At 70.5% G+C, this 56606-nt stretch carries 53 protein-coding genes and 1 tRNA gene (2 of these 54 cut by a window edge); 32 read left to right on the top strand and 22 right to left on the bottom strand.

Annotated elements, in window-relative coordinates; translation table 11 throughout:
- On the top strand, positions 1-339 hold the 3' end of the coding sequence (locus AB0J90_RS14765) for an MFS transporter (protein ID WP_363595950.1). 1032 nt of this gene lie to the left of the window's left edge; only the last 339 of its 1371 coding nucleotides appear in the window; the start codon falls outside the window, past its left edge; its stop codon occupies positions 337-339.
- Between the two features lie 7 nt (positions 340-346).
- Here the strand turns inward: AB0J90_RS14765 and AB0J90_RS14760 are convergent, their stop codons facing one another.
- The gene (locus AB0J90_RS14760; RefSeq protein WP_363595949.1) at positions 347-931 is read right to left on the bottom strand and encodes a WHG domain-containing protein; all 585 of its coding nucleotides are present in this window, start codon (positions 929-931) and stop codon (positions 347-349) included.
- Positions 924-1730 carry an alpha/beta hydrolase gene (locus AB0J90_RS14755; RefSeq protein WP_363595947.1) on the bottom strand — a complete coding sequence of 269 codons (807 nt, stop codon included), beginning with the start codon at positions 1728-1730 and terminating at the stop codon, positions 924-926. Before AB0J90_RS14755 ends, AB0J90_RS14760 begins: the two co-directional genes overlap by 8 nt.
- Positions 1731-1832: 102 nt before the next feature.
- Here AB0J90_RS14755 and AB0J90_RS14750 point away from each other — a divergent pair, with 102 nt between their 5' ends.
- The 3 genes from AB0J90_RS14750 to AB0J90_RS14740 all read left to right on the top strand — a co-directional run bounded on the left by AB0J90_RS14750 (position 1833) and on the right by AB0J90_RS14740 (position 3523).
- Positions 1833-2615 (top strand): NAD(P)H-binding protein, encoded by a 783-nt coding sequence (locus AB0J90_RS14750; protein WP_363595945.1) that lies wholly within the window; start codon positions 1833-1835, stop codon positions 2613-2615.
- Positions 2616-2652: 37 nt separating this feature from the next.
- The gene (locus AB0J90_RS14745; protein WP_363595943.1) at positions 2653-2853 is read left to right on the top strand and encodes a hypothetical protein; all 201 of its coding nucleotides are present in this window, start codon (positions 2653-2655) and stop codon (positions 2851-2853) included.
- 118 nt (positions 2854-2971) lie between these two features.
- Positions 2972-3523 (top strand): YbaK/EbsC family protein, encoded by a 552-nt coding sequence (locus tag AB0J90_RS14740; protein ID WP_363595941.1) that lies wholly within the window; start codon positions 2972-2974, stop codon positions 3521-3523.
- An 87-nt stretch (positions 3524-3610) separates the two neighbouring features.
- On the opposite strand, the gene AB0J90_RS14735 is transcribed toward AB0J90_RS14740, so the two are convergent.
- The 3 genes from AB0J90_RS14735 to AB0J90_RS14725 all read right to left on the bottom strand — a co-directional run bounded on the left by AB0J90_RS14735 (position 3611) and on the right by AB0J90_RS14725 (position 5184).
- Positions 3611-4243 (bottom strand): DsbA family oxidoreductase, encoded by a 633-nt coding sequence (locus AB0J90_RS14735; protein WP_363595939.1) that lies wholly within the window; start codon positions 4241-4243, stop codon positions 3611-3613.
- Positions 4244-4263: 20 nt separating this feature from the next.
- Positions 4264-4692: a SufE family protein gene (locus AB0J90_RS14730; protein WP_363596261.1), complete on the bottom strand. Its 429-nt coding sequence runs from the start codon at positions 4690-4692 to the stop codon at positions 4264-4266.
- Between the two features lie 66 nt (positions 4693-4758).
- Positions 4759-5184, bottom strand: coding sequence for a CBS domain-containing protein (locus AB0J90_RS14725; protein WP_363595937.1), 426 nt, complete (start codon positions 5182-5184; stop codon positions 4759-4761).
- A gap of 145 nt (positions 5185-5329) precedes the next feature.
- Here AB0J90_RS14725 and rfbC point away from each other — a divergent pair, with 145 nt between their 5' ends.
- Positions 5330-5941 (top strand): dTDP-4-dehydrorhamnose 3,5-epimerase, encoded by a 612-nt coding sequence (rfbC, locus tag AB0J90_RS14720; RefSeq protein WP_363595935.1) that lies wholly within the window; start codon positions 5330-5332, stop codon positions 5939-5941.
- A gap of 67 nt (positions 5942-6008) precedes the next feature.
- Here the strand turns inward: rfbC and AB0J90_RS14715 are convergent, their stop codons facing one another.
- Complete coding sequence (locus AB0J90_RS14715) at positions 6009-6440, bottom strand: hypothetical protein (RefSeq protein ID WP_363595933.1); 432 nt, start codon at positions 6438-6440, stop codon at positions 6009-6011.
- A gap of 171 nt (positions 6441-6611) precedes the next feature.
- Complete coding sequence (locus AB0J90_RS14710; RefSeq protein ID WP_363595931.1) at positions 6612-8360, bottom strand: proline--tRNA ligase; 1749 nt, start codon at positions 8358-8360, stop codon at positions 6612-6614.
- 128 nt (positions 8361-8488) lie between these two features.
- Here AB0J90_RS14710 and AB0J90_RS14705 point away from each other — a divergent pair, with 128 nt between their 5' ends.
- The 3 genes from AB0J90_RS14705 to AB0J90_RS14695 all read left to right on the top strand — a co-directional run bounded on the left by AB0J90_RS14705 (position 8489) and on the right by AB0J90_RS14695 (position 11149).
- Positions 8489-9016, top strand: coding sequence for a SigE family RNA polymerase sigma factor (locus AB0J90_RS14705; protein ID WP_363595929.1), 528 nt, complete (start codon positions 8489-8491; stop codon positions 9014-9016).
- Complete coding sequence (locus AB0J90_RS14700) at positions 9013-10233, top strand: hypothetical protein (protein WP_363595927.1); 1221 nt, start codon at positions 9013-9015, stop codon at positions 10231-10233. Before AB0J90_RS14705 ends, AB0J90_RS14700 begins: the two co-directional genes overlap by 4 nt.
- Before the next feature lie 148 nt (positions 10234-10381).
- Positions 10382-11149 (top strand): SGNH/GDSL hydrolase family protein, encoded by a 768-nt coding sequence (locus AB0J90_RS14695; protein ID WP_363595925.1) that lies wholly within the window; start codon positions 10382-10384, stop codon positions 11147-11149.
- A 70-nt stretch (positions 11150-11219) separates the two neighbouring features.
- On the opposite strand, the gene AB0J90_RS14690 is transcribed toward AB0J90_RS14695, so the two are convergent.
- Positions 11220-12209, bottom strand: a complete 990-nt coding sequence (locus AB0J90_RS14690) for a LacI family DNA-binding transcriptional regulator (protein WP_363595923.1) — start codon at positions 12207-12209, stop codon at positions 11220-11222.
- A 159-nt stretch (positions 12210-12368) separates the two neighbouring features.
- Positions 12369-13595, bottom strand: coding sequence for an SAM-dependent methyltransferase (locus tag AB0J90_RS14685; protein WP_363595921.1), 1227 nt, complete (start codon positions 13593-13595; stop codon positions 12369-12371).
- A 226-nt stretch (positions 13596-13821) separates the two neighbouring features.
- Between AB0J90_RS14685 and AB0J90_RS14680 the strand changes: the two genes are divergently transcribed.
- Positions 13822-14727: a sulfurtransferase gene (locus AB0J90_RS14680; RefSeq protein ID WP_363595919.1), complete on the top strand. Its 906-nt coding sequence runs from the start codon at positions 13822-13824 to the stop codon at positions 14725-14727.
- A gap of 87 nt (positions 14728-14814) precedes the next feature.
- Here AB0J90_RS14680 and AB0J90_RS14675 read toward each other — a convergent pair whose 3' ends face one another.
- Both AB0J90_RS14675 and AB0J90_RS14670 read right to left on the bottom strand, forming a co-directional pair.
- On the bottom strand, positions 14815-16116 hold the full coding sequence (locus tag AB0J90_RS14675) for a hypothetical protein (RefSeq protein WP_363595917.1): 1302 nt from the start codon (positions 16114-16116) through the stop codon (positions 14815-14817).
- Positions 16117-16193: 77 nt separating this feature from the next.
- A complete protein-coding gene (locus AB0J90_RS14670) occupies positions 16194-16706 on the bottom strand; it encodes a hypothetical protein (protein WP_363595915.1) in 513 nt (170 codons plus the stop codon).
- 321 nt (positions 16707-17027) lie between these two features.
- Between AB0J90_RS14670 and AB0J90_RS14665 the strand changes: the two genes are divergently transcribed.
- From AB0J90_RS14665 to AB0J90_RS14655, 3 genes are all read left to right on the top strand, one after another.
- Positions 17028-18218, top strand: coding sequence for a helix-turn-helix transcriptional regulator (locus AB0J90_RS14665; RefSeq protein ID WP_363595913.1), 1191 nt, complete (start codon positions 17028-17030; stop codon positions 18216-18218).
- Positions 18219-18601: 383 nt separating this feature from the next.
- Positions 18602-18850: a flavin reductase gene (locus AB0J90_RS14660; protein ID WP_363595911.1), complete on the top strand. Its 249-nt coding sequence runs from the start codon at positions 18602-18604 to the stop codon at positions 18848-18850.
- Positions 18838-19056 carry a hypothetical protein gene (locus AB0J90_RS14655; RefSeq protein WP_363595909.1) on the top strand — a complete coding sequence of 73 codons (219 nt, stop codon included), beginning with the start codon at positions 18838-18840 and terminating at the stop codon, positions 19054-19056. The genes AB0J90_RS14660 and AB0J90_RS14655 overlap by 13 nt, the downstream gene beginning before the upstream one ends.
- A gap of 118 nt (positions 19057-19174) precedes the next feature.
- Here AB0J90_RS14655 and AB0J90_RS14650 read toward each other — a convergent pair whose 3' ends face one another.
- Positions 19175-20419 (bottom strand): MFS transporter, encoded by a 1245-nt coding sequence (locus AB0J90_RS14650; RefSeq protein WP_363595907.1) that lies wholly within the window; start codon positions 20417-20419, stop codon positions 19175-19177.
- A gap of 119 nt (positions 20420-20538) precedes the next feature.
- On the opposite strand from AB0J90_RS14650, the gene AB0J90_RS14645 reads away from it, so the two are divergent.
- The 9 genes from AB0J90_RS14645 (at position 20539) to AB0J90_RS14605 (ending at position 37173) form a co-directional block, all read left to right on the top strand.
- On the top strand, positions 20539-22332 hold the full coding sequence (locus AB0J90_RS14645) for an HSP90 family protein (protein WP_363595905.1): 1794 nt from the start codon (positions 20539-20541) through the stop codon (positions 22330-22332).
- A 6-nt stretch (positions 22333-22338) separates the two neighbouring features.
- Positions 22339-25317, top strand: coding sequence for a hypothetical protein (locus tag AB0J90_RS14640; protein WP_363595903.1), 2979 nt, complete (start codon positions 22339-22341; stop codon positions 25315-25317).
- Positions 25318-25359: 42 nt separating this feature from the next.
- On the top strand, positions 25360-25965 hold the full coding sequence (locus AB0J90_RS14635) for a TetR/AcrR family transcriptional regulator (RefSeq protein WP_363596259.1): 606 nt from the start codon (positions 25360-25362) through the stop codon (positions 25963-25965).
- Between the two features lie 99 nt (positions 25966-26064).
- A complete protein-coding gene (locus tag AB0J90_RS14630) occupies positions 26065-27402 on the top strand; it encodes a biotin carboxylase N-terminal domain-containing protein (RefSeq protein ID WP_363595901.1) in 1338 nt (445 codons plus the stop codon).
- A 485-nt stretch (positions 27403-27887) separates the two neighbouring features.
- Positions 27888-28796 carry a hydroxymethylglutaryl-CoA lyase gene (locus tag AB0J90_RS14625; RefSeq protein ID WP_363595899.1) on the top strand — a complete coding sequence of 303 codons (909 nt, stop codon included), beginning with the start codon at positions 27888-27890 and terminating at the stop codon, positions 28794-28796.
- Positions 28797-28923: 127 nt separating this feature from the next.
- Positions 28924-30456: an acyl-CoA carboxylase subunit beta gene (locus tag AB0J90_RS14620; protein WP_363595897.1), complete on the top strand. Its 1533-nt coding sequence runs from the start codon at positions 28924-28926 to the stop codon at positions 30454-30456.
- Positions 30457-30541: 85 nt separating this feature from the next.
- Positions 30542-31690 (top strand): acyl-CoA dehydrogenase family protein, encoded by a 1149-nt coding sequence (locus AB0J90_RS14615; protein ID WP_363595895.1) that lies wholly within the window; start codon positions 30542-30544, stop codon positions 31688-31690.
- Positions 31691-32072: 382 nt separating this feature from the next.
- The gene (locus AB0J90_RS14610) at positions 32073-34352 is read left to right on the top strand and encodes an MMPL family transporter (protein WP_363595893.1); all 2280 of its coding nucleotides are present in this window, start codon (positions 32073-32075) and stop codon (positions 34350-34352) included.
- 166 nt (positions 34353-34518) lie between these two features.
- Positions 34519-37173, top strand: coding sequence for a helix-turn-helix domain-containing protein (locus tag AB0J90_RS14605; RefSeq protein WP_363595891.1), 2655 nt, complete (start codon positions 34519-34521; stop codon positions 37171-37173).
- A 258-nt stretch (positions 37174-37431) separates the two neighbouring features.
- Here the strand turns inward: AB0J90_RS14605 and AB0J90_RS14600 are convergent, their stop codons facing one another.
- Positions 37432-37878 carry a MarR family transcriptional regulator gene (locus AB0J90_RS14600; RefSeq protein ID WP_363596257.1) on the bottom strand — a complete coding sequence of 149 codons (447 nt, stop codon included), beginning with the start codon at positions 37876-37878 and terminating at the stop codon, positions 37432-37434.
- A 159-nt stretch (positions 37879-38037) separates the two neighbouring features.
- Between AB0J90_RS14600 and AB0J90_RS14595 the strand changes: the two genes are divergently transcribed.
- A complete protein-coding gene (locus AB0J90_RS14595) occupies positions 38038-38619 on the top strand; it encodes a YceI family protein (protein WP_363595889.1) in 582 nt (193 codons plus the stop codon).
- Positions 38620-38903: 284 nt separating this feature from the next.
- Entirely contained in the window at positions 38904-40382 is a 1479-nt protein-coding gene (locus AB0J90_RS14590) for a glutamate--cysteine ligase (protein ID WP_363595887.1), read from the top strand.
- 38 nt (positions 40383-40420) lie between these two features.
- Here the strand turns inward: AB0J90_RS14590 and AB0J90_RS14585 are convergent, their stop codons facing one another.
- The gene (locus AB0J90_RS14585; RefSeq protein ID WP_363595885.1) at positions 40421-41815 is read right to left on the bottom strand and encodes a hypothetical protein; all 1395 of its coding nucleotides are present in this window, start codon (positions 41813-41815) and stop codon (positions 40421-40423) included.
- A gap of 186 nt (positions 41816-42001) precedes the next feature.
- Between AB0J90_RS14585 and AB0J90_RS14580 the strand changes: the two genes are divergently transcribed.
- Together AB0J90_RS14580 and AB0J90_RS14575 are read left to right on the top strand one after the other, a co-directional pair.
- Positions 42002-42697 (top strand): PASTA domain-containing protein, encoded by a 696-nt coding sequence (locus AB0J90_RS14580; protein WP_363595883.1) that lies wholly within the window; start codon positions 42002-42004, stop codon positions 42695-42697.
- Between the two features lie 136 nt (positions 42698-42833).
- On the top strand, positions 42834-44507 hold the full coding sequence (locus AB0J90_RS14575) for a PASTA domain-containing protein (RefSeq protein WP_363595881.1): 1674 nt from the start codon (positions 42834-42836) through the stop codon (positions 44505-44507).
- 45 nt (positions 44508-44552) lie between these two features.
- On the opposite strand, the gene AB0J90_RS14570 is transcribed toward AB0J90_RS14575, so the two are convergent.
- Both AB0J90_RS14570 and AB0J90_RS14565 read right to left on the bottom strand, forming a co-directional pair.
- Complete coding sequence (locus AB0J90_RS14570; protein ID WP_363595879.1) at positions 44553-45023, bottom strand: hypothetical protein; 471 nt, start codon at positions 45021-45023, stop codon at positions 44553-44555.
- Positions 45024-45288: 265 nt separating this feature from the next.
- Positions 45289-45591: a hypothetical protein gene (locus AB0J90_RS14565; protein WP_326561938.1), complete on the bottom strand. Its 303-nt coding sequence runs from the start codon at positions 45589-45591 to the stop codon at positions 45289-45291.
- A gap of 577 nt (positions 45592-46168) precedes the next feature.
- Here AB0J90_RS14565 and AB0J90_RS14560 point away from each other — a divergent pair.
- The 3 genes from AB0J90_RS14560 to AB0J90_RS14550 all read left to right on the top strand — a co-directional run bounded on the left by AB0J90_RS14560 (position 46169) and on the right by AB0J90_RS14550 (position 47960).
- The gene (locus AB0J90_RS14560) at positions 46169-47047 is read left to right on the top strand and encodes a helix-turn-helix transcriptional regulator (RefSeq protein WP_326561939.1); all 879 of its coding nucleotides are present in this window, start codon (positions 46169-46171) and stop codon (positions 47045-47047) included.
- Positions 47023-47244, top strand: coding sequence for a DUF397 domain-containing protein (locus AB0J90_RS14555; RefSeq protein WP_363596255.1), 222 nt, complete (start codon positions 47023-47025; stop codon positions 47242-47244). The genes AB0J90_RS14560 and AB0J90_RS14555 overlap by 25 nt, the downstream gene beginning before the upstream one ends.
- Positions 47245-47549: 305 nt before the next feature.
- Entirely contained in the window at positions 47550-47960 is a 411-nt protein-coding gene (locus AB0J90_RS14550; protein ID WP_363595877.1) for a hypothetical protein, read from the top strand.
- Here the strand turns inward: AB0J90_RS14550 and AB0J90_RS14545 are convergent.
- The 6 genes from AB0J90_RS14545 to AB0J90_RS14520 form a co-directional block, all read right to left on the bottom strand.
- Positions 47928-48542 carry a hypothetical protein gene (locus tag AB0J90_RS14545; protein WP_363595875.1) on the bottom strand — a complete coding sequence of 205 codons (615 nt, stop codon included), beginning with the start codon at positions 48540-48542 and terminating at the stop codon, positions 47928-47930. The two genes, AB0J90_RS14550 and AB0J90_RS14545, sit on opposite strands and share 33 nt — an antisense overlap.
- Positions 48543-48684: 142 nt before the next feature.
- On the bottom strand, positions 48685-49464 hold the full coding sequence (locus tag AB0J90_RS14540) for a 3-ketoacyl-ACP reductase (RefSeq protein WP_363595873.1): 780 nt from the start codon (positions 49462-49464) through the stop codon (positions 48685-48687).
- The gene (locus AB0J90_RS14535) at positions 49461-50888 is read right to left on the bottom strand and encodes a hypothetical protein (RefSeq protein ID WP_363595871.1); all 1428 of its coding nucleotides are present in this window, start codon (positions 50886-50888) and stop codon (positions 49461-49463) included. Before AB0J90_RS14535 ends, AB0J90_RS14540 begins: the two co-directional genes overlap by 4 nt.
- A 164-nt stretch (positions 50889-51052) precedes the next feature.
- Entirely contained in the window at positions 51053-51859 is an 807-nt protein-coding gene (locus tag AB0J90_RS14530) for a WecB/TagA/CpsF family glycosyltransferase (protein WP_363595870.1), read from the bottom strand.
- A 106-nt stretch (positions 51860-51965) separates the two neighbouring features.
- On the bottom strand, positions 51966-53039 hold the full coding sequence (locus AB0J90_RS14525) for an NAD-dependent epimerase/dehydratase family protein (RefSeq protein ID WP_363595868.1): 1074 nt from the start codon (positions 53037-53039) through the stop codon (positions 51966-51968).
- Between the two features lie 122 nt (positions 53040-53161).
- Positions 53162-53247 (bottom strand) — tRNA-Leu (locus tag AB0J90_RS14520).
- 240 nt (positions 53248-53487) lie between these two features.
- Here AB0J90_RS14520 and AB0J90_RS14515 point away from each other — a divergent pair.
- From AB0J90_RS14515 to AB0J90_RS14500, 4 genes are all read left to right on the top strand, one after another.
- Positions 53488-54282 (top strand): DUF3662 and FHA domain-containing protein, encoded by a 795-nt coding sequence (locus AB0J90_RS14515; RefSeq protein ID WP_363595866.1) that lies wholly within the window; start codon positions 53488-53490, stop codon positions 54280-54282.
- A gap of 4 nt (positions 54283-54286) precedes the next feature.
- Positions 54287-54769 carry an FHA domain-containing protein gene (locus AB0J90_RS14510; protein ID WP_326561947.1) on the top strand — a complete coding sequence of 161 codons (483 nt, stop codon included), beginning with the start codon at positions 54287-54289 and terminating at the stop codon, positions 54767-54769.
- Positions 54766-56229, top strand: a complete 1464-nt coding sequence (locus AB0J90_RS14505; RefSeq protein WP_363595864.1) for a PP2C family serine/threonine-protein phosphatase — start codon at positions 54766-54768, stop codon at positions 56227-56229. Before AB0J90_RS14510 ends, AB0J90_RS14505 begins: the two co-directional genes overlap by 4 nt.
- Positions 56230-56308: 79 nt before the next feature.
- A protein-coding gene (locus tag AB0J90_RS14500; protein WP_363595862.1) for an FtsW/RodA/SpoVE family cell cycle protein crosses the window boundary here: on the top strand, positions 56309-56606 show its start. It continues 1148 nt past the right edge of the window; 298 of the gene's 1446 nt are visible here — the first part of the coding sequence; it begins with the start codon at positions 56309-56311; the stop codon falls past the right edge of the window.

The following is a 56606-nucleotide window of genomic DNA, read 5'->3' as shown; positions in this document are numbered from 1 at the left end:
GGTATCGCCGCCGCCGCGCCGCTGATGCTGGCCACGGCGGTGCCGGTGGTGCTGGGCATCGTCGCCTGGGCGGTGGCGGGACTCGGGATCGGGCTCGCCTACCCGTCGATCTCGGTGCTGACCCTGGAGCTGTCGGAGCCGCAGGAGCAGGGCCGCAACAGCTCGGCACTGCAGCTCAGCGACTCGTTGTCCGGTGCGACCGTACTGGCGTTCACCGGGGGGTTGCTCGCCGCGACGACCGCACCGGGGCCGAGCACGTACCTGGCCGGTTTCGCGGTCGCGACCGGTCTGGCGTTGCTGGCCGGGCTGGTCGCCGGACGGGTGAACCCGCGTACCTGAGAGCGCGTCACCCCGTGGGGGGCCAGCTCTCCGGCCAGGTGCGCAGCGACCGGTCGAGCGCGTCGACCATCAGGTCGTAGGACCGGTTCAGGTCCTGCGGCAGCCCGAACCCGTGGGCCGCCTCCAGGGTGACGAATCCGTGCAGGGCACTGCGCAGCGCCCGAGTCGCGTCGATCGCCCGGTCACCCTCCAGGCCGTACGCGGCGAGCACCGCGAAGACCACGCGTACGGTCCGTTCGGCGGCGGCGACGTGCGCCGGGTCGCCCGGATCCGGTGCCCGCAGGGTGGCCGCGTAACTGCCCGGGTGGGTACGCGCGTAGTCCCGGTACGCCGAGGCCATCGCCCGTACGGCGGCGGTGCCGGAGAGCCCGACCGTGGCATCGGTGACCCGTTCGGTCAGCTCGGTGAGCGCCCGGGTGGCGAGTTGCTGCGCCAACCCGTCCAGACCCCGTACGTGTTTGTAGAGGCTGGGCAGGCTGACGCCGAGCTGCTGCGCCACGGCGGCCAGGGTGAGCCGGTCGAGTCCCTGCTCGTCGGCGACCCTGGCCGCTTCGGCGACCACGATGGCCGGGGTGAGGCCTGCTCTAGGCATTCGAGCTGACCCGGTTGACGAAGGTGACCAGCGCCGGGTTGACCAGTTCGGGGTACTCGGTCATCGGGTAGTGGCCGCTGTTCGGCACCAGCATCAGTTCGCCGTTCAGCCGATCGGCTGTGTACCGGGCCTCGCCTGCCGGGTCGGGGAAGTCCGGGTCCTTCTCGCCCATCACGACCAGCGCGGGTGCCCGGACCGCGCCGAGTCGTCCCTCGACGACGGCGTGCGACAGCTTGGTGGTCTTGACGAACGAGCGCCAGTGGTCGCCCCGCCGGAAGTTCGCCGCGATCTCCGCCAGGTGTTCGGCCTGGTCGGCCGGGGGCCGTCCGGGGTAGAGCGTCTTGAGGTACGCGCGCCAGGCGGCCGGTCCCCAGGGCTTGAGCAGCAGCAGCCGCATCGCGAGGCCCAGGACCGGGTTCAGCTTCGGGTCCCGGACCAGCGCGCCGAGCAGTACCAGTCCGGTGATCTTGGTTGGTTCGGCGGCTGCGGCGAGGATCGCGGCGCTGCCGCCCATCGAGTTGCCGACCAGGAACGCCGGACCGCCGAGGTGGTCGACGAGGGCGAGGGCGTCGCTGGCCAGCGCCTCGTCGTCGTGGTCGCGGAAGCCGTCGTCGCTGTCGCCGTGGCCGCGCAGGTCCAGCACGGCGACCCGGTAGCCGGCGTCGACCAGGACGGGTTCGGTAAAGCGGTATATCGAGCGCAGCTCGCCCATGCCGGGTAGGCAGATGACCAGGGGGCCTTCGCCCCGCACCGTGTATGCGATCCGGCCTTCGCCGCGATCAAGGAAGTTAATCGTCATAACCACAAAGCTAATGCCATTAACCAGAATCGTCAACTGTGAAGCAGGTCACCGTCACGCATTGATCGGTCGCCCCGTCCCACACCCGGAAAGGAGCACACGATGAAGGTTCTGGTCACCGGTGCCAGCGGCACGCTCGGCCGGGCGGTCGTACCGCGCCTGCGGGCCGCGGGGTTGGACATACGAGGAATGAGCCGGCGGCCGCGACCGGCCGCGGACGGGGTCGAATGGGTGGTCGCCGACCTGGCCGCCGGCACCGGTGTGGATCTGGCGGTCACCGGCGTGGACGCGGTCGTCCACCTCGCCTCGGCGACGAAGTCGATGAGCGCGCGGGTCGACGTGGCCGGCACTCGCCGGCTGGTCACCGACGCCGCCGAGGCCGGGCTACGCCACCTGCTGTACGTCTCGATCGTCGGCATCGACCAGGTGCCGCTGCGGTACTACCGGCTCAAACTCGCCGCGGAGCAGGTGGTGACGGCCGGTAAGGTCCCCTGGAGCATCCTGCGGGCCACCCAGTTCCCGCAGTTGCTGGACCAGATGCTGGGCGCCGCCAGCCGGCTCGGGCCGGTGCTCGGCGACCGAGCCCTGCTGGCCCAGCCGGTCGACCCGCGCGACGTGGCCGGCCGGATCGCGGACCGGCTGGCCGCCGGCCCGAGTCAGACCATCGAGGAGTACGGCGGGCCGCAGGTGCTCCGGTACGACGAGGCCGCCCGCGCCTGGCTGACCGCGCGGAACCGGCGCCGGCCGGTGCTGTCGATCCGGTTCCCGGGAACGTTCGGCCGGACCGTACGCGCGGGTGCGCTGACCACCACCGCCGCCCCGACCGGCACCCTGACCTGGGCCGACTACCTCGCCGACACGTACGGGGGATCAGCCGGGAAATGAGGGTTTCTCGGACAATCCGTCGCCCTAACGTGAACCCATGCTTCAAATCGCCGCAGCACTGCTGCTCTACGTGTGTGGATTCCCGTGCCTCTATGGGGTGATGCGCATCGCCGTACGCCACGGTTTGCAGGACGTGGCCCAGGCTCGACAGGAGAACGCCGCCGAGCAGGCCGCCGAGCGAGCCCGGCTGGAGGAGCGCACCTTCGCCCGGGAGAACGCCTTCCTCACGGGTAGCTGACGACGCTCTCGCTCCGGTCGGCCCGGCCGCTCCGCCGGCTCGGTCGGCCCGGCTGCGCTGCCGGCTCGGTCGGGCCGGGTGGGCGCAGGCGGGCCGGCGGTGCGAGGATCGAGCCGTGATGGGGACCTTGCAGACGGAACCGGCCCGTACCCGCCTCGACCTGCTCGCCCCGCCGGTGGCGGCAGCCGTGCAGGCCTGGCCCGCGGACGGTTCGGTGCCGGTGGACGACATCCTGGTGGCGCCGATCGACGCCACGCTCGCCGACACCGCCGCCTTCTGTGCGGCGTACGAGGTCGGGCTGGACGTGTCGGCGAACTGTGTCGTGGTGGCCGGCAAGCGGGACGGCGTGACCCGCTACGCCGCGTGCATGATCCTGGCCACCACCAGGGCGGACGTGAACGGCGTGGTGCGCCGGCAGCTCGACGTACGCAAGGCGAGCTTCGCCCCGATGGACGACGCGGTCAGCCTCACCGGCATGGAGTACGGCGGCATCACGCCGATTGGGCTGCCCACGGAATGGCCGATCCTGGTCGACGAGCGCGTCATCGACACCAAGTACGTGATCATCGGCTCCGGCGTCCGGCACAGCAAGATCGCGGTGCCCGGTCGGGCCCTGGCCACCCTGCCCAACGCGCGCGTGGTCCCGGACCTGGCCCGACCGGCCGCCTGAGTCGACCTCGAAGTCCTGTCGTTCCTGCCGCGACGACGGTTCGAAGAAGATCAATACTGTTTCACGTGCAACAGTCGAATGTGCTGGTCAGGCGGCTGCTTCCCGCTGAGCCACCTCGGCCAGTGCGGCGAGCAGGGTCTCCGTCTCCTGGGCGCCGGTGACCGCGTACTTGCCGGCCAGCACGTAGGTCGGCACGCTGCTGATGCCCAACTCGCGGGCCTCGTTCAGGGCTGCCCGTACCTCTGCGGTGCCGGCGGTGGAGTCGAGGAACTCCCGTACCTCGGTCTCGTCCAGCCCGACCCCGGCGGCGACGGTGGCGAGCGACGCCGCCGACCCGACGTCGACGCCGTCGACGAAGTGGGCCCGGTAGAGCGCGTCGACCATCTTGCTGTCCAGGCCGCGCTGACCGGCGAACCAGACGAGCCGGTGCGCGTCGAAGGTGTTCGCGGCTACCGCGTGGTCGTAGTGCAGGACCAGTCCGGCACCGGCAGCGACATCCACGACGCGATTGATCATCTGTTCCGCGCGCTGCCTGCCACCGAACTTCGAACCCAGTGCGTCCAGCACCGGCAGCGGCTCGGGGACCGGCGACGGGTCGAGCTGGAACGGCCGCAGCCGGACCGTCACCTCGCCGTCGTAGGCCTTCAGTGCCTCTTCGAGTCGGGTCTTGCCGATGTAGCACCAGGGGCAGACGACGTCCGCATAGAGATCGATTTCCACGCTGAGGTCAACGCGCGGGGTCAGCCGATCTGTTCCCGTACCTGCCGCTTGAGCCGGGCCAGGATCGCGGTGCCGCCGCGTACCCGCAGCGGGCTGATCGCCTGCGCCAGGCCCATCCGCTGGTAAAGATCATCGGGTACGTCGAGCACCTCCTCGGCGCTCGCCCCGGACAGCCCCTCGGCGAGGATGCCGGCGAACGCGCGGGTGGTCGGCGCCTCCGGCGGGCAGTCGAACCAGGTGTTGACCGTGCGCTCCGGGGTCACCTCGGCGCGGAGGAAGAACGAGGTCTGACACTCCGGAACCTGCTCCATACCGGCGTGCCCAGCCAGCTCCGCCGGCAGCGGCGGAACCGCGTCGGAGTATTCGAGCAGCATCTCCAGTACCAGCTCACGCGGTGCGGAGGCGAACTCCTCGACGATCTCGTCAAGCTTCGGTGGCATGCGGTCCAGGCTACTCAGCCGACCGGGCGGCCGGCCCACCGCCGATGCCAGCCGGTGACGAGACCTTCCGCACTGTCAGCTGTTCGAACTCGCCTCGCTGATCTCGCTCAGCGCGGAGGACGGGTCGAGCTGCTGGGCCAGGTCGCCGAGCGAGATGATGCCGACCAGTTGGCGGTCCACGTCACACACCAACACCCGGCGTACGGCCCGTTCCCGCATCAACCGAGCCGCCTCCGCCCCGGTCGAACTCTGCTCGATCATCACGATCTCCCGGGTGGCGATCGAGCCGAGCGTCGTCTTCGCCGGATCCTTGTGCTCGGCCACCGCCCGCACCACGATGTCCCGGTCGGTCACCATGCCGTACAGGTTCTGCCCGTCGGTGACGACGATGTCGCCGATGTCCGCGTCCGCCATCGCCCTGGCCGCCTCGTCGAGGTTGGTCTGGGCCGACAGGTAGACGACCTTCCGGGTCATCAGGTCGGCGACCCGATAGCTGGTCATGAGAGCCTCCAGAAATTGTGTACGTCGATATCAGTTCGGTACCCCGTGGCCGGAACGTCACACCCGGTTGGGATCCCCGCCTCACCTGCTTGTCCGGGCTCGCCCGGTATCGTGTGCTGTTGCTGATCGCGTGAAAGGTGAACAGGTGAAAGCCACCGAGTTGTCGATCTCCGGTGCCTGGGAGTTCGTGCCCCAACAGTTTCCCGACAGCCGTGGCAACTTCCTCGTCTGGTACGACGCCGGCGCGTTCTCCGAGGCGTTGGGTTTCGAGTTGTCCGTCGCCCAGACCAACCACAGCGTCTCCAGCCGCGGTGTGGTCCGGGGCATCCACTGGGCCGACGTACCACCCGGACAGGGCAAGTACGTCTACTGCCCGCAGGGCGCCCTGCTCGACATTGTGGTCGACCTGCGGGTCGGCTCGCCGACGTTCGGCCAGCATGAGGTGGTTCGCCTGGACACGGTCGACTACCGGGCCCTCTACCTCTCCGAGGGACTGGGCCACGGCTTCGTCGCGCTCGAGGACAACACCGTGCTCAGCTACCTCTGCTCGACCGGCTACGCGCCGAAGCGCGAGCGGATCGTGAACGTGCTCGACCCGGAACTCGCCCTGCCGATCCCGGCCGACATCACCCCGAACCTCTCCGAGCGGGACGCCAACGGCCCCACCCTGGCCGAGTTGCGCGACGCGGGCCTGCTCCCGGCGTACGACGAGTGCCTGCGCTACTACGCCTCCCTGCGCGCCGACCAGCGAGGCTGATCGACCCACCGGTTCGTGGCGCTGACCGGACCACCGGTCAGCGCCCGGCGGCGGCCCGCTTACCGCATCACCGCTCGTCGCGGCCGACCAGCCGCCGCAGTCCGTCGTCGATCGCGGTACGCAGCATCTCGCCGTACCCGTCCTCGGGGAGCGCGCCGACGTGCTCCCGGGCCTGTTCGAAGGCGCGGCGGGCCGGCTCGGGCTCACCGAGTTGCTCGCGGGCCAAGCCCACGCTCACGTACAGCGACGGGTAGAAGGCGGCCACCCGTTCGTCGCCGACCCGGTCCGCCCGGTCCAGCGCCTCGGTGTTCCACCGGAGGATTTCCCGTGGGTCGTCCTGTTGCCGGGCTAGGTAGTGCGCGGCAACACAGGCGTCGTAGTCGTCCACGCTGGCCGTCCACGCCTGCTCGTACAGGGCGAGGGCGTCCGACCGTCGCCCCTGCGCCTCGGCCCGCATGCCGTCCTGACACAACCTGAGCACCGGATTGTCGAGATCCATCGTTCCGCCGTCCTCGCTCCGAGATGACCCGCCCGGCGGCACAGGAAAGGCCGCCGGGCGGATCATCAGCCCTCGAGCAGGTCGAGGGTCAAGCCGAGCGCCACGCGGCTCGGCCTGCCGATGCGGGCTCGCGGGACAGCGCCGATGCGGGCTCGGCGGGACAGCGCCGGGTCAGGCGAGCTGGCCGGTGAGCTGGGCGACGATTTCGGCGACCGGCAGCTCGACCTGCTCCCCGCTGGCCCGGTCGCGCAGCTCGGCGTACCCGTCGGTCAGCCGGCGGCCGACCACGACGCTGCGCGGGATGCCGATCAGCTCGGCATCGGCGAACTTGACCCCGGCGGACACCTGCGACCGGTCGTCGACCAGCACCCGCAGACCGGCGTCGGACAGCTCCCGGCCGAGCGCCAGCGCCGCCTCGACCTGCGGACCCTTGCCGGCCGCGACCACGTGTACGTCAACCGGCGCGACCGCTGCCGGCCAGGCCAGACCCCGCTCGTCGTGGTGCTGTTCGGCGATGGCCGCGACCGCGCGGGACACCCCGATGCCGTAGCAGCCCATGATCGGCCGTACCGGCTTGCCGTTCGGACCAAGTACGTCCACCGCGAACGCGTCGGTGAACCGGCGACCGAGCTGGAAGATGTGCCCGATCTCGATCCCCCGGCGGATCGTCAGCTCGCCGGACCGGCAGGCCGGACAGGGGTCACCGGCGCGGACCTCGGCCGCCTCGATCGTGCCGTCCGGGGTGAAGTCCCGCCCGCTGACCACGTTGACCGCGTGCCGGCCGGCCTCGTTCGCGCCGGTCAGCCACGCGGTTCCGGTCACCACCCGGGGATCGACCAGGTAGCGGATGCCGAGCTTCGCCAACACCTGCGGTCCGATGTAGCCGCGGACCAGGTCGGGATGGTCGGCGAACCCGTCGAAGAGCGTGGCGGTGTTCGGGTACAGCGCCACCTCGACCCGCTTCAGGTCCACCTCCCGGTCACCGGGTACGCCGATCACCAGCAGCTCCGGTTCGGCGACCCCGACCCGGCGTACCGACAGGACCACGTTCTTCAACGTGTCCGCGGCGGTCCAGTCGTCCCGGCCACCGAGCCTGCGGTCGTTCGCGACCTGCACCAACGCCTCGATCGTCGGAGTGTCCGGGGTGTCGTACGCCTCCGCGGCCGGGAACGAGTCCACGTCCCCCGCGGCCGGCACCGGCGTGGTCACCGCCTCGGTGTTCGCCGCGTAGTGACAGGCGGTGCAGCCGACGAAGGTGTCCTCGCCGACCGGGGTGGCGGCCAGGAACTCCTCCGACGCCGACCCGCCCATCGCACCCGACGACGCGGCGACGATCGTGTAGTCCAGCCCGAGCCGGTCGAAGATCCGCTGGTACGCCATCCGGTGCTGGTCGTACGCCGCCTGCAACCCGGCCTGGTCCAGGTCGAACGAGTAGGCGTCCTTCATCAGGAACTCCCGCCCGCGCAGCAACCCGGCCCGGGGCCGTGCCTCGTCCCGGAACTTCGTCTGCACCTGGTAGAGGATCACCGGAAAGTCGCGGTACGAGCTGAAAAGGTCCTTCACCAGCAGCGCGAACATCTCCTCGTGCGTCGGCGCGAGCAGATGCTCGGCACCGCGCCGATCCTTGAGGGTGAAGATGTCGTCGCCGTACTCGGCCCAACGGCCGCTCGTCTCGTACGCCTCGCGGGGCAGCAGGGCGGGAAAGTGCAGCTCCTGGCCACCGATCGCGGCCATCTCGTCGCGTACCACCTGCGCCACCCGGTCCAGCATCAGCTTGCCCAGCGGCAGCCAGGTGTAGCCGCCCGACGCGGCCCGCCGGATGTAGCCGGCCCGGACCAGCAGCCGGTGGCTCGGCACCTCCGCGTCCGCCGGATCCTCCCGGAGCGTACGAAGGAACAGCGTGGACATCCGAAGCAGCATCCAGGCAGCCTGGCATGTCGCAAACCCGACGTCCAAGCATTTCGGTACGACCAGCAACCTCGCGTCGCAGGGTCGCGTCTTGGGTGGCATGACTTGCCCACGTTCCACTACCCCAAGGATCGGTTCGGGTGGATCCCTCACTTAGCGAGTTCGACAACTTCGTCCGTACCCGTACCCCGGCGCTGCTGCGCTCGGCGTACCTGCTGACCGGCGACCAGCACCTGGCCGAGGACCTCGTCCAGTCGGCGCTGGCACGTACCCACCGCTCCTGGCGGGGACTGCACCAGACCGGCAACGCCGAGGCGTACACCCGCAAGACCATGTACCACCTGCAGGTCTCTTGGTGGCGGCGGCGCCGGGTGACCGAGTCGATGACCGGTGAGATGCCCGAGCCGCGCCGGGACGCCTCCACCGACCACGCTCACCAGACCGCGTTGCGGCTCTCGCTGCGGGCGGCACTGCTGAAGCTCTCCGCGAAGCAGCGTGCGGTGCTGGTGCTGCGCTTCTTCGAGGACCGTACCGAGGCCGAAGCCGCCGAACTGCTCGGCGTCTCCGCCGGCACGGTCAAGAGCCAGACCTCACGGGCGCTGGCCCGACTGCGCACCGTCGCCCCCGAACTTGCCGACCTGTACCTCCTGGAAGGGAGCGTTCGATGAACATGGACCGTCTTCGCAGCGACCTGGCCGACCTGGCGGAGGAGGTCGCGCCGGTGGACCTGCGGGACCGGACCCTGCGTACCTCTCGCCGGATCGGCATCCAGCGGACCCTGGCCTCCTCGGCCGCGGCCCTGGTGATGCTCGGTGCCGCGACCGGCACCGTGTTCGCCTTCTTCCCCCGTAACGACGTCGGTCCGGCACCGGCCACGACGACGCCACCGGCGGTCGTCGAGACGACCACGCCGCCGACCCCGAACCCCGGCGTGACCGCCGACCCGAACGCCACCGCGGACCCGAGCCGCACCGGCGACACGCCGGTCCAGCCCACCGGGCTGGGCGCCGGCTACTGGTACCACGTGCAGGTGGGCGGCGAGAACGGCAAGACCGGCGGCAAGCTCTGGCACCAGGCACCCGGCGGGAAGTGGCAGGTCGGCAAGACCGTCGCCAAGGACAGTGCCGACTTCGTCGAGGTCGTGTCACCGGACGGACGCCTCGTCACCTGGTACGACAACAAGTCGACGCCGATCAAGCTGCGGGTGAGCAACATCGACGGCAGCAACGCCCGCACGCTGGCCACCTTCGACACGCCCACCTGCAAGCGGCCCTCGTGGGCCGACGGTTCCAGCCGGATCGTCTTCGGTGCCGGTCAGCAAACCTGGAAGATCGAGACGATCGGGACCGACGGCAGCGGCCGGAAGGTGATGGAACAGCAGCAGGGCTCCTGCGACGAGGTCGTGGCATCCGATGACGGCAGCACCCTCGCCGGTGCCACCGACGGAAAGATCACCGTGATCACGACGGGGAACGCGAAGAAGCGGACGCTCACCCCGAAGGTGCCGGCCGGCCTGGTCGTGCACAACGTGGCCGGGCTGTCGGCCGATGGCAAGCGGGCGGTCGTCGGCACCCACGTGCCGACACCGGGCGAGTGCGGCTGCAACTGGAACATCAGGAACTTCCTGGTGGACCTCGGCACCGGCACCAGTGTCGAACTGGACCGACCGCTGGGCCTGGACGCCGAGCGGGAGGGCACGGGCTGGATCGAACGGGCCGTGTTCCTGCCGTCCGGTGCGGTCGTCGCGCAGATCGACCTTGCCCGGATCGGTGCGGACGCTCCCGCGTACTCCCTGGGGACGTTCTCGGCGGCCGGGAAGCTGACGGGCACGACCGCTGTACCGGCCGGATCCGTCTACGGCCAGTTGGTGACGTACCGGCCGTAGCGGTCGCGGTAGTCGATCGACGAAAGTGGCGGTGCCGAGCAGTCTTGTCGGTGCCGCCACTTTTGGCGTACCCGGCGGTAACCTCGCTCGGTCGGGTGCGAGACTCCGAGAGGACCTGGTGGCAGGCCGCAAATTCAGGAGGATGCGGATGCGCTGGCGCAGCTACGTGGCGGTGGGAGACAGCTTCACCGAGGGCATGGACGACGCCTACCCGGACGGCACCTACCGGGGGTGGGCCGACCTGGTCGCCGCCCGCCTGGCCGTCGAAGCCGGCCCTGATTTCGGGTACGCGAATCTCGCGATCCGGGGTCGGCTGTTCCCCAGCGTGGTGGCCGAGCAGGTGCCCGCGGCTCTCGCCATGCGCCCCGACCTGGTCAGCTTCGCGGCCGGCGGCAACGACGTACTGCGCCGCAACTTCGACGCCGAGGCGCTGACCAGCCGGTTCGACCAGGTGATCAGGGACTTCCGGGAGGCCGGCGCGGACGTGCTGGTGTTCCGGTTCGCCGACATCGTGTCCCGGCTGCCGGGCCAGCGGATGATGGCTCCCCGGGTGGCGATACTCAACCGCGCCGTCGGCGAGACCGCCCAGCGGTACGGCGCCACGCTGGTCGACCTCTTCGCCGACGACGTGTTCCAGCACCCTGAGTTCTGGAGTGCGGACCGGTTACACCTCTCCGCCGCCGGTCACCGCCGGGTGGCCGGGCACGTCCTGGGCGCGCTCGGCCTGCCGCCGGACGAGCAGTGGCTGGTCGTACCGCCGCAGCCGGCGCCGACGCCCTGGCTCGCCGCCCGTGGCGCCGACCTGCGATGGGCCGGTCAGCACCTGGCTCCCTGGATCAAGCGCCGCCTCACCGGCCGCTCCTCCGGTGACACCATCACCGCGAAGCGGCCCCTGCTCAGCCCGTTCACCGACTGAAATTCGGCGGCTCGCCGTCGACCTCGGCACCACCCACACCCCGCACCGGGTGGTGCATCCGGCTGCCGGGTCAGCCGGCCGAACTCTTGCGGATCGCCAGCGCGGTGGGGAACGCGTCCCGTTGCCAGGTGTCCATCCGGCGCTGGAGCAACAGTCGGGTGGCGCTCGCCGCGATCTGTTCCACCGGCTGGTGCACCGAGGTCAGCGGCGGGCTGGCGGCTGCGGCGAGAACGCTGTCGTCGAATCCGACCAGGGCCACGTCGTCCGGCACCCGTCGACCCGACTCCATCAGCACCTGCAACGCTCCGGTGGCGGTCTGGTCGCAGGCGCAGAAGATCGCGTCGAGGTCCGGGTGGGTGGCCAGCAGTCGGCGGGTGGCCTCGGCACCGGTCTCACGGCTGAAGTCGCCGTCGGCGGTGATCGGAGTCAGGCCCAGTTGCGCGATCGCGTCGAAGTAGCCGTCACGCCGGCCGACCGCGCAAGGGTTCTTCATCGGTCCGTGGATGGCGGCGATCCGGCGCCGCCCGAGGGCGTACAGGTGACGGATCGCGGAGCGTACGCCGTTCTCGTTCTCGGCGGTGAAGGACGGGATGCCCGGTGCCGAGCGTCCCATCGACACCATCCGTTCCCGGTCACGGGACAGGTCCTCGGCCAGCGCCGGTGACACGTTCACCAGGACCGAGCCCAGCCCCGGACTACGTGTCGCGACGGCGAGCGCGGCGGCGGGTGCCCCCTTTTCCACGACGTTGATCCGCAACTGCACGTCGGTGTCGGCCAGCCCTTCGAGGATCCCCGCCACGACCCGCCCGTAGTGCGGGTTGGCGCCGAACGAGCGCCGGTCCCGCTCGACGACCACGAGTTCCACGACGTCGGCACTGCCGGTGGCCAGGGCGCGGGCCACCGGGTTGGGGCGGTAGCCGAGCGTGGAGATCACCTCTTCGACTCGCTGCCGTACCTCCGGTGCGACCCCGGGCTCTCGGTTGATGACCCGTGACACCGACGACCGGGACACCCCGGCCGCTCTCGCCACGTCCGCCAGGGTCTGCGTCCTACGCTCCATGCGCTCAGACACTAATGCTGTTGCCACCACCCGGACAGGCTGTTTATCCGGGGCTGAAACGCCGCTGCCGACGATCGGCGACTCCGGAGAAGGTGAGCCCGAACCCGCTGCGCAGAAGCACCTGACACAGCAGGGTCCGGGCGCCGTTCCGCCCGGCGTCTAGCCGATCGCCGGGGTGCCATCACCTCCCGATCCGGTTCCGCCGTGTTCGAGCAGGTCCGCGGGCAGGCGGTGCCGGAGCAGTTCGGCGAGCCGTGGCCGTACGCCGAACATGCCGGTCACGGCCCGGACCGACGCCTCGGCCTCGTGGTCGGCGGGACCTGGCGTACGGACTGCCCGGATCAGGTTGTTGCGCGGGGTGTGCTCCACCGGGACGAAGGCGAACACGTCCACCCGGTAACCGGCCAGCCGCAACAGCGACGCGCGTAGCGAGTCGGTGAGCAGGTCACCCAACTGTTCCTTGAGCACCCCGTCGCGGACGAGGTCGCGGAAGCCCTCGGGCATCGCCCGGGAACGCAACTGCCGTTGCAGGTCGTGCTGGCAACACGGCGAAGCCAGCAGGTAGTCCACGTCGTGCTCCACCGCCAGCGCGAGTACGTCGTCGGTCGCGGTGTCGCACGCGTGCAAAGCGACGACCAGGTCCGGCGACTCCGCCGGTTCGTACCGGTCGATCAGCGCGGTGGCGAACGTGAGGCGGTCCTGCCAGCCGAGCTGTTGCGCCCGCGAGTTGTTCCGGGACACCAGCTCGGCATCCCGGTCGACGCCGACGACCACACACAGAATCCCGATCTCGGTGAGGTGGTGGACGGTGGCGAAGGTCAGGTACGCGTTCCCGCACCCGAGATCCAGTACCCGCAGCGGCCGGTCCCGACCCTGCTCGTCGGCCAGGGTCGCGCCGAGCACCCGTACGAACTCGTTGATCTGGCGGTACTTGCGCTGGGAGGTCGGCTTCACGGAACCGTCCCGGCTGACACCGAGCACCCCGAGAAACGGGGCGTCCTCCGGGATGACGCGGCGGCGTACCTGGTCGTGCGCGAGATCCTGGCTGTTCGCCTCGTTCCGCCGGGTCAGCAACAACTTGCCGCGCTTGCTCACCCGCCCCTCGATCGTGGCCGTACGCAACTCCACGTGGCCGTTGCGGAACGGGACCTCGACGAGTTCGTCGATCACGGTGTCGATCCCGGCGTAGTTCCGGGTGGTCGAGTTGTCGCTCGTGTGCCACTCGACCTGGGTCTGGACCGTGCCCCGCAGCGCTACCTTCCGTACGACGACGCGGCGCCAGGGATGCGTCGCCCCGGGTGTCGTGCCGCTGAGAACCGCACGCTGGAACTCGTCGTGCCGCAGCGCGTAGCGAATGAGATCCGCAATATTGGCTATATCGGACATCTAATTGAGCCTTCTGTTGAATCGCGTGATCAACGTCGGCCGTGGGCCGTCGGTCGCGCGATGAATGGATGGGCTCTGAGGGAACTGTCGCACGGGTTCCGCCCGACGGGTCGGCACCCGACCGGGCGGAACCGAGGCGACTGAGGTGCCAGCCGTGGCGGAGAGTGACCCAGCAGGCATCCGGTTCCCCGCCTGATCGGGGGCAGGCTGGCGTACGTTGGGCTGCATGTCCGTACCAAGTGATCCCACGCCTGCCCTACAGGCATACGCCGACCCGCAGCGCCTCGTCACCACCGAGTGGCTGGCCGAGAACCTGGGCGCGAAGGGTCTGGTGGTGATCGAATCCGACGAGGATGTGCTGCTCTACGAGACCGGCCACATCCCCGGTGCGATCAAAGTCGACTGGCACCTGGAACTGAACGACCAGGTCACCCGGGACTATCTCAGCGCCGAGGCGTTTGCCGAACTCTGTGCGGCCAAGGGCATCGGCCGGGACGACACGATCGTCTTCTACGGCGACAACTTCAACTGGTGGGCGGCGTACGCGCTCTGGGTCTTCTCTCTCTTCGGCCACGGAGACGTACGGCTGCTCAACGGCGGCCGGCAGAAATGGGTGGAGGAGGGTCGCGAGCTGACCCGGGACAAGGTCGAGCGCCCACGCGCCGAGTACCCGGTGCCGACGCGCGACGACAGCCAGATCCGCGCGTACCGCGACCAGGTGGCGGCGCACATCGCCAGCGCCCGGCCGCTGGTCGACGTCCGCTCGCCGGGTGAGTACAGCGGTGCGCTGCTGCACATGCCCGACTACCCGCAGGAGGGGGCGATGCGCGGTGGGCACATCCCCGGTGCGGTGAACAAGCCGTGGAAGTCGGCGGCGAACGAGGACGGCACCTTCAAACGCCCCGACGAACTCCGGGCGATCTACGCCGACGAGCTGGGGCTGTCGACCGCGGACGACATCATCGCGTACTGCCGGATCGGTGAGCGGTCCAGCCACACCTGGTTCGTGCTGCGCCACCTGCTTGGCTACCCGCAGGTCCGCAACTACGACGGCTCCTGGACAGAATGGGGCAACCTAGTCCGCGCCCCCGTGGTCCAGGGCGACCAACCCGGCGGCCTCCCCACCCCCTGACGCCGTACCGCCCCCATAGATCACCCCTCTTGTAGAGAAAGAGTGGCTTCCCGTGCGGGAATAGCCACTCTTTCTCTACAAGAGGGGTCAGGCGTGCGGGGTGAGGTGGCGCAACGATCGCAGGTCGGGGGTTGGGATTCGGCGGATGACCTTGCCGGTGGACAGGTCGAGGCAGGTTATGGCGTTTTCCTGGCCGACGAAGCAGCGTTTGTGGTCGGGGCTGGTGGCGATGCCGCGTACCGGGGTGGGTAGCTGCCACCGGACGGGGTCGGCACCGGCCAGCGGGACGATGACCAGGTCGTGGCCGGCGCCGACCAGCAACGTGCCGGCCGGACCGGTGGTCGCGGCGGCCGAGACGATCGGCCCGGTCGGCGGGGTGAACCGCAGGGTCCGGCCGACCGTCAACGCGGACGGGTCGATCAGCGCCACCGTGCCGCTGGTCGCGTCCACCACGTAGACCCCGGCACCATTCGGGTCGAGGGCGATCGCATGCCCGGCCGCCGGCTGCTCCCCGAACGGCGACGGCAAATCAACGCAGTACGCCCACCGCTCGGTCAAATTCAGCGTGTGGACAAACGCGTGTACGTGCGGGGCGTCCTCGCGTGCACCGCCGATCAGATCCCGGGTGTGCTCGTGTTCGGGCTGGTGGGTGTAGAGGGTGAACAGTTGCCGGGTGGTGCTGTCGTACACCGCCTGCCGTCCCTCGCCCCGCATCTCCTCCTCCGCACCCGCCGGCACCACCGCCTTCAGCCGGGTGAGCAGCGGTTGCAGCTCGCCGGAGGCAAGATCGACCATGCGTACGCGGTAGCGGTCCGGTGCCGCCGGTGGCAGGTAGTCGAGGACAAAAAGCGCCTGCCCGGTGGCGTCGAACGCCTCCGGCTCCAGGTTGCCGGCCAGCTCCACCCGGCTACGCTCCCCGGCCGTGCCGGCGACCACGATAGTGGTCCGCTCCCGCCCACCCGGCCGGTACGGACCGGCACCTGGCTTGCCCGGCGTCGCGAGCGCCACCAGCGAACCGTCCGGGTTGGTGGCCCGCGCGGCAAGCCGATCGGGAAGGGTGCCGCCGCTGACCGAGGCCCCGTCGGAGAGCCGATGACTGGTCAACCTGGTCCCCTCGCCGGCCAGCTCGGTGCGGACCAGCCGGGTCCCGTCACCGCTGACCACGCCCTCGGACCGGCTCACCACGGTCTGCCCGGTGGCCGCGTCCAGCACCGCCAGTTCCCCCGTCGCCAACTCGACGACCAGGGATTCCGTCGGTGTCGAGCCGCCCCGTGCCGGCCCCTCCTCCGCGCTGCCCCGACATCCGCCGCTGGCCACGACCATTGCACCGCCCGCCGCACCGGCCGCGATCCCGCCGGCCAGCCGCAGCACCGTACGCCTTGTAGTCATGCCTGGTAGAGGCGTGACCGCCGAGCCAGGTTCCGACCCGTTCGAGTCACCTTTTTGTCGGCTGGGTCTCGTGCGGGTCAGCGTTTCGTTGGCTGGTCCAGGTCCCGGGAGAGGTGGGAGCGGCGCAGGCCGAACGCGCGCAGTCGACGCAGGTCGGTCAACCGGTCGTAGCTGAGCTGGAGATGGAAGTAGTTGACGTGCTCGATGATCGCGAACAGCCCGTACCCCAGGCCCGGCCACGAGCCGAGCCCTGGCGAGTCGACCGCCCCGTACGCGGCGAACCCGACTCCGATGGCCAGTAGCGGCAGGTTGGCGAGCCGGAGCAGGCGGAAGATCCGGAAACCCGGCAGTACACGCTGGCGGGTGTTCGCCTGGTGCAGCTTCGCCAGCCAGTAACCGGCGCCCTCGATCAGCAACAGTGAGAAGAGCAGGTACCCCGCGACGTTGGCAAGGGTCACCGGTGCGCCGATGATGCCGATCCAGACGGCGGCGTGCAGCGGAATGTTGACCAGTTCACCGGCGGCGAGCGAGCGCAGCCGGCGACGTACCGGCCTGCTCGTGCCGACAGCGGAACGCGAAGTTGTTTGCACGCTCCGGATCATTCACCACCGATGCCGCATCGCGTGGCCCCTACGCGGCGGGGGACTACGCGGCCGGGATGGCTTGATCCATGCGCTCTGAGCTGTTCTCCGAGTGCCTTCCACAACAGCTCAGAGCGCGTGGATCAAGAGAGACGCGCACTTGTCTCTCCCGGCTTCCTGTTCGGGGGGATCGGAAGGACGTGGCTTGTCCGCGCTTCGCTCGGGATCCGTGGATCGTGCACGACGTGTACCTTCCGGAGTGGCGGCCTGTCGGGTTGTAGTGGGACGGTGCGCCGCCGCCCAGACCACTACCTGGGGAGGCAGAGCATCATGTCGACAGACACCATCGGCGCGCGGATCAAATACTGGCGCCTCCGACGCGGCGGAATGACCCAAAACGTTCTCGCCGGCCTTGCCGGAGTCTCACAGTCCTACATCTCCCAGGTCGAAGCCGGCCGTAAGACCGTCGAACGGCGGTCCACCCTCATCGGCATCGCCGCGGCTTTGCAGGTGACCGTCGCTGACCTGCTGGACCAGCCTGGTGACCCGACGGATCCGGCGAAGGCAGGCGCAGTCGACACGGTCCCCTTGATCTGGGCCGCTCTGATCGAGATCGAGGAGGGTGAGCGGCGCACCGCGACCTGGACCGCCGAACAGCTTTCCGTCGGGATCAAGCGGAGCGTCGAGCTTCGCGACCAGGCGAACTATCCAGAGTTGGCGCGGACGCTACCAACACTGCTCCTGGCCGCTGCCGGGCACGACGACGGAGGGCGGGCCCTCGCCCAGGTTGGATATCACGCGTCAGCCTGTTTGCGGCACCTCGGCTACCGGCACCTCGCGCGGAGCGCCGCGAAGGTGGCCCTGTCCGCCGCCGAGCAATCCGGGCAGGCCGCATGGGTTGGCGCGGCCCGGTTCGCCACCACCCAGTCGCTGCCGATCGAGGCGGCCGGAGTGGCCAGTCGAGTAGCCGGTCGGGCGCTCACGGACCTCCAGGGCGCTGCGGCAGCGCCGGACGTACGGCAGATGCTCGGCATGCTGCACCTGTCGGCGGCGTTCAGTTCCGCAGTGGACGGAAGGGCCGACGACGCGCGGGCACACCTTGAGGATGCAGCGCGAGAAGCCGACACCCTTGGCGACCCGGAAGACGGGGCGGGCTTCAACCAGGGCGGCTTCGGACCGACGAACGTCAGGTTATGGGAGATGTCGATCGCGGCCGAGCTTGGCGAGTACGGCCGGGTGGTCGAGCTGTCGCAGGCCGTACGTCCTGATCCGCTCCGGGCGGCGGTTCGGCACCAGTCGTACTGGTTGGACCTCGGTCGGGCGTTGGCGCAGTCGGGGCGGAGCGACCGAGAGGCGCTGACCGCGTTCATCCGCGCGGAGCGGGCGGCGCCGACAACGTTCGGGCTGAACCCTCTTGCGCACGACGCGGTGGTGGCCATAGTCCGCCGGGCCCAACGCCGTTCGGTCTCCGACGATTTGCGAGTGCTGGCCCGTCGGGTGGGCGTGGACGTCGACGCATAACCACTGGTAATAACATCCCGTTCAGCTCTCCGTAATCTCCTGATCACGGCGCGGCGACGGGCATGTGCGGCACATTCACCGTACGGCGGACTTTGATCTGGCCCGTTGGCGCGCCTCCCGATCGCGTCGAGCCGGCTGCCCCCGTGGCCGGCTCGACGCCCGGGGGTGCGGTGCCCCGGGACGGTCGCCGCACCCCCGGTCAGCCGATGGAGGTGCGTGATGGCGGACGACCCACGGCCGGCGGAGTCCCAGCCGGCCTCCGACCGGAAGCCGACCGATGATCCGGTGCCGTGGCCGCTGGTCAGGATGGTGCACAACGCCGCGAGCTCGCCACCTGCTGGCGGATCCGGAGCTGCGGGCAGTGAGCAGCAGGCGGTGACCGGGTGAGTTCGCAACCGGTCCTTCCGGTGGTGACGGACCAGCACCGGCCGTGCGGGAAGCGGTGGGAGTGCGGCACCTGTGGCAAGGCGTGGCCGTGCGAGCCGGCCCGCGCCCGGTTGACCCGTGAGTACGGCCACGACCGGGTGTCGCTGGCCTGTTACCTGGGTACGCAATTGGTCCACGCCGCCCGGGACATCCGGGACGTGACCCCACGAGAGCTGTACGAGAGGTTCGTGTCGTGGACCCGGTGACGGACCGGTACGTGAAGGTGACGGTGAACCTGACCCGACCCGCCGACGCTGCCCTGACCCGACTCGCGACCGGCTGGGGCGTGACCCGTACGGACGCGCTGAACCGGGCGACTCGGCTGGCCGACGTACTCCACGACCTGGCCCCGAATGGGCACCTCACGATCACCCGACCCGACGGGACGATCGCGGACGTATACCTCGTGTGACACCGGAGTCGGCGGCAACCGTCTCCGGAAAGCAAAGGCGCCGGCCCCGACCACCCCGGTCCGGGCCGGCGCCCGCGCCTCTCCCGGAACTCCCCGTGATCCGGAAGAGTTCGGCCGGCTATGGCGAGCCAAACTCTTCGTGACGAGGCGTGGACGCGCCGAGTAGACGCTGGGCGGTCAGGGTGGCGACGGCGAAGACGGCGGCTGCGGCGTACGCGACCGGGAGCAGGCCGTACGCGTTCGCGGTGAAGCCGGCGACGATCGCGCCGATCGGGGCGGCGAGCAGCCCGGCGAAGCGCTGGGCGCTCCCGACCCGACCCAACAGCTCAGCCGGTACGTGCCGCTGACCGTACGCGGACCAGAGTGCGTTCCAGCTCGCCGATCCGGCGGAGAAGACCGCCAACGCGATCCCACCCGGCACCGGGTGCCGGGAGAAGGCGAGCGCCACCAGCGCCAGTGTCTGCGCCACCAGCACCCAGCGCAGCCCGGTCAACGTGCCGAGCCGACCCGCCAACCGACCCGCACCGAGGCCGCCGGCCAGGCCGCCGATCACCGCCGATGCCATGAACAGGCCGTAGCCGGCCTCGGGCACCCGCAGCACCTCCAGCGCGTACAGCACCATCACCGCGATCAGTCCGCTGATCGCCAGGTTGGTGACGGCGGTCAGCACGGTGACCCGGAGCAGGGTCGGATCACGCTGGATCCACCGCAGCCCGTCCCCGGCCTCACGCCAGACCGATCGTCGCAAAGGGACCGATGATGGCGAGGCGGGCAGGGTGAGCGCGAGCAGCGCGGCGAGGGCGAACGAGGCGGCGTCGACCGCGAACGGGAGCGCGGCGCCGAGCGCGAAGAGCAGGCCGGCGACCGGGGCGCCGACAAATCCGCCGGCTACGGCCGTACCGGCGGCGAGCCTGCCGTTCGCGGCCGGCAACCGGTCGGCGGGCACCAGCGCCGGCAGCACCGCGAACGCCGCCGAGTCGAAGAGTGCGCCGAGGGTGGCCAGCAGGAACGCGGCGGCGGCCAGCACACCGACGCCGACCTGCCCGAACCACACCAGCACCGCCAGTGCGGCGACCAGCGCACAGCGCAGCCCGTCGACCGTCGCCATGGTGCGTCGCCGGTCCCAACGGTCGGCAAACACCCCGGCGAGCAGGCCGAACAGCAACGGTGGGAGCTGGCCGGCGGCGACCACCGCCGCGACCAGGCGCGGATCGCGGGTCAGCGAGACCGCGAGCAGGGCAAGTGCCGGCGTACGCACCGCGTCCCCGAACCTCGACGTCACCGCCGCCACCCAGAGCCGCCCGTACGCGGCACCCAGCAACGGTCGTACGCCGGCTTCCTGCCCTACCGTGAGTCTGGTCATCGTGCGACCCTGCGGCCTCGACCAGGTCGAGGGTCAACTCCGGCCCGGACTAGGGCCAGCGAGTGTCACCGGTCACCGGTACGGTGGGCGCCTGCACCTGAACCGGGGAGTAACAAAGCGTGGATCGCACCTTCCAGGTTGACCTTCGCGGCATCGTCGACCTGCTCAGTCACCATTTGTACGCAAGCCCCAGGGTCTACCTGCGGGAGTTGTTGCAGAACGCCGCGGACGCGATCACCGCCCGTCGAGCCGACGATCCGGGCGCGCCCGGGGTGGCCTGGATCGAGCCGCCCGAGCTGACCGGCGACGGCACCCTGCGGATCCACGACACCGGCATCGGGCTCACCGAGACGCAGGTCCACGAACTGCTCGCCACCATCGGCCGCAGCTCCAAGCGGGACGAACTCGGCTTCGCCCGGCACGAGTTTCTGGGCCAGTTCGGGATCGGCCTGCTCTCCTGCTTCCTCGTCGCCGACGAGATCCGGGTCGTGACCCGGCACGCCGACCAGCCGACGGTGCTCTGGACCGGTCACACCGACGGGCGTTACCAGGTCGAGCTGGCCGCACCGGACGCCGGTCGGGCCGAGCCCGGCACCACCGTCACCCTGGTCCCGCGTCCCGGTGCCGAGCAGTGGTTCACCCAGCCGACGGTCACCGAACTGGCCCGACTCTTCGGCTCGCTGCTGCCGGTGACCGTGCGCGTCGGCGAGGTCGAGACAACCGCCGGGCCGCCGCCGTGGTCACCCGCCGCCGGCACGTCACCGGCCGCCCGCCGCGAAGGACTGATCCGGTACGCCCGCGAAACGCTCGGCTTCACCCCGTTCGACGTCATCCCGCTGTCGGTGCCCGAGGCGGGCCTGACCGGGGCGGCGTTCGTGCTGCCGCAACCAGCGAACCCTGCCGCGCGGGTCGGACACCGGGTCTACCTGAAGCGGATGCTGCTCACCGAGGGTGCCGAGGGCCTGCTTCCCGAGTGGGCGTTCTTCGCCCGCTGCGTGGTCGACGCCGGTGAGCTGCGGCCGACCGCGAGCCGGGAGGCGCTCTACGAGGACGGGCTGCTCGACAGCACCCGGGAAGCGCTCGGCGACCAGTTGCGCGGCTGGTTGGTGCAGCTCGCCAGCGGCGACCCGCGCCGGCTCGGCGAGTTCCTCCAGGTGCACCACCTCGGCGTGAAGGCGCTCGCGCTGCACGACGACGAAATGCTCCGGCTGGTCGAGCAGTGGTGGCCGATGGAGACAAACACCGGCCGGATGACGCTGTCCGAGTTCCGGGCCCGGCACGGTGTCGTCCGCTACGCCGCCACCACCGACGAGTTCCGGCAGCTCGCCGCCGTCGCGGCGGCCCAGGACCTGGCCGTGGTCAACGGCGGTTACACGTACGACACCGAGATCATCGAGCGGTTGCCGGGGCTGGACCGGTCGGTGCTGATCGAACGGCTGGAGCCGACCGACCTGACCACCCGGTTCGACACCCTCGACCCGTCGGTGGAGCTGGCGCTGCGGCCGTTCCTGCTCACCGCCCAGCGGGCCATGGACCGGCTCGGTTGCGAGGTGGCGCTGCGCGCGTACGACCCGGCTTCGTTGCCGGCGTTGTACCTGGTCAGCCGATCGGCGGCATTTCACGACCAGCTTGAGTCGACCCGGCAGCGCGCCGACGAACTCTGGGCCGGTGTGCTCGACGCCATCGCCTCCTCCGGCCCGCCGGAGCGGCCACAGCTCGTGCTCAACCATCGCAATCCGCTGGTCCGGCGGATCACCACCCTCGGTGACCCGGAGCTGGTCGGCCTCGCCGTCGAGGCGCTGTACGGGCAGGCGCTGCTGCTCGGTTACCACCCGATCCGCCCGGCCGACGCAGCCCTGCTCAACAACTCTTTCCTCGGCCTGCTCGGCCGGGCCGTTCCGGGACAGGAGTGATCCGCGGTGGCCAGCGGTAACGACGAGCTGTGGTCGGTGTACGAGCAGGCGGCCGACATGCCGTTCGGCGCCGGGCAGATCGCCGCGGTGGAACAGTTGATCCGGCAGGTCGACGCCAAGGGTGACCAGGAGTTGGCGTTCGCCGCCCGGATGCTCGGCACCAGCGCCTACACGTACGGCGGCGAGCCGGCGAAGTCGTTCGTCACCTTCTCCTGGTGCCTGGCGGACTACGACCGCAATCCGCAGCCGTACCACCAGCAGCACGTACACACGCTGCTCTGGCACTTCAAGCACATGGTCAACGCGCTGCTCGACTTTCCCGAGGTGCCGCTGGAACGCACGTACGCGGTCCTCGACGACATGGAACGCCGCTACCGCGAGGGCGGCCACAGCCTCCAGGCGGTCTACAAGTACCGGCACCTGGTGGCCCGGCACCGGGGCGCCGACGAGGAAACCGAGGAGTGGTACCGCAAGTGGGTCACCGCGCCGCGCGACGAGCTTTCCGACTGCGCCGGGTGTGACCCGTCCGGGCAGGTCCGGCACCTCGCCGGGACCGGGCAGGTCGAAGCGGCGGTGGCGGTGGCCGAGCCGGTGCTCGCCGGGCAGTTGACCTGCAATGAGCAGCCGCAGGGGATCCTGACCAGCCTGCTGGTGCCGTACTTGCGGTCGGGGCGGCGGGAGCGGGCTCGGGACGCGCACCGGCGGGCGTACCGGCGGTTGCGGGGCAACCTGGCCGACCTCGGCAGCATCGGTGAGCACGTCGAGTTCTGCGCGGTCACCGGCAACGAGTCCCGTGGCCTGGAGATCGTGGAGCGGCACCTGGACTGGTTGGACCGGGCCCCGTCACCGGCTGATGCGATGTCGTTCGCCGCCGCGGCCGCCCTGTTGCTGCGCCGGCTCGACGAGACCGGGCACGGGGAGCTGACCGTGCACCGGCAGGCGTACGGCGAGCGGCCTGCCGCCGAACTGCCGGTCGGTGCACTCGCCGAAGACCTGCGACAACTCGCCGTCGACCTCGCGGCCCGGTTCGACAGCCGCAACGGCACGTCGAGCCAGTCGAGCTGGATCGGGCGACGCCTGGCGGCGGAGCCGATCGGGGAACACCTGCCGCTGTCGCCGACCGCCCGTCGGCGTACCGCCCCGGCTTCGGTCGCCGCGTCCGTCGTACCGACCATGGGCGAGATGCCGGCGGGAGCGACCGTGCCGCCGGTGCCCTCACCGGCCGACATCCCGGCCGAGGCGACCGCGTCCGAGCTGCTCGAACTCGCCGACCAGCACTGGAAAACCGAGCGCTACGAGCACCTGCGGGTGCTGCTGCGGGTACTCGACGAACGTTTCGGCAACGGCAACGGCAACGGCGGCGGGGACGGCGGCGGCAGCGACGGGGCCGGGGACGGGGACGGCGGCGGCAGCGACGCGGGGCGGGTGCTCACCCCGGCGGACGAGGCGCGGTGGGTGGAACTCCGGGCGGCGGAACTGGTGGTGGCCGACGACCGGCTGGCGGCGATCGAACTGCTCCGCCGGGCGACCGAGCTGTACCGGCAATTGGCGGACCACCGCCGGGAATGGGCGGTGGCCGGCCGGCTCGGCGTACTGCTCTGTCACGAGCGCGACGAGGCCGAGGGACTGCCGCTGGTCGAGGCGGGGCTGGCCTACCTGACCGAGCACGGGGACCGGGCCGAGGTGGCGGGTGCCCAGGACCGGGCCGCGCTGGCCCTGGCCGGTCTGCAACGCTGGCCCGAGGCGCTCGAAGCAGTGGAACTCGCGGCCGAGGCGGCGGCGGACGTCGACGATCCGTACCTGGTCGCCCGGATCGGGTTGCGTCGGGCCATTTGCCTTCAGGCGGCGGGCCGGCGCGAGGATGCCCGGGACGCGGCGGCGCGGGCTCGCGACAGTTACCGGACGCTGGCGGTGCCGGATCGGCTCGCCGCCGCCTGCATCTGCCACGCCCAGAACCTCGACAACCCGACCGACGTACGCGACGCGCTGGACGAGGCGTTGCCGTTCGCGACCGGCGAGGCGGCCCTACACGTACGGATCGGTCGGGGCCGGGCGTCGCTGGCGCTGGACCGTCCGGCGGATGCCGTCGAGGATCTTGTCGAGGCGGTGGCGATCTGCGCCGAACAGGGCATCGTCGACGGGTCCGCTTTCCTCCGGTTCGAGCTGGCGAACGCGTACCGGCGGGCCGGGCGGGCGCTCGACGCGGCGGAGGTGGGCGAGGAGGCGGTACGCGAACTGGACCGGCTCGGCCACCAGGGCGACGCGGACCGGTGCCGGCACCTGCTCGCCGGGGTCTACCGGGAACTGGACGAGGACCAGCTCGCGCTGTCCCTGCTGGACCAGCTCGCCGAGAACCTGGACGGGCCGGACAATCTCGGCGGCCGGGCGCAGGTGCTGGAGGAGGCGGGCGACCTGCTTTATGCCCAGGACCGGGACGCGCTGGCGGCACAGCGGTTCGCCTCGGCCGCGACCGCGTACGGGCTGGCCGGGATGTCGCTCGACGGGTCGAGGGCCCGACGGCGGGAGGCCGACGCCTGGCACTGGGCCGGTGAGGCGGACGCGGCGCTGGTCGCGGTCGAGCGCGCCGAAGCCGTACTGGCCGCACTGCCGGCGGAGGCGGCCGACGAGCCGGCGGTGATCTGGGAGTCGTCGATGCTCTCCGACAGTGCCGCTCGGGCGCTGATCGCGGCGGAACGCCCGGAGGAGGCGTTACGCCGGGTGGAGGGCGTACCGGGACGATTGCGGGCGATTGAGGCATTCGGCGAGGCTTTGCAGGTCGAGTTGCTGACCGGGGAGGTGCTGCTGCGGCTGGATCGGGCGGTCGAGGCAGAGCCGATCCTGCGTACGGTGCTCGGCGCCCTGCCCACCGGCTCACCCGCCGTACGCCGCGCGGCGTGGTTGCTCGCCGAGGCGCTCGGGCAGTCGGGGCGTGGCGAAGAGGCGGAGGCGTTGCGCCGGGAGCACGATCTGGACACCGATGGCTGAGCGGACCGGGACTAGGCTGACCTGGTGACGCTGGAACAGCAGGTGACAGGGGCGACGCCGGGCGGTACCCCGGCAACTCCGCGGCGCCGGTCGCGCCGTGACGAAATCTTGGAGATCGCGGTCGGGTTGTTCGCGGCCCGCGGCTACCACGGCGTGTCCATGGATGACATCGGGGCAGCCGCGGGCGTCACCGGGCCCGCCCTCTACCACCACTTCGCGGGCAAGGAGGCGATGCTCGCCGCTGCCCTGATCCCGGTCAGCCAGGGTCTGCTCGACGGCGGCCGACAGCGGGTGGCGGAACATCCCGGTCGGCCGCAGGCGATCCTGGAGTCGTTGATCGACTTCCACGTCGAGTTCGCGCTCGCCAACCCGGCGGTCATCGCGCTGCACCTGCACGAACTCGACCGGTTGCCGGACGAGCCGCGTCGCCAGATCCGCCGGCTGCAACGGCTCTACGTCGAGGAATGGGTGTCGGTGCTCACCGTGCTGCACCCCGGACTCGCGGCCGGCGAGGCCCGGGTGCTGGCGCACGCCGCCTTCGGCCTGATGAACTCCACCCCGTTCCTCGGCGGTGAGGTCGACCGTCGTCGCCGGGCCGCGCTGCTGCGGGCGGCCACCCTCGCCGCCCTGCTCGGCCCGATCTCCTGACCCTCGCCAGGTCTCCGGAGCAACCCCGGATTCGTGACCGGAGGGGTGCCCATGGTGTCCTAGCACTGTCAGGAGACCCGGAGACCCCGAGGAGAAGACATGATCGAGTCGCTGCTGGTCGCGAACCGCGGTGAGATCGCCCGCAGGATCATCCGCACTGCTCGGCGGCTCGGCGTACGGACCATCGCGGTCTATTCGGAGGCGGACGCCGACCTGCCATTCGTGCGCGAGGCCGACGAGGCGGTGTGTGTGGGACCGGCGAACCCGGCGCAGAGCTACCGCAATTCCGAGGCGATCCTCGCCGCCGCCAAGTCGACCGGTGCGGTGGCCATCCACCCCGGCTACGGCTTCCTGTCGGAGAACGCCGACTTCGCCCGTACGGTCGAGGCCAATGGCCTGATCTGGGTCGGACCGGGCCCGGACGCGATCACCGCGATGGGCGACAAGATCAATGCGCGGAACCTGATGGCCGCTGCCGGGGTTCCGGTGGCGCCCGGCACCACGGACCCGGCCGCGGACGTCGACGCCGCGCTCGCGGCGGCGGAGTCGATCGGCTTCCCGGTGATGGTCAAGGCAGCGGCCGGCGGCGGCGGGATGGGCATGGCCGTCGCGACCGACGCCGGGTCACTGCACACCGAGTACGACAAGGTCCGCGCGTTCGCGCAGCGGATGTTCGGCGACGGCTCGGTGCTGATCGAGCGTTACTTCCCCCGGGTACGCCATGTAGAGGTGCAGATTCTCGGCCTGGCCGACGGCCGGGTGGTGGCCCTGGGCGAGCGGGAGTGCTCGGTCCAGCGGCGCAACCAGAAGCTGGTCGAGGAGTCGCCGTCGCCTGCCGTCTCGTCCGAGCTGCGGGAACGTTTCCTGGCTGCGGCGGTACGCGCCGGTGAGGCGGTCGGTTACCGCAACGCCGGTACGGTCGAATGTCTGCTGGACCCGACGACCGGTGAGTTCTTCTTCCTGGAGATGAACACCCGGCTCCAGGTCGAGCACCCGGTGACCGAGCTGGTCTACGGGGTGGACCTGGTCGAGGAGCAGCTGCGGGTGGCGTCCGGCCTGGCGCCGAACTTCGACCCGGACGCGCTGGTGGCGCGCGGACACGCGATCGAGCTGCGGATCAACGCCGAGGACCCGAAGCGGTTCCTGCCGGGGCCGGGCGTGGTCAAGTCCTGGGTGGAGCCGACGGGCGAGGGTGTACGGGTCGACTCGGGTTACGAGACGGGTACGACGGTGACGCCGTTCTACGACTCGCTGATGGCGAAGCTCATCGTGTACGGGGCTGACCGGGCTGAGGCCATCGAGCGGGCTCGGGGTGCTGTTGCTGGGTTCGAGGTTGTCGGGCCGAAGTGCAATCTGCCGTTCTTCGCCGAGCTGCTGGAGAACGAGGAGTTCATCTCGGGTGAGTACGACACGGGGATTGTTGCTCGGATGCGCTGAGGGTGGGGTGGGGCCCACCGTGCCCACTCTGGGCCGTCACGCTTGATCCCCGCCGTGGGCACGGTGGGCCCCACCCTGAGCCGATCACCGTGGCGGGTGCAGGAGATCGTGGTTACGCCTCGGGATTGGGTGGGCGGTTGTATCGCTCCAGGGTGGCTTTGTTGGTGGAGGTGGTGCTCAGGCTCGCCCCGGACGGGCACCTGGTGGTGACCCGACCCGACGGGACCACCGCCGAGGTGTACCTGGTCTGATCCCGTGCCGGCGGCAACCGGTCCTGAAAAGAACAGGATGCCGCCCCACCCGCCCTCACCGACTCCTTCGCCGATCTTGCACTTGTGGCGCCCGACTTAGGGCATTCGTCAGGGAATGTGAACGGCCACAAGTGCAAGATCGGCGCGTTGGGCTTGGGCGGCGGCGGGCTGTGGGCGGGTGGGGGTGGGCGAGTGACAATGGGTGGGTCCAGTGGCGTCACAGTGAGGTGGCCGATGAGTCAACTGCCAGGTGCGGTGTCGATCCGCGAGGTGGGACCGCGCGACGGGTTGCAGAACGAGGATCCGATCCCGACGGATGCGAAGGTGCGGCTGCTCGACGCGCTCTCGGCGACGGGCGTCGGGCGGATCGAGGCGGTGTCGTTCGTGCATCCGCGGGCGATCCCGGCGATGGCCGACGCGGACGAGGTCTGGCGGACGGCGGTACGGGCACCGGAGGTGCGCTACTCGGCGCTGGTGCCGAACTCGCGCGGGGCGCAGCGGGCGTTGGCGGCCGGGTTCACCGAGATCGAGGTGGTGGTCTCGGCCAGCGACACGCACAACCGGCGCAACGTGAACCGGTCGACGGCTGAGTCGTTGGACGACATCGCGGAGCTGATCGAGCTGCTGCACGGGGCCGGTGCCTCGGTCGAGGTGATCGTGGCGACCAGCTTCGGGTGCCCGTACGAGGGGGACATCGCTCCGGAGCGGGTGGCGGGGATCGTCGACCGGGTAGTTGCGGATGGTGCCGACCGAGTTGCTTTCGGTGACACGACGGGGATGGGTACGCCGCGTCGGGTGCGGGAGTTGGTGACGGCGGTTCGCTCTGCCCAGCCGGACGTGCCGATGTTGCTGCACTTCCATAACACCCGGGGTACGGGCCTGGCGAACATCCTGACGGCGTTGGAGTTGGGCATCACCGAGTTCGACGCCAGCATCGGCGGCCTCGGCGGGTGTCCGTACGCGCCGGGGGCGAGCGGGAACGTGGCCACCGAGGAGGTGGTGCACATGTTGCACGACATGGGGATCGAGACCGGGATCGACCTGGACCGGTTGATCGAGGTGGCGGAGTTGGCGGAGAAGTTGGTCGGGCGGCAGTTGCCGTCGGGGGTGTTGCGGGCGGGTCCGCGTACCAGATTGGTCTGATCTGGCGGACGGTGACCTGTGTTGCTCGGCTTGATGCGCTAGCCTAACGACCGTTAAGTAGACTTGGGTGTCCCGACGCCTGTCGGGACACCTGGTCGGTTGGGTCGGGGTGCGGTGAGGAGTCGGCGTGACGCTCGACGGTGAGGCGCTGGAACAGCTCCGTAAGCGGGTCCGGGGCGGCGGCGCGGAGAAGTACCACGCGGCGAACGCGGCCAAGGGCAAGCTCTTCGCCCGGGAGCGGGTCGCGCTCCTGGTGGACGAGGGCTCCTTCGTCGAGGACGGGATCTACGCGAACGCGCTCGCCGACGGGTTGCCGGCCGACGGGGTGATCACCGGACAGGCGACCATCGACGGCCGGCAGGTCTGCCTGATGGCGAACGACTCCACGGTCAAGGCGGGTAGCTGGGGCGCCCGTACGGTCGAGAAGATCATCAGGATCATCGAGCGGGCGTACGCGGCCGGAATGCCGATGGTCTACCTGGTCGACTCGGCCGGGGCCCGGATCACCGACCAGGTGGACCTGTTCCCTGGGCGGCGCGGCGCCGGCAAGATCTTCTGGAACCAGGTACGCGCCTCAGGCTCGATTCCGCAGGTCTGCGCGCTGTTCGGGCCGAGTGCGGCCGGTGGCGCGTACATCCCGGCGTTCTGTGACGTGGTTGCCATGGTCGAGGGCAACGCGAGCATGTACCTCGGTTCGGATCGCATGGTCGAGATGGTGACCGGCGAGAAGACCACGCTGGAGGCGATGGGCGGGGCGCGGGTGCACTGCGCCGAGTCGGGCGTGGGGCACTTCCTCTGCAAGACCGAGGCGGACGCACTGAAGGTGGTGCGCGACTACCTGTCGTACCTGCCGGCGAACTGGACGCAGGAGCCGCCGGCCGCCGAGGCGGCCGAGCCGCCCGCGTCGGTGGACCTGGCCGCGCTGGTGCCGGCGAGCGAGCGGCAGGCGTTCGACATGCGGCGGTACGTCAAGGGTCTGCTCGATGCCGACTCGTTCCTGGAGATCCAGGCGCTCTGGGCCAAGGAGCTGACGATCGGGTTCGGCCGGTTGAACGGCGAGGTGGTGGGCGTCGTCGCCAACAACTCGATGTTCAAGGGCGGCGTGCTCTTCGTCGACTCGGCAGACAAGGCGACCCGGTTCGTCCAGCTCTGCGACGCGTTCAACGTACCGCTGCTCTTCCTCTCCGACGTGCCCGGATTCATGGTCGGTACGGCGGTGGAGAAGCAGGGCATCATCCGGCACGGCGCGAAGATGATCACGGCGATCTCGGAGGCGACCGTACCGAAGATCTGTGTGGTGGTGCGCAAGGCGTACGGCGCGGGTCTCTACGCGATGGCCGGGCCGGGCTTCGAGCCGGACGCGACGATCGCCCTGCCCACGGCGAAGATCGCGGTGATGGGGGCCGAGGCGGCGGTGAACGCGGTCTACGCCAACAAGATCGCCGCGATCGAGGACCCGGACGAGCGGACCGCGTTCGTCGCGGCGAAGCGGGCCGAGTACGAGCGCGACATCGACATCGTGCGGCTGGCCAGCGAGCTTGTCATCGACGCGATCGTCGAGCCGCACGAGCTGCGCACCGAACTGGTCCGGCGGTACGCCGCGGCCAAGGGCAAGGACCGCCAGTTCTCCCGGCGGCGGCACGGCGTCACCCCGGTCTGACCGGTTTCGTTTCGGCCGGTAGACCGCCACAAGCGGGCCGATCGGCACCCCCGTTCCGCGTTGTACCGCCTACGAGGAGGAACCCATGGACTTCCGGCTCACCGAGGAGCAGGAGGCGCTCCGGCAGACCGTACGGGAGTTCGCCCGGGAAGTGGTCGCACCGGTCATCGGCGAACACTACGAAAAGCACACCTTCCCGTACGAGGTCATCCGGGAGATGGGCAAGATGGGCCTGTTCGGGCTCCCCTTCCCGGAGGAGCACGGCGGCATGGGCGGCGACTACTTCGCGCTCTGCCTGACCCTGGAGGAACTTGCCCGGGTCGACTCCAGTGTGGCGATCACCCTGGAGGCGGCGATCTCGCTCGGCGCGATGCCGATCTTCCGCTTCGGCACCGAGGAGCAGAAGGCCCAGTGGCTGCCGAAGCTGCTCAGCGGTGAGGCGCTGGCCGGGTTCGGGCTGACCGAGCCGGGAACCGGGTCCGACGCCGGTGGCACCACCACCCGCGCGGTGCTGGACGGCGACGAGTGGGTGATCAACGGTTCGAAGGCGTTCATCACCAACTCGGGGACCGACATCACCGCGCTGGTCACGGTCACCGCGGTGACCGGCATCAAGGAGGACGGCTCGAAGGAACTGTCCACCATCATCGTCCCGTCGGGTACGCCCGGCTTCACCGTAGCGCCGGGTTACTCGAAGGTCGGCTGGTGTGCCTCCGACACCCACGAGCTGACCTTCGACGACTGCCGGGTGCCGGCGGCGAACCTGCTCGGCACCCGTGGCCGAGGCTTCGCCCAGTTCCTCCAGATCCTCGACGAGGGCCGGATCGCCATCGCCGCGCTCGCCGTCGGGCTCGCGCAGGGCTGCGTCGACGAATCCATCCGGTACGCCAAGGAGCGGCACGCGTTCGGCCAGCCGATCGCGAAGAACCAGGCGATCCAGTTCAAGATCGCCGACATGGAGTTGCGCGCCCACATGGCCCGGTTGGCGTACTACGACGCCGCCGCGCGGATGCTGGCCGGCGAGGACTTCAAGCGCCAGGCCGCGATCGCCAAGCTGTACGCGAGCGAGAGCGCGGTGGACAACGCCCGCGAGGCGACCCAGATCCACGGCGGCTACGGCTTCATGAACGAGTTCCCGGTGGCCCGCTTCTGGCGTGACTCGAAGATCCTCGAAATCGGCGAGGGCACGTCCGAGGTCCAGCGCATGATCATCGCCCGCGACCTAGGCCTCTAACCCCACCCCCCCACCCCACCCCACCCCCCACGCCCACCCCCACCCGTACCCCTCGACGATCTTGCAGTTGTGGCGCCTGAATTGAGGTACTAGGCCTGATTCGTGCACGACCACAAGTGCAAGATCGTCGGGGCGTCCGGGGGGGGGAGGGAGGGGAGGGAAGGGGGAGGGGCGGGGCTGGCGCTTTGATGGTGTTAGCGGGGTTCTGGGTGTGGGGTGCGCGGCGATCTGTTTCGGACTCTGGACCGGGTGACGGGTCCGAATGCGCGAATCGGACGTTCGGACTGACCGGTTGCGGGCTGGCGCGAGCGTGAACCGGGTGCTTGCATCGACGGGACAAACGCGCAAAGCGGCCGTACGGGTCGCCGGGGAGGTCTCGGTCATGTTCGCTGCACTCGGGCGTTCGATGTGGCGCTGGCGCTGGCCGGTGCTGGGCGCGTGGGTCGTACTCGTGCTCGCCGGTGCGACCCTCGGCGGACAGGTCTTCGACCGGCTGTCGACTACGGACAACCTGCGGTCGGACGCCGAGTCGCAGGTCGCACAGGCCCGGATCGACCAGCTCCTGCCCGAGGGGCCGATCATGGTGGCGGTGGTCCGGGACCGGGACCCGTACGACCCGCCGCTGGTGGAGAGCGTCACCAAGATCTCCGCCGAGTTGCGTGCCCTGCCGGGTGTGGCCGGTGTGGACGATCTCTACAGCGCTCCGGGCGGCCAGATCGGCGCCGACAACCGCAGCACCCTGGTCCGGGTCGAGCTGGTCGACGGCCAACCGGACGCCGAGCGGGAACGGGTCGAGGACCGGGTCACCGAGCTGCTGCGCCGTATCGACGCGCCGCAGGTGCTGGTCGGCGGCGAGAAGCTGGCCGAGCGGGCGTTCGCCGACCAGGCGATTCGGGACGCGGCGGTGGGCGAGTCGATCGCGCTGGTGGTGCTCCTGGTGGCGCTCGTGGTGATCGTCGGCGGGCTGCTGGCCGGCGCGATTCCGCTGCTGGCCGCGCTCGGTGCGGTCGCGGTGACGCTGCTCGGACTGCTCGGCCTGGCCTCGGTGACCGAGGTCGGCGAGTTCACCGTCAACGTGGTCACGCTGCTCGGCATCGGTCTCACCGTCGACTACGCGCTGCTGCTGCTGTTCCGGTTCCGGGAGGAGCGGGACGCCGACCCGGACGCCGGTCCGGCGGAGCTGCTCGGCCGTACCTTGGCCAGCGCCGGGCGGGCGGTGCTGGTCTCCGGGCTCGCCGTGGCGGCCGCGATGGCCGGCCTGTTCGTCTTCGCCGAGCCGCTGCTCGCGGCGATGGCGCTGGGCGGTGCCCTGGTCGTGGTGCTGGCGACGCTGGCCGGGCTGACCGCCGTACCGGCGCTCATCGGGGTCGCCCACCGGCGGATCCCGGCGCCGGGCGCGCGGACCTGGGCCAACCGCGCGGTCGGCGCGGTTGTCGGCCTGGCCCGCCGGGCCCGACCCGCACGATCCACAACCGTTGCGGGTACGCCGCAGCGCCCGCACCCGCGTTCCGCGCCGGTCGGCGGTGGTGGCCTGCTCGCCCGGCTGGCGACGTTCGCCCAGTCCCGGCCGGGGCCGGTGGTCGCCACCGTCTCGGCCGGACTGCTGCTGCTCTCCCTGCCGTTCGTGCTCGGTGCCAACCTGGCCAACTCCGACGCCCGGGCGCTGCCGTCGGACATGGAGGCACGTCAGGTGCACGACGTGCTGCTGCGCGACTTCGAGTCCGGCCGGGCGCAACCGGTTGTCGTGGTGGTCGACGCGGACCCGGCCACCTCGGCCGTACGTGACCTGATGAACCAGCTCAACCGGCTGCCGAACGTGATCCAGATGCAGCCCCGGCCGGACGTGCCCGGCAACGCGCTGGTGATCGACCTGACGCCGGAGGGCGCCACCGCCGGCCCGGAGTCCCGCGAACTGGTCCGTGCCGTACGAGCCCTGGACGCGCCGGTGCCGTTGCTGGTCGGTGGGGCCGCCGCCGAACTGGTCGACTACCGGTCCTCGGTGGCGCAGCGGCTGCCGCTGGCCGTACTGGTGTTGTTGCTGGTCACCGGGGTCCTGCTGTTCGTGCTGACCGGTTCGGTGGTGATCGGAGTCAAGGCGCTGGTGATGAACGCGCTGACCCTGCTCGCCACGCTCGGCATCCTGGTGGTGGTCTTCCAGTGGGGTGTCGGCGCGGCCCTGCTCGGCGTCGAGTCGTGGGGGGCGATCGACCTGACCACGCCGGTCCTGCTCTTCGTTTTCGTGTACGGGCTCTCCATGGACTACGAGGTCTTCCTGCTGTCCCGGATTCGCGAGGAGTGGCTGCGCTGGTCGGGGCGGGTGACCCCGGCGGGCCGGGCGAGTGCCGGTGACCGGGCGGTGCTGGCCGGGATCACCCGTACCGGGCCGGTGGTGACCGCCGCCGCAGTTTGCATCGTCATCGTCTTCCTCGGCTTCCTGCTCGGTGACCTGACCGCGGTCAAGGAGATCGGCTTCGGCATGGCGGTCGCGGTGATCCTGGACGTGACGGTCGTACGCGGACTGCTGCTGCCGGCGGTGATGAGCCTGCTCGGCGAGTGGAACTGGTGGGCGCCGGGGCCGCTGCGCCGGCTGCACGAGCGGTGGTCGGGTGGGCGTGGACCGGCGGCGGTGGCCGCTCCCGTACCGGCCGGTGTCGGGCGTTGAACCGGGACGGACTCGTCCCGGCGCGCTGATGTTGACCGATTGCTGACTGGAAGCTGCCCAGTTCCCGACATCTGCGGCGGTAACTGTCGGGTATCCGGTGCATTCCCCGTCGGCACCGCGACGCATGCCTGCCTCGGCTGGGGCGGTGTGCGTACTCTTCCTGCCCATGACTCCGGATCATGGGTCGGAGCGGGACGCCACCTGCTTCCCCGAGCTGCTGCGCACCCTGCGCCGGGCAGCCGGGATGACCCAGGCCGACCTCGCCGTACGGGCCGGTGTCGGAGTCCGGACCGTACGGGATCTGGAGCGGGGACGCGCGCAGCGCCCGCAACGGACCACGGTCGAACTGCTCGCCACCGCGCTCCGCCTCGGTGGTGTGGAACGGGCGGAGTTCGTCGTCTCCGCGCGGGGACAGGGCCCGACCGGTACGGAGTCCGGGTCGGCGAACCCGGCCGGCATCGCGGCGAGCGGGGCGGGCCCGGCGAGCACCGGCGTACCGACGTCGGTCCCCGGCGGCCGACCGGCGGCAACCGGACTCGGCCTGCCCGCGCCCGGTGCCCTGATCGGCCGGGACGTGGAGGTGCCCGAGCTGGCCGGCTTGCTGACCGGAGGCACCGGCGCGGCACCCTCGGTGGTCAGCCTGGTCGGGCTCGCCGGGGTCGGCAAGACCGCCCTCGCCCTGGCCGTCGCCGACCGGGTCACCCCGCAGCACCCGGGCGGGGTGGCCGGGATCGTGGTCACCGACCTGTCGACCGAGAGCGACGTGCTGTCGGCGGTCGCCACCGTGTTCGGCGTCGGCCGAGCCCAGGACCTGGCCGCCCGGCTCGCCGGTGGACCGTCGTTGCTGCTGGTCGACGCGGTGGAACGGGCACCGGGCGCGGTGGCCGAGGCGCTGCACCGGCTGATCGTCGGTGCGCCGACGCTACGGGTGCTGGCCACCGGGCGGCATCCGGTCGGGCTGGCCGGCGAACGGGTTTGGCCGGTGGCACCGCTGGAGGTGCCGCCCGCCGACGCCCCCGCCGAACTGACTGTGCTCGCCCCCTATCCGGCGGTCGAACTGTTCCTGGCCCGGCTGCGCCAGGTACGCCGGGAGCCCCCGCAACCGGACGAACTCGCCGCCCTGCTCGCCCTGGTACGCCGGCTCGGCGGTCTGCCGCTCGCGATCGAACTGGCAGCGGCACGCGGCGGCATTCTCGACCTCAACGGGATATTGGACCGTTACGGGGACCGGGTGCTGGATCTCGCCCGCCCGGCGGCGGTGCACGAGGCGGTCGCGTTGACCCTGCGGGATGCGGTGGCGGCCTCGTACCGGTTGCTCGACCCGGACGACCGGGTGGCGCTGCGTCGGCTGTCGGTCTTCCGGAACCGGTGGTCGGTCGAACTGGCCGAGGCGATGCTGACCGGTGAGTCCGACCGGACGGGGCGACAGTTGCCCGCGGACCCGGTGCCACTGCTCGACCGGCTGCTGGCGCTCGGCCTGCTCAGTGCCCGGGGGCGGGGCCCGTTCCGGTTCCGGCTGGTCGACGTGGTGCGCGACTTCGCCGCCGAGTCGGCGACGGCCGACGGCGAGCAGGTGGTGATCCGGCGCCGGCACGCGCAGGTGTTCGCCGGGCTGGCCGCCCGGACCGCGCCCGAGCTGAACGGGCCGAACCTGGGCGCCGCGGTGAGTCGGCTGGACGAGGTGTCCAGTGACCTCTGGGCCGCGTTGGCGCATGCCGCGACCGACGACCCGCACACCGCGTTGCGCCTGGCGGCGAGCCTGGTCCGGTGGTGGCGGTTCCGGGGCAGGGACGTCGCGGGGCGGCAGTGGTTGCGCCGGTTGCTGGACGATCCGCGTACGGCACACGCCGACCAGACCGTACGCGCCTGGGCCCGGGTGGGGGTGGCGCAGCTCGCCGCGGCACACGGTGCCGGCCCGCAGGAACTCCCGGCGGCACGGGCTGCGCTCGACTGGTTCCACGAGAACCGGGACGTCGGCGGCGAACTCGCCGCCCTCGGTGTGCTCTGTGGTCTGTGGACGGCCACCGGCGGCTACGGCGAGGCGCGGCGGCTGGGCGAGACCATGCTGACCCTCGCCGGTCGCAACGGTCGGTCTCGGGACATGGCGGTGGCGCAGCACTACCTGACCTGGCACGAGATCCGGGGCGCGGACCTGTCGGCGGCGCGGCGGCGGCTGGCCGCGATGGACCTGCTCGGCGCACAGTGCGGGGACGAGCGGCTACGGGCCCTGGCTCGGGCGAACCTGGCCGAGGTGGCCCGCCTCGACGGCCGGTACGCCGACGCGGTGAACCAGGGTCGGCGGGTGGTCGCCGCACTGAGCGAGTACGGCGACCCGACCCACCGCAGACAGGTGCTCGGTACGGTCGGGCTGGCCCTGGCCCAGGAGGGCCGGTTGGCCGAGGCGAGCGCGGTCCTGGCCGAGTTGCGGATGAACGCCGTGCCGCCGGTGGCGTCGGTGGATTTCCGGTCTCCGGTCGGGGCGCTGGACGCGGGACGGCCGCTCGTCGACGACCGGGGCGGCGGGGAGGACGGGACCTGTGCGCTGATCGAGGCGATCCTGGCCGTACAGCGCGCCGACCGGGAGTGGGCGGTCGAGTGGTACGCCGCCGCAGCCAGCGCGTACGCCGCCGCCGGTGACCTGCGCGGTGCGGCGGAGGCGTTGGTCGGGCTGGTGGCGACGACCGACGACCCGGACGTACGGACGGTGCTGCTGGCGCGGATCGATCAGGTGTGCCGCGAGGGCGCGGTCACCCTGCTACCTCGGGAGCGGATGGTGCTCGACGCGGTGCCGGCCGGGCCGCTCGACCCGAGGGACGACTGAGACCGAGCTGCTTCCGGGGCGTGGCGCGAGCGAGACTGCCCCCCGACAGCCCCTCATTTCCTCCCGCTCGCGCCACTTCCCCCGGAGCCCCCGTCCGATGGACACTAGTCCGACCAGGCGCGTAGTTCGTCCGGTAACGCGGCTAATGCCGAAGTGCGCGAATGACTTCTGCCGGTTTTTCTGCCGGTCCCGGGTGGACATCACCGGACATCGTCCTGCGATCGGGCCTCCGGCCCGTCGGGTGCCGGCCTTCAGGGACTAATCGCCCGAGGTCGCGTCGTTCACCCCGGTGCTGCCGGCGGTGGCGCCAGGGTTCACCGCGTCCCGGACGTTGCGCAACGCGCCGAGCAGGCCGCGCAGTGCTTCCGGGTCGAGCTGCGAGGTGAACCACCGCTCGATCAGTGCCAGGTGACCGGGGAGGGTTTCCTCCAACCGGGCGATCCCGGCCTCGGTCACCACCGCGTAGAGGCTGCGGCGGTCGGACGGGCAGGCATGGCGGCAGAGCAGGCCGTCGCGCTCCATCCGGTCGACGACCCGGGTGACGCCGCTGGTGGAGAGGGAGGTCTGGGCGGCGAGGTCGCTCATCCGGAGTCGCCGTTCGGGTGAACGGGCCAGGCGCATCAGCACCTCGAACTCCACGGGGGAGAGCCCGTGCTCGTCGAACTGGGTGGCGAAGCGGGAGGTGAGCCCGGTGTGCACCTCCATCAACAGCCCGAGGGCGGTGATGCGAGGGTCGTCGGAGAGCTCGTCGGTCGATGCCACCCGTACATCCTAGCAATCCTTGACAGCGGGAATATTGCTCAGTCTATAGTTGCTCAGTCAGTCGTTGACGTACTCAATCATCCCCTCGGAAGGGTCACGATCATGACCAGCAGCACGAACCCCGCCACCCGTAGCTGGGACGGCCTGACCATCCCGGCCGCTGGCACCTACCTGCTCGACCAGGCGCACAAGCGCGTCGGCTTCGTGGCTCGGCACATGATGGTGAGCAAGGTTCGGGGCGAGTTCACCGAGGCGACCGCGACCATCACCGTCGCCGAGGACCCGCTGCAGTCCTCGGTCACCGCGACCATCTCGGCCGCCAGCATCACCACCGGTCAGGCCGACCGCGACGCCCACCTCAACAGTGGCGACTTCTTCGAGGTGGAGAAGCACCCCAACCTGGAATACCGCAGCACCGGCGTCAAGTCGCACAGCGGCGACGAGTTCGTGCTTGCCGGCGAGCTGACCATCCGCGGCGTCACCAACCCGGTCGACCTGAAGGTCGAGTTCCACGGCGTCGGCACCAGCCCGTACGGGCAGGAGATCTTCGGGTTCACCGCGACCACCGAGATCGACCGCGAGGACTGGGGCCTGACCTGGAACGTGGGCCTGGAGACCGGCGGTGTGCTGGTCGGCAAGAAGGTCAAGATCGAGATCGAGGGCGAGGCCATCCGCCAGGCCTGATCGACACTCCATGCAGGACAGTGTGCCGGCTGGAGCCGCGCACTTCACGCCCGCCCCGGCGACCGGACTTCCGGTCCCGGGGCGGACGAATGTGAGACCGATTGCGAGCGCCGACTGACTCTGTGCGATCGTTGGGCCCGCGCTGCTGGCCGCCCTCCGGCCGGCATTGTCGCTGATCTGGTCGGATGCGGTCCTTACTCGTACCGTAATAGTTCGGTCGCGGTAAGAATCCGGGCATCGACTCCTCCGGGCTGCGCCGACAGCGCTTAGCGCCGGGAGGACACATGGGCACAGAGGTCGGACAAAACATATTCTCTCGCGCGGATCGCATCCGGTACCGCCAGAAGGTACGCCGCTGCCTGGATGTCTTCGCGCTGATGCTGGACGATTTCGGCTTCGACGCCGAACGGCCGACCACCGGCCTCGAGATCGAGCTGAACCTGGTCGACGCCGACGCCGAGCCCGCCATGCGCAACGAGGAGATCCTGGCCAACCTCGGCGATCCGATGTTCCAGACCGAGTTGGGACAGTTCAACCTGGAGTTCAACGCCCGTCCCCGCCTGATCGAGGGCACAGGTTTCACCGACTACGAACGGGACCTGCGCCTCAGCCTGGACCGCGCCGACGACCGAGCGGTCAAGGCCGACGCTTCCGTCATCCTGATCGGCATCCTGCCCACCCTCACCGAGCGCCACCTGGTCGCCGACAACCTCTCCAGCAACGTGCGGTACCGCGTACTCAACGACCAGATCGTGGCCGCCCGCGGCGAGGACATCGAAATGGACATCCGCGGGGTCGAACGGCTGCACACCCAGACCGACTCGATCGCGCCCGAGGCGGCCTGCACCAGCATCCAACTCCACCTACAGGTGGCGCCGGACAACTTCGCCAGCTACTGGAACGCCTCCCAGGCCATCGCCGGCATCCAGGTCGCGATCGGGGCGAACTCGCCGTACCTCTACGAACGGCAGCTGTGGGCGGAGACCCGGGTCGCGGTCTTCGAGCAGGCGACCGACACGCGGCCGGACGAGCTCAAAGCCCAGGGCGTACGACCACGGGTCTGGTTCGGCGAGCGGTGGATCACCTCGATCTTCGACCTGTTCGAGGAGAACGTCCGCTACTTTCCTCCGCTGCTGCCGATCTGCGAGGACGAGGACCCGGTCGAGGTGCTGCACCGGGGTGGAGTGCCGCACCTCGGTGAACTGCGGTTGCACAACGGCACCGTCTACCGGTGGAACCGCCCGGTGTACGACATCATGAACGGCCGCCCGCACCTGCGGGTGGAGAACAGGGTCCTGCCGGCCGGACCGACCGTGGTCGACATGCTGGCCAACGCCGCGTTCTACTTCGGCCTGGCCCGCGAGTTGGCCGAGGCGGAACGGCCGATCTGGAGCCAGCTCACCTTCAGCGCGGCCGAGGAGAACTTCCACGCCGCCGCCCGACGCGGCATCGACGCCACGGTCTACTGGCCACGACTCGGCGAGGTACGCGTCACCGACCTGGTCCTCGACGTACTGCTGCCCCGTGCGGCAGCCGGATTGGACCGCTTCGGTGTGGCGCCCGCCGAGCGGGACCGCCTGCTCGGCATCATCGAGCAGCGATGTCGTACGCGCCGAAACGGTGCCGTCTGGCAGGCGAAATCGGTGTGGGCCGCAGAGCATCACCACGGGTTGGACCGATCGGCCGCGCTACACCGGATGTTGCAGCGCTACGGCGAACTCCAGCGCACCAACGAACCCGTACACACCTGGCCTATCGACTGACGGGGTAGGTCGCCGTACGCCGTCGGCGGTGCCCGGGATCAGCGGGTACGGCGACCGAACCGGGCCGAGCGGCCCTTCGGCTTCGCCGCATCCTCCGGCTGGTCCGAACCGGTCGACGTCGCACCGTCCTCGCCGTCGGGGCGATCGGGATCCGGCCCGTCCTCCGGCCGATCCGTGTCCGTCCCGGCGTCCGGGTGCGCGAAGCCCGTCCCGGTATCCGGCTGTGCGGAGTCCGTCCTGGCGGTCCGTCGACCGGAGCCTGTCCTGGCGGTCCGTCGGGGTTCCGGGTCGGATGTTCCGGACCCGTCCGTGGGCCACAACGTCGCGACCGGTGCGGCCGGCCGGTCCCGGAACTGCTCGGCCGCGCCGAACTGCTCGGTGGCCGGCTCGGTGCCGTACGACCGGGAGGTGTGACCGTCACCGTCACCGACCGGGCTGTCGGCGGCGCCGGCCCGCTGCACCGGCACCCGGCCCGGCGCCACCTCGGATCCGTCGGGGACGGCGGTCACCGGCCGGGTGGTCGAGGCGCGCTGCGCCAACGCCGCCACCAGCGCCGAACCGGCCAGGCCGGCGATCACCGCGTACGGCGCGGCCAGGTGCGCCGAGACCTGTTCGGCTCGGATACCCACCAACCTCGGCGCGGCCAGGAAGTACGCGGCGGCGACCAGCAGCGGTCCCGCCACACCGGAGACCACCGCGCCGACCCGTCGTTCGGGCAGCCGCGCGGTCGTACGCGCGGCGAGCGCACCGATCAGCAGCGCCGAGCCGAGCGAGAGAGCCGCGCCGGGCCAGTAGAAGTAGTCCCGGAACCAGAACCGTTCGCTGTCCGAGGTGATCTGCCAGACGCCGAGTTGCGCGCTGCCCAGGCCGCGTCCGGACAGGACGCCGTCGACCACCGACACGACCGCGAGCAGCCACAGCCAACCGCTGGTGGCGATCACGTTGCCGGCGACGGCCGGCGAGGAGAGCGCCCAGGTCGCCATCACCAGCCCGAGCATCACGCCGATGACCGCGTAGCCGGCGGCGATGCTCTGCGGCGAGACACTGTCGGCGCGGGTCGCCGCCCTGGCCGGTACGGCAACGAGCGCGACGGTGACCAACCCGCCGACCGCGCTGGCCAGTGCCAACGCGATCCGCCACAGCCCGATGGCGAAGGTCTGACCGGAGGGTGTCGGCGTCCCCGCTCCGGCGGGTCGCGCCGTTTCGGGCGCGCCGATTCGCTGCCCCGCGATGGCTCCGGCAATCGTCGAGGTGGCGGCGATCCAGGCAGCCCAGGCGAGACTCGCCACCCAGGAGGCCTCGCTCGATCCGCTCGCCGACGGCAGCCAGGCGATGATGCCGAGCCCGTAACCGAGCCCCAACTGCGCGGCACCAGCGCCCGCAGCTACGCCGATCGCTATCGCGATCGATCCTCCCCAGCCCCGTACGGCCATGCCGGGCAGCGTAGCGTCCGCCCGCCGGCAGGGCGAGTCGCGGCATTCGACCGTACTGGCATCCTTACGGTGGGTGCGTATCGACGCCCGATTGGATCCCGGTTGCCGTCAGCCAGCACACTTCATCCGTCAGATGGTGATTGTCGGCGGGCGGTTCGGTGCCCGGATGGTGAGGCAGTGGTCGACATGACGGATGGGAACGCGAGCTGGCAGACCTCGTCGCCGGTCGAGCAACCGGACCGGCCCCGCCGAGGGGCGATGGTCGCCGGCGCGGCGGTGGCCACGGTGCTGCTCGCCACCATCGGCGCGGTCGGCGGTTGGGCACTGGCCAACAGCGAGGGCAACGATCCGACCACCGGCGCCGGCCCGGAGGTGAGCAGCACCGTCGGCCCGTCCCCGACGAAGACGAAGACCCGCCCGCCCACCTCGCCGCCGAAGACCGCGCCGACGTCGAAGGCACCGGCCGGTCAGTTCGCGCTGCCCGACCTGACCGGGCAGAGCTTCGAACGCGTACGGCAGGACCTGCGCGACCAGGGGCTCGGCTGGACCCTGATCTTCGGTGACTCCGGTGAGGATCCGACGGTGGTGCGTACCGATCCTCCCGGCGGCGCGAACGTCCGCAAGGGCACCGCCGTGAAGGTGTACGTGTCGGGGGCGGCTCCGCTGACGGACGTACCGGAGGTGACCGGCCTCCCCTGCGACCAGGCGAAGGCGGTGCTGGTCGACTCGGGATTCGAGATCGAGTACCGCAGCGGCAAGAGTGGCCCGGTGCTGCGGCAGGACCCGGGGCCGAACGAGAAGCGCCGGTGGAACGAGAAGATCGTGATCTACTGCGGCAACGTGCCGAACCTGCCGGGACAGCCCACCCCCGCGGCCACCTGACCGGTTGCCCGGTCGTCCGACCGGGCCTCGGGTGGCCCGGCCGGAGACGGTGTCCGCTTTCGGTGGTGCGGCGGCTGACTGATCGAGCAGCCGGATAAATTGGACGGGCGCAGTTTGTCGGGGAGAGGACGTTGCCATGGCGAAGGACGGTCAACAGCCACGGGACGTGCCCGAAGAGCCTCCGGCCGAGCCGACCCGGCCGGTGAAGGAGCCCACCGACGAGGCGAACGAGCCCGGCGCACCGGCTGAGTCCGCGGACCAGGCGGACGATGGCGCGCGAGTCGCGCCCGAGCAAGCCGATCCTGCCGGGTCTGCCGAGCCCGTGGACGAGCCGGCCGGGACTCCGGAGCCGACCGACGAGGCGGACGAGTCTGCCGGGACCCCAGAGCCCGTGGACGAGACGAAGGAGTCTGTCGGGGACTCGGAAGGGCAGGTCGAGGAGCCGGTCGAGGCGGTCGACGCGTCGGAGGAGCCGACCGGGCGGCCAGCAAGCGACGAAACGGTGGTTCTGCCAGGCACGCCCGCCGCTTCGTCCACCGACCGGGCTGGTTCGTCCGGCGACGAGACGGTGGCGTTGCCGAGTGGATCGTCCGGTCCCGGCGCGGACGAGACCCAGGTGCTGCCCACGCCGCCTGCCACGTCCGACGTCGACGAAACCGTGGCGTTGCCCGGCCCGTCCGCCGCCGCGGGTGTCGAGGAGACGATGGCGTTGCCCCCGTCACCGGCCCCCGCGAGCGACGAGACGCTGGCGTTGCCGCGTCCCCCCGCCGACGCGGGCGTTGACGAGACGGTGGCGTTGCCGCGTCCGGCCGCTGGTCCGGGCGTTGACGAGACGGTGGCGTTGCCGCGTCCGGCCGATGGTCCGGGCACCGACGAGACGCAGGCGCTGCCGACTCCGGCTGTCCCCTCGGGTGCCGACGAAACCGTGGCGCTGCCTCCTGCCGCCCCCTCCGGTGGCGACGAGACCGTGGCGCTGCCTCCTGCCGCGGGTGGGCCGAGCGACCAGACGATGGCGTTGCCCCGTCCGCCCGCCGGACCGGGCGGCGACGAGACGATGCCGTTGCCGGGCAGGACGTCCGGCCCGGAGAGCGATCAGACCATGGCGATTCCGCGCCCGCCGGGCGGGCCGGCGAACGACGTGACGGCCAAGCTGCCGCGGCGTACGTCCGACGGGTTGAGCCGTACGGCGACGTTCCCGGCGGTCCGCGACGGCGGCCAACCTCCGGGCGGAGCCTGGTCGGGGCGGGCGGGGGTGCCACCGGTGCCGCCGCCCGGCGTACGGGGACCGGCGCCCGCCGAGTGGCCGGGTGATGACGGGCGGTCCAACCGGCGCTGGTGGTTCCCCATTCTCGTGGGAGTGATCGCGCTGGTCCTGCTCGGTGTGCTGGCGTTCGCCATCTGGCTGATCGCACAGGCGAATCCGGGCGGGAACGGACCTGCCCCGGTCAGTCCGTCGCCGAGCCCGACCGCCACCCCAGCGGCAACCTCGGCGGCGCCGACCACGGCTGCGCCGACACCGAGCGAGACCTCTCCGAGCATCGTCACGGTGCCGCCGGTCATCGGGCTGAGCCAGGAGGATGCCCAGGCCCTGCTCGACCAGGCGGGGCTCCCGTTCCAGGTGCAGTTTCGCGAGTCGAACCGGCCACCGGGCACGGTCATCGCCTGCGACCCTCGGCCGAGTTCGCCCATCGCCGTCGGATCGCAGGTCACCCTGACCGTTGCGGAGCCGCCGGCCCCGCCGACGCCGACCCCGACCGCGGCGCCGACGACCGGGGCACCGGTCACACCTGATCCGACACCGACCGCCTGACCAGCAGGATCCGCCGCCGATGGCGATCACCGGAGTCGACGGACGTCACCAGAGTCGGCGACGCCGGCCGACGATGGTCAGCCCGATCGCCGCGATGGCGAGCCCGAGCAGACCCGAGTAGAGCAGTGAACGCTGGTAGCCGTCGGGAAGCCGATCGGTGGCCTGTCCGGGGCCGGTGGTGTGGGCGCTCGACCGGGTGGCGAACGGAGCCGAGCCACCGGCACCACCAGCGGGGGTGGTCGGACCGACCGGGGATGGGACCGGGACGACCACGTCCGGTGGCACCGTGGACCGGTCGGGTACGGCGGTGGGTGGCAGCGGTGCCGGCCACGCGTGCGGTGTGGGTGACCGGAGCGGGTCCGGCCACGGGTACGACGGCCACGCGGTCCCGGTGTCGGCGGTCTGCCCATGTGGTGCGGGCGCGGGTAGGGCGGCCGGGCCGAGGGAGCGGGTTACTGCGCTCCCGCAGCCTGCTGCCATGCCGCCGAGCAGCATGGCGAGTACGGGAACGAGCAAGACGGGCAGCGTCGGGCGGTGCCGATCGCCGGATCTCGTGGCCATGGCCACCCCTGCGGTTCGGGGACTCGCGTACGGGCCGTTCGCCGTCCGACTCGCCTGATTTGTGAGCCGTACGGTCTTCCCGAGTCTATGGGGGTGAGCCCTGCGGCACCGGCGGAACGGGCCGGATGTCGGTGTTCGTGACCGGCACCGGCGGGTCGCGGGCGGCGAGCAGGCGCAGCGGGAAGGAGCCGCCCGAGCGGCGGGCGATGCTGGTGGCCGGTCAGCCCACGCGTACCCGGATCGGCGACGCGTTGCGTCCCGGGACCGTGCGTGGTCCGGCGTTGACGTGCCGGGCCGCGGGTGCGGTCAACCGGACCGCACGCAGCCCGTCGAGCTGTACGAAGATCGAGCGGCGGGCGACCGCGTCCAGTGCCGTGTTGAGTTCGTATCCGTCGAGCCAGATCCAGCCGTCATAGGTGGGCCAGTCGTGCGCCCGGATCACGCGGAAGAGGATCGGCTCGGCGAACTGGACGCTCGCCGCGCGGGTCACCTGGAGGACGTCACCTGAGCGGGGAGGAAGCACATCGACTCCTGTCCGAACTGACCTTGGTTGGACGATTGAGCTGGTGAGCTTGGCCGCGGGGGCCGGTGGGATGTCGGGTGCCCGCGGTATCCCGCCGCCCGCAGCGGAGGGATGGGGTGCTGGCCGAGCCGGGTCCGGACCGGGTCCGACCCGGGGCACCGGCCCGGCCAACACCCGTCGACTCCGGGACCGCGCCAGCCGCCGTAGCCGCATGACGTACAGCGGCGGGGTCATTACCCCGGAGTTTGTCCCGGGGTGATAGCGCGGAGGGCGGCCCCGTCCGGTATGCAGGGAGGGCCGGTGCACGACCTCGCTAGATCGAAACGCTGAGTAACCCGAGCCATACGGACAGGGTGCACGAAGAGCGTGATCAATGCAAGTTGCAGCATGGCTCTTGCGCGCCGGGTGCCGGGGATGCTTGATGTGTCGCGTGTGGACCCGGCAGACTGGGGCCGTCTCCGCCGCCGCGGCCGGCTGACGTGTGTGTTTTCCCCGCCGCGAACCTGATCGCCCGCCGCCCAGACGGTCGCGCACCGCGGCGGGCAGAACTCATGCGCGATCGACCGGAGGTGACCCGGTGTCTGAGCGCCGGAGCCCGACAATCCGCCGCCGCCGACTGGGAGCTGAGTTGCGTCGGCTCCGGGAGGCGGCCGGAGTGACAATCGAGGTGGTCGCCGAGCGGCTGGAATGCTCGCAATCGAAGATCTCACGTATTGAGACAGGTCATACCACCGCCACCGTTCGTGACGTACGCGACATGATCAGCATTTACGGCATCGTCGGTGCCGAGAGCGAGGACCTGCTCCAGATCGCCCGGGAGGCTCGGCAGAAGGGTTGGTGGGCCTCCTACAGCACCGTACTGACCAGCGCATACGTCGGCTTCGAGGCCGCTGCCGGCTCGATCCGGGCGTACGAGCAGCAGGTCGTGCCGGGTCTTCTGCAGACCGAGGACTATGCCAAGGCGATGATCCGATCCGCCCGTCCGGACATCACCGCGGACGAAGTCGAGCAGCGGGTCCGTGTCCGGTTGAGTCGTCAGTCGTTACTGCACCAAGACGATCCGATCGACGTGTGGGTGGTGCTCGATGAGACGGTGGTGAGTCGGCCGGTCGGTGGCGACGAGGTCATGCGCGACCAACTGAAGCGACTGGTGGAAGCGGCCGATCAGCCGAATGTGACGATCCAGATCCTGCCGTTCGACGTCGGCGCGCATGCCGGTATGGACGGCACCTTTACGATTCTCGACTTTCCGGAGCCGGGCGACCCGCCGGTGGTGTACGCCGAAAATGCCACGGGCGGACTATTCCTGGAAAAGCCCGACGAATTGCAGAAGTACGCCTTTATTTTCGATCATATTCGAGCAGCGGCAATCCGCCCGGAGGATTCCGTAGCTCTTATTGCGAAGTTGGCAGAGGAGCCATTGTGGAAGAAGTGGAGACAAAGGGGTTTCGCGTAGACCTCACCCGCGCAGCCTGGTACAAGAGCTCGCGCAGCGGGCCGAACTGCGACAACTGCGTCGAGGTGGCCTTCGTGAGTGGCGCGATCGCCGTTCGTGACTCGAAGAACGTGGCCGGGCCAGCCCTGATCTTCACGCCGGACGAGTGGGACGCCTTCGTCGGCGGTGCCAAGGACGGCGAGTTCGACCTGGGCTAGTCAGACGCACCATGCGGGCCACTTTGAGCGCGGTCACCCCTCGGGTGCCCGCGCTCTCCATGTCCGGGCCGCCCGCCCGGGAGGTGATGGGTGGGCCGCCGCCGGTCGGGCTCCGTAGGGCACCGGCGCTTCCGTGCGTGCTCCGGGTCGCGGGTGCTCCACCGCAGGTCACCGCGGGTTCGGTCGGCCACTGATCCTGGTGACGCCGTCGCCACCGTCGGCCCGCGTCGTTGTACCAGACGGCGCGGCATCCGCTGAGCCAACCCGCCGCGCGGGTTCGCGACGGAGCGAGGCAGGCGACACGTATGACGATTGGGTCGGAAAACCTGGGCAACGGTTCGGTGAAGCCGGACCGGCTCGCCGGTAAGTACCGTGGTGCCCGACGGGACGGCGTACTGACCGACGACGGCCCTCCCGGCCAGGACCTCGGCTCTCACGGTGGGATGGCCGACCTGGGATCGGCCGCACCGGCCGACCGGCCGCCGAAACTCCCGTCGCTGGATCTGGGCGGGCTCACCGAGCCGGTGTTTCCGGAGTCGGACTGGACTGACCCGAAAGTGGAGTCACTGGTCGACCACCCATTGTTGCGCGGGCTGCTGCTCGAATTGCCGTCGAAGGGCTCGATGCCTCGACAGGAATGGCTGGACCGGTGGTTCGAGGCCGCTCGGGCAATTCTGGAACTGCTATACGTGCAGGACGCGGGTCGTCCGCGCTGAGGACGACGACGGCACCGCCGGGCGTACCGCGACAGAGCCTTCCGCCAGCCGACTGTGGCGCAGCGCGTGGCGTACGCCGATGAAGCTCACCACGGCCAGGCCCGCGGTGAGCGCGAACCCGGTCAGGGCCGGTGCGTTCAGCGGGACGACCGAAGTGGACGCGGCCAACGCAGGCAGCGTCACCAGCCCGGCCACCTGAAGCGGCAGCGCGATCATCGGATGCGCCGCACCGGCCCGGAGCACGGGCGGGACCGGGGCATCCGGCGCCGCGGCGAAAGCGCCGGCACCGGCCCGCAGCCGGCGCAGCCGCCGTACGGTCAGCAACGCCACTGCCGTGGCCGGCACGGCGGACAGCACCAGGACCAGCGGCGCCCGGTCGGCCACCGTCGGACCTGCCGCGATCAGCGCGGCCAGCCCGAGCACGGCCATCGCCCCGAGCCCGGTCATCGTCATGGCCAGCAACCAGGTGGTACGGCGACGCAGCGCGCGGGGACTGTCCAGTTGCGGCAGTCCGTCCGCGACGATGCCGGCGGTCAGCCACACCAGGGCCACCGCGGTCAGCACGACCAGGTCGAAATCCATGAATCCAGGATTGCCCAGTCACGCACCCGGGGAATCAGGGCCGTGCCCTGGGCCGCCCCCGGAGTTCGTCCAGTAGGGGTAGGGCTGGCCGGAGCATCCAGCGGCGCCGGCTCCGGGATGCGACCCGGAGCCGGCGCGGAAGTCACAGCGTACGGAGGTGGAAGCCGCCGTCGACGTCGATGACCTGCCCGGTGCTGAACGGGAGCAGGTCGGTGGCGACCGCGACCACCGCTCGGCCCACGTCGTCGGGCTGGCCCCAGCGGCGGATCGGCGTCAGCCCCTGGTTGAAGATGAGATCGTCGTACCGGGCCTTCACCCCGCCGGTCATGTCGGTCTCGATGATGCCGGGTCGGATTTCGTACACGTTGATCCCGTGTTCGGCGAGCCGGGCCGCGTAGAGCTGGGCGGTCATCGCCAGTCCGGCCTTGCTGACGCAGTAGTCGCCACGGTTCACGCTGGCCGCGTACGCGCTGACCGACGAGACGATGACGATCTTCGGATTGGTGACGATCCCGGCCGCCTGCTGCTCGATCATCACCCGGGCGGCGAGCTGGGTCAGGAAGTACGGGCCCTTGAGGTTGATCTCGATCAGCCGGTCGAAGGACTCCTCCTCCGCGTCCAGCAGGTCCGCCCGTACGTTCGGAGCCACGCCCGCGTTGCTCACCAGCAGGTCGAGCCGGCCGAACGTGTCGACGGTCTGGTCCACCAGGTGCTGCCGGTCGGCCCGCTGCGAGACGTCGGCCCGTACCGGAAGGGCCTGGCCGCCCCGGGCTTCGACCTCCTTGCCGACCTCGCGGGCGGCGTCGGCGTTGCTGGCGTAGTTGACCACCACGTCGTAGCCGGCCCCGGCGAGCGAGAGCACGATGCCGCGCCCGATGCCCCGGGAGCCACCGGTGACGATCGCGACCGGCCGCCGGCTCATCGGGCCGCCCCGACCGGGGTCGCGATCGCCGGTACGGAGGCCGCGACCGGACCGAAGAAGGTGTAGTACGGCTCGTCGCGGGCCACCCGCTGGACGTAGAGGGCCAGCTCACGGGCGTGGTAGTCGCCCCACATGCTGGACTCGCCGTTCGGCACCCGCTGCCCGGCCGCCACGTGGTCCCAACCGTTCGGCCGGTGGTAGACCGAATGCAGGATCAGTCCCTGGTGCCGTACGTCGGTGCTCAGGTACGGCTCGTCGAAGAGGGTGTCGCAGACGGTCAGCCCGGCCTGCCAGTAGCGCTGCCCCTCGGCCACCCGCCCGACCGAGGTGAGGTACCGGCCGAGCCGGAGCAGCCCCTGCGCGCCGATCGCCGCCGCCGACGAGTCCACCGGTTCGTGTGCGTTGTACGGGTCCGCCGGGTGGTCCAGGTAGTCGCCCATCCTGGCCAGTCCCGGAGCACCGGTGTCCCAGTACGGGATGCCGTCGACCGGGGTGTGGGCCAGGTAGAAGTCGCAGGTGGCGATGGCGGCCCGGAGCAGCGTCGACTCGACCTGTGCCCGCCCGCCGTACGGTTCGAACGCCTCGTCCGGCAGCACGGCGAGGAATTCGAGCTGCTCGGGGAAGCCGAGCATGGCCCAGGCCAGTCCTCGGGTCCAGGTGCTGAACGGGGAGTAGCCCTGCTGGGTGCTCGGGCACCGGTAGCTGCCGTCGTTGACGTTGAAGATCGACTCGTGTGCCGTACGACCGGAGATGTCGTAGCTGTCCCGGCCCTCGCCGTAGAAGACGTTCCACCTGGCGGTGTTGGTCGCGTGCTCGATCAACCGGCCGAGCAGCGAGATCCGCTCGTCCCGCTCACCCATCAGCACGTGTCCGAGCAGGTGCGACACGCCCAGCGCCCGGCAGGAGCGGATGGTGTCGACGAAGAGCGACTGCGGGCCGTTGAAGGAGTAGATGTAGCCGGTGCCGTCGGCGGTGTCCCGCCACCGGGCCGCCTGCACCGCGCCGGTGAGCTTCAGCGCCAGTTCGTAGAAGTGCCGCTCGCCCCGGTCGTCCGGGATCCGCCCCTCGTTCATCAGCCGCCACAGGTTGCCGTACGTGCTGACGTTGTTGAACCCGTGGTCGTGTACGCCGATGTGGCTGACGTGGCTGGCCATCACCGCGACGGTCTGTTCGCGGCCGATGTCGAGGAAGCGCTGATCGCCGGTGGCGTCGTACTGCAACAGCGCGGAACCGTACTGGAAGCCCTGGGTCCACTCGGTCCAGCCCCGGGCGGTGTACCGGCCCTCGACGGTGAACACCGGCGACGGCGAACCCGCGGGGCAACTCTGCTCGATCGAATCGATCTTCTCGGCCGATAGCGCCCAGAGACGTTCGATCTTGGGGATCAGCCGCCCGGGGGTCAGCTCCTCGTCGCTCCTCATCATGTGGGCAAGCATAGGAAAGCGCTTGCCCAAAACCTAGACCCGGGCTCCGCCCGCCCGAAACGCCCCATCCCGACCAGCGCCAGATGTAGAAAAAGAGTGCCTACGCCGGTCGGAATAGGCACTCTTTCCCTACATGTGCGGCCCAGTACCCCCGGGCGGCGGAGTTAGACGGAGAAGGTGGGGGGGAGTTCCGTGGCGGGGGGTGGTGGGGTGGCGCGCCAGAGTTTCGTCTTCTGGGCGGCCAGGCGGGCCAGGTAGGCCGGGTTCAGCACCAGGTAGCGCTGCCACAGGCGCCTCGGCTCCAGGCCGAGCCGCCAGAGCCACTCCAGCCCGGCCCGCTGCATCCACTCGGGCGGCTTGCGCAACAGCCCGGCGTGGTAGTCGAACGCGGCACCGACGGCGAGCAGCGGCATGTCCAGCAGCGGACGCATCGCGTACGCGAAAACCTCCTGGCGGGGGCAGCCGAGCCCGACCAGGACGACCCTGGCCCCCGAGGCGCGGATCCGGTCGGCGATCTCGTTCTCCTCGTGCGGCCGTACCTGACGGAACTTGGACGGCTCCACCCCGGCGAACTTCAGTGCCGGGAAGCGCTGCTCCAGCGCCGGCACCAGCCGGGCCAGGGTCGCCTCGGTCGAGCCGTACAGGTAGACCGGCAGGCCGGCGTCGGCGGCGCGGGACAGGACGCGCAGCGTGAGGGTCGGTCCGTAGACGCGGTCGGCCAGGCCGGCCCCGTGCAGCAGGTTGAGCGCCCAGCGGACCGGCTGGCCGTCCGGTGTGACCACGTCGAACGAGTTGAGCCTCGCGTTGTGCGGCGGATCCAGCACGCCGGTCATCACACCGTGTACGGCCAGCGCGGTCAGCGCGAACGGCCTTCGCTCGCGTGCGGCGGAGATCACCTCGGTTGCCGCGGCGTCGTAGTCGATCACGTCCACCAGTACGCCGAGCACGTTCCGCTTACCCTCGGAGATCATCGCGTTCCCTCGCTGCGCCCTCGGCGCCGTGATCCCCGTGACTGAGCTGACTCATGGCGCTGGCGCCTTTGCGTACCCGTTCATGGTGCGGCCTGAACGCGTGCCGTCATGCCTGGGGTATCCACTTGTCCACGTTGGCTTCGTAGATCTCCTGCAGGATCATCGGCACATCGTAGATCTGCTTCCAGTCCGGGTAGTGGGCCTGGAACGACGCATTGGAACCAATCCACCACTGGTGGTCACCGACCCGGTTCTCGTCACGGTATTCGGTGATCATCGACTGGCCGGAAATCTGCTCGGCCAGCGCGAACGCCTCCAGGTGGGAGCAGTTCGAGTGGCGCCCGCCACCGAGGTTGTAGACCGCGGCCGAACGCGGGTTGCGGTAGAACGCCTCGAACGCGTTCACCACGTCGTGGCTGTGGATCGCGTCCCGCACCATCTTGCCCTTGTACCCGAAGATCTTGTACGTCCGGCGTTCCATGTTGCAGCGCATCACGTACGCGAGGAAGCCGTGCAGTTCGGTGGCGGAGTGCGCCGGGCCGGTGAGCGTGCCGCCACGGAAGCAGGCGGTACGCATGTCGAAGTAGCGGCCGTACTCCTGCACCATCACGTCGGCGGCGACCTTGGAGGCGCCGAAGACGGAGTGCAGGGTGCCGTCGATCGACATGTCCTCCTTGATCCCGTCCGCGTACGGGTGCCCGGGGTCGATCTCCCAGCGGGTCTCCTGCTCGATCAACGGCAGACTGTTCGGCCGGTCGCCGTAGACCTTGTTGGTCGAGCAGTGGATGAACGCCGCCTCCGGGCAGTTCTCGCGCACGTTCTGCAAGACGTTCAGGGTGCCGCCGGCGTTCACGTCGAAGTCGGTGAACGGGTCCCGGACCGCCCAGTCGTGCGACGGCTGCGCCGCGGTGTGGATCACCACCGAGATCTCGCGGCCGTAGCGGCGGAAGATCTCCGCCAGCGCGTCCCGGTCGCGGATGTCGGCGTCCCGATGCGTGTACGCCGCGCCGAGGTCACTGGTAAGCCGCAGTACGTTCCACGCGGTAGAGGCCTCGGCGCCGAAGAACTGCCGGCGCATGTCGTTGTCGATGCCCACTACGTCGAGACCCAGTCCGGCGAAGTGCCGGACCGCCTCGGATCCGATCAGACCACCTGATCCGGTCACCAGCGCGACACTCACACGACACTCCAGGATCCTCGGCAACCGGAAACCATCGGAGCATAACGCGGCACCGACCAGGCTCGGGCATTCGCGCCCGGACATGAGTGAAGGGCCCCGCGTGAACGCGGAGCCCTTCGTGTTGGTGGGGAAGGGGGGAGTTGAACCCCCACGCCCTTTCGGGCACACGGACCTGAACCGTGCGCGTCTGCCATTCCGCCACTCCCCCGTGCACGATGCCCGGACAGATTGCTCCGCCCTCGTCGTGCCTGGGCCCTACCAACTTCAGGTTATCCCAGCCAGTTCTTCAACCGACGCCGGGACATATTACGCTGTTCGTACTGCGACCGTGGGCGTTACCGCTTGCGGCGCATGGAACACTAGCACGAGGACTCCGGCCCTCAAGTACGGGCCGGCAGCAGACGGCCGAGCGGCATGCGAGCCGCATGTGCGACGGCCGGATACCATCATGTCCTCGGGACCCGAGGAGGAGCCGGTGAGCGTGCTGCAACGCTTCGAGAAGCGTCTGGAAGGCCTGGTCGAGGGGGCCTTCGCGAAGGTGTTCAAGGGGGTCGTCCACCCAGTGGAGATCCTCAACGCGATGCAGCGGGAGGCAGAGGCGCACAAGGCGATCCTGGCTGGTGGGCGCACCCTCGTGCCCAACCGCTACGTGATCGATCTCTCGCCGTACGACCACAGTCGGCTCGCGCCGTACGCCGCCGCACTGGCCCAGGAGTTGGCCCAGTCGCAGGCCGAGTTCATCGGCGAGCAGGCGTGGACGGTCTACGGCGACGTGATCGTCGAGATCGAGCGCGGCGACGGGCTGGACACCGGCATGTTCCGGGTCACGGCCGAGGTCTACACCGGTGGCGATGTCGCGCCGGTGCAGCAGCAGTCGTACGAGCAGCCAGGACAGGGCGGCTACCCGCCGTACGAGCAGCAGGGTGGTGGCTACGGCCCGCCGCCCGGCCACGGCGGCGGTCGCAACGTGCGGCTGGTCTCCGGCGACGGGCGCAGCTACCCGCTGCAGATGGGTTCGACCGTGATCGGCCGGGGCGACCAGGCCAACCTGCGTCTGCCCGACGTCGGCATCTCCCGCCGACACGCCCGGCTCGACTTCGACGGCGCCCAGGTTGTGCTTACCGATCTCGGCTCGACCAACGGGACGATGGTCAACGGCCAGCGGGTCTCGGCGGTGGCGCTCAACCCAGGCGACATGGTCCAGCTCGGGACGACCACCCTCACGTTCCGAGTGGACGGCTAAAAACTTGGCGCCCTTCGTCATCACCGTCGCCCGATTCGGGTTCATCGTCCTGCTCTGGATCTTCGTCTTCACCGTGGTGGGGGTGATCCGTCGAGACCTCTTCGCGGGCGCCCGGTCCAGTCGTCTGGTAGCGGCGCCACGGGGGGTCGGCGCGGTGACCGGGCAGGGCAAGCCGGCGAAGGTGAAGCGTGGCAGGGCGGCCCATCAACTCGTCGTCACCGCCGGTCAACTGGCCGGCACCAGGATCACCCTCGGCGAGGGGCAGATCACCATCGGCCGTGCGGAGGACTCCACCCTGGTGATTACCGACGACTATGCCTCGGCCCGACACGCCCGACTGGTGCCCCGCTCAGGCCAGTGGTTCGTCGAAGACCTCGGCTCGACTAACGGCACGTACCTCGACCGCGCTAAGGTCACCGGACCAACCCCCGTCCCCCTCGGCGTGCCGATCCGGATCGGCCGCACTTCTCTCGAGTTACGGCCATGACTCTGACCCTGCGCTATGCGGCCCACAGCGACCGCGGTCTGATCCGAGACGGAAACCAGGACTCCGTCTACGCCGGTCCGCGGCTACTCGCCGTGGCGGACGGCATGGGCGGCATGGCCGCCGGTGACGTCGCCAGCAACATTGTCATCGGTGCGATGGCGCCGCTCGACGAGGACGTCCCCGGGGATGCCTTGGTCGACGCGCTGCGCTCCGCCGTCGATACCGCCAACCAGCAACTCCGAGACACGGTGGATGCCAACCCGCACCTGGAGGGTATGGGCACCACCCTGACCGCGACGCTGTTCTCGGGCAGCAAGATCGGCATGGTGCACATCGGCGACTCGCGCGCGTACCTGCTGCGCGACGGCGAGTTCGGCCAGATCACCAAGGACGACACCTACGTCCAGATGCTCGTCGACGAGGGCCGGATCACGCTGGAGGAGGCGAGCAGCCACCCGCAGCGGTCGCTGCTCACCCGGGCTCTCGACGGACGCGACATCGACCCGGAATACTCGGTCCGGCAGGTGCTGCCCGGTGATCGCTACCTGATCTGCAGCGACGGTCTGTCCGGCGTGGTGAGCGCCGAGACCATCGGGCAGACGCTGCGCGAGTACACCGACCCGCAGCAGTGTGTGGAGCGGCTGGTCCAGCTCGCCCTGCGCGGCGGCGGCCCGGACAACATCACCGTGGTCATCGCCGACGCCACCGACCAGGACATCCTGGAGGCCACGCCGATCGTGGGCGGTGCCGCCGCCCGTGACCGGGGCATGGCGACGTCGGCCGACGACTCCACCCCGGCCGCCCGCGCCTCGGCGCTCACCCCACCGCGCCCGGCCACTCCCGAGCCGGCGAACGCCTCCGGGAACGACGACGACTCCGACCGGCCTCGCCGCCGACCGCTGCGTACGGCGGTGCAGTTGATCGTGCTGGCCGGCATCCTCGGCGGCGGTCTCTGGGGCGGCTGGACCTACAGCCAGCGGCAGTTCTACGTCGGCGCCACGGAGAGCGGGCAGCTTGCCGTCTTCCGCGGTGTGCCGGGCCAGATCGCCGGACTGGACCTCTCCAGCGTGCACGCGACCAGCCGGGCCAAGCTCGACGACCTGACCAACGCCGCCCAGGAGCAGGTCAAGCAGGGGATCCAGGCCGATGACGAGCCGGATGCGGAACGGTTGCTCTCCGAGCTGACGCTCGACGAACCGGGCAACCCGAACCTCAAGCCGACCTGTCCGCCGAGCCCTTCCCCGTCGGCCGACATCACCGGGAGCCCGACCGCGCCGGTCCCACCACCTCCGGGCACGCCGACGCCGAACGGCGTCACCCCCACCCCGACGTTGCCGGGGGTCGGGCTCAGCCCGACCGCGCCCGCGGCCCCGACCGACTCCGCCAGCCCCGACCCGTTCCCGTCCGACACGCTTCCGCCGGCCACCCCCGACCCGGCGGGATGCCGGTCGCCCGAGTGACCGTGAGATCGAACGATCCGAGGGACTTATCGTGACTGCCCCAGCCGGACCGCCACCAGCGCCCGCAGTCACGGGTGAGATGCCGCGCGTCCGGGACACCAAGTCCCGGCGCAACGCCGAACTGGCGCTACTCCTGCTGGCGATGGCGCTGGTAGCGGTGTACGCGGCCACCGTCGAGGCGAACGTGCTCGACACGGTCACGCTGGACTTCTGGGTGCCGACCGCGGCCCTGACCGCGGTCTTCCTCGGTCTGCACGTGGTGATCCGTTACCTCGCGCCGCATGCCGATCCGGCCCTGGTGCCGGCGGTCGCGCTGCTCAACGGGCTCGGCGTGGGCTTCCTGCGCCGGCTCGACCTGGCCGAGGCGGACCCGGAGG

This window comes from Micromonospora sp. NPDC049523, from assembly GCF_040676775.1.
Classification (GTDB): domain Bacteria; phylum Actinomycetota; class Actinomycetes; order Mycobacteriales; family Micromonosporaceae; genus Micromonospora_G.
The sequence above is the reverse complement of the archived record's forward strand: the minus strand, read 5'-3'. Positions and strand labels throughout refer to the sequence as shown.

What these genes read in the sequence shown, in the direction of transcription:
- AB0J90_RS14760 (WP_363595949.1), bottom strand. Translation starts at nt 931, where the DNA reads ATGCCTAGAGCAGGCCTCACCCCGGCCATCGTGGTCGCCGAAGCGGCC.
- AB0J90_RS14755 (WP_363595947.1), bottom strand. Translation starts at nt 1,730, where the DNA reads ATGACGATTAACTTCCTTGATCGCGGCGAAGGCCGGATCGCATACACG.
- AB0J90_RS14750 (WP_363595945.1), top strand. Translation starts at nt 1,833, where the DNA reads ATGAAGGTTCTGGTCACCGGTGCCAGCGGCACGCTCGGCCGGGCGGTC.
- AB0J90_RS14745 (WP_363595943.1), top strand. Translation starts at nt 2,653, where the DNA reads ATGCTTCAAATCGCCGCAGCACTGCTGCTCTACGTGTGTGGATTCCCG.
- AB0J90_RS14740 (WP_363595941.1), top strand. Translation starts at nt 2,972, where the DNA reads ATGGGGACCTTGCAGACGGAACCGGCCCGTACCCGCCTCGACCTGCTC.
- AB0J90_RS14725 (WP_363595937.1), bottom strand. Translation starts at nt 5,184, where the DNA reads ATGACCAGCTATCGGGTCGCCGACCTGATGACCCGGAAGGTCGTCTAC.
- AB0J90_RS14715 (WP_363595933.1), bottom strand. Translation starts at nt 6,440, where the DNA reads ATGGATCTCGACAATCCGGTGCTCAGGTTGTGTCAGGACGGCATGCGG.
- AB0J90_RS14710 (WP_363595931.1), bottom strand. Translation starts at nt 8,360, where the DNA reads ATGCTGCTTCGGATGTCCACGCTGTTCCTTCGTACGCTCCGGGAGGAT.
- AB0J90_RS14700 (WP_363595927.1), top strand. Translation starts at nt 9,013, where the DNA reads ATGAACATGGACCGTCTTCGCAGCGACCTGGCCGACCTGGCGGAGGAG.
- AB0J90_RS14695 (WP_363595925.1), top strand. Translation starts at nt 10,382, where the DNA reads ATGCGCTGGCGCAGCTACGTGGCGGTGGGAGACAGCTTCACCGAGGGC.
- AB0J90_RS14690 (WP_363595923.1), bottom strand. Translation starts at nt 12,209, where the DNA reads ATGGAGCGTAGGACGCAGACCCTGGCGGACGTGGCGAGAGCGGCCGGG.
- AB0J90_RS14685 (WP_363595921.1), bottom strand. Translation starts at nt 13,595, where the DNA reads ATGTCCGATATAGCCAATATTGCGGATCTCATTCGCTACGCGCTGCGG.
- AB0J90_RS14680 (WP_363595919.1), top strand. Translation starts at nt 13,822, where the DNA reads ATGTCCGTACCAAGTGATCCCACGCCTGCCCTACAGGCATACGCCGAC.
- AB0J90_RS14675 (WP_363595917.1), bottom strand. Translation starts at nt 16,116, where the DNA reads ATGACTACAAGGCGTACGGTGCTGCGGCTGGCCGGCGGGATCGCGGCC.
- AB0J90_RS14665 (WP_363595913.1), top strand. Translation starts at nt 17,028, where the DNA reads ATGTCGACAGACACCATCGGCGCGCGGATCAAATACTGGCGCCTCCGA.
- AB0J90_RS14650 (WP_363595907.1), bottom strand. Translation starts at nt 20,419, where the DNA reads ATGACCAGACTCACGGTAGGGCAGGAAGCCGGCGTACGACCGTTGCTG.
- AB0J90_RS14630 (WP_363595901.1), top strand. Translation starts at nt 26,065, where the DNA reads ATGATCGAGTCGCTGCTGGTCGCGAACCGCGGTGAGATCGCCCGCAGG.
- AB0J90_RS14625 (WP_363595899.1), top strand. Translation starts at nt 27,888, where the DNA reads ATGAGTCAACTGCCAGGTGCGGTGTCGATCCGCGAGGTGGGACCGCGC.
- AB0J90_RS14615 (WP_363595895.1), top strand. Translation starts at nt 30,542, where the DNA reads ATGGACTTCCGGCTCACCGAGGAGCAGGAGGCGCTCCGGCAGACCGTA.
- AB0J90_RS14610 (WP_363595893.1), top strand. Translation starts at nt 32,073, where the DNA reads ATGTTCGCTGCACTCGGGCGTTCGATGTGGCGCTGGCGCTGGCCGGTG.
- AB0J90_RS14605 (WP_363595891.1), top strand. Translation starts at nt 34,519, where the DNA reads ATGACTCCGGATCATGGGTCGGAGCGGGACGCCACCTGCTTCCCCGAG.
- AB0J90_RS14600 (WP_363596257.1), bottom strand. Translation starts at nt 37,878, where the DNA reads ATGGAGGTGCACACCGGGCTCACCTCCCGCTTCGCCACCCAGTTCGAC.
- AB0J90_RS14595 (WP_363595889.1), top strand. Translation starts at nt 38,038, where the DNA reads ATGACCAGCAGCACGAACCCCGCCACCCGTAGCTGGGACGGCCTGACC.
- AB0J90_RS14590 (WP_363595887.1), top strand. Translation starts at nt 38,904, where the DNA reads ATGGGCACAGAGGTCGGACAAAACATATTCTCTCGCGCGGATCGCATC.
- AB0J90_RS14585 (WP_363595885.1), bottom strand. Translation starts at nt 41,815, where the DNA reads ATGGCCGTACGGGGCTGGGGAGGATCGATCGCGATAGCGATCGGCGTA.
- AB0J90_RS14580 (WP_363595883.1), top strand. Translation starts at nt 42,002, where the DNA reads ATGACGGATGGGAACGCGAGCTGGCAGACCTCGTCGCCGGTCGAGCAA.
- AB0J90_RS14575 (WP_363595881.1), top strand. Translation starts at nt 42,834, where the DNA reads ATGGCGAAGGACGGTCAACAGCCACGGGACGTGCCCGAAGAGCCTCCG.
- AB0J90_RS14550 (WP_363595877.1), top strand. Translation starts at nt 47,550, where the DNA reads ATGACGATTGGGTCGGAAAACCTGGGCAACGGTTCGGTGAAGCCGGAC.
- AB0J90_RS14545 (WP_363595875.1), bottom strand. Translation starts at nt 48,542, where the DNA reads ATGGATTTCGACCTGGTCGTGCTGACCGCGGTGGCCCTGGTGTGGCTG.
- AB0J90_RS14540 (WP_363595873.1), bottom strand. Translation starts at nt 49,464, where the DNA reads ATGAGCCGGCGGCCGGTCGCGATCGTCACCGGTGGCTCCCGGGGCATC.
- AB0J90_RS14535 (WP_363595871.1), bottom strand. Translation starts at nt 50,888, where the DNA reads ATGATGAGGAGCGACGAGGAGCTGACCCCCGGGCGGCTGATCCCCAAG.
- AB0J90_RS14530 (WP_363595870.1), bottom strand. Translation starts at nt 51,859, where the DNA reads ATGATCTCCGAGGGTAAGCGGAACGTGCTCGGCGTACTGGTGGACGTG.
- AB0J90_RS14515 (WP_363595866.1), top strand. Translation starts at nt 53,488, where the DNA reads ATGTCCTCGGGACCCGAGGAGGAGCCGGTGAGCGTGCTGCAACGCTTC.
- AB0J90_RS14505 (WP_363595864.1), top strand. Translation starts at nt 54,766, where the DNA reads ATGACTCTGACCCTGCGCTATGCGGCCCACAGCGACCGCGGTCTGATC.